At 65.3% G+C, this 52,704-nt stretch carries 60 protein-coding genes, 1 tRNA gene and 1 pseudogene (1 of these 62 only partly in view); 24 read left to right on the plus strand and 38 right to left on the minus strand.

Going from position 1 to position 52,704, the window contains the following annotated elements; translation table 11 throughout:
• Positions 1-408: the 3' portion of an oxygen-dependent tRNA uridine(34) hydroxylase TrhO gene (trhO, locus tag EWH10_RS19690; RefSeq protein WP_443096434.1), read on the plus strand. It extends 429 nt beyond the left edge of the window; 408 of the gene's 837 nt are visible here — the last part of the coding sequence; the start codon falls outside the window, past its left edge; it ends in the stop codon at positions 406-408.
• 48 nt (positions 409-456) lie between these two features.
• Here the strand turns inward: trhO and EWH10_RS19695 are convergent, their stop codons facing one another.
• Genes EWH10_RS19695 through EWH10_RS19710 form a run of 4 tightly spaced genes read right to left on the minus strand, consistent with a single transcriptional unit; the run spans position 457 to position 2,504 of the window.
• A complete protein-coding gene (locus EWH10_RS19695) occupies positions 457-720 on the minus strand; it encodes a hypothetical protein (protein WP_025549628.1) in 264 nt (87 codons plus the stop codon).
• Between the two features lie 7 nt (positions 721-727).
• Positions 728-1,438: a M48 family metallopeptidase gene (locus EWH10_RS19700; RefSeq protein ID WP_044660588.1), complete on the minus strand. Its 711-nt coding sequence runs from the start codon at positions 1,436-1,438 to the stop codon at positions 728-730.
• Positions 1,419-1,844 (minus strand): YcgN family cysteine cluster protein, encoded by a 426-nt coding sequence (locus EWH10_RS19705; RefSeq protein WP_025549626.1) that lies wholly within the window; start codon positions 1,842-1,844, stop codon positions 1,419-1,421. The genes EWH10_RS19700 and EWH10_RS19705 overlap by 20 nt, the downstream gene beginning before the upstream one ends.
• Positions 1,845-1,847: 3 nt before the next feature.
• On the minus strand, positions 1,848-2,504 hold the full coding sequence (locus EWH10_RS19710) for an SCO family protein (RefSeq protein ID WP_170825579.1): 657 nt from the start codon (positions 2,502-2,504) through the stop codon (positions 1,848-1,850).
• A 47-nt stretch (positions 2,505-2,551) separates the two neighbouring features.
• On the opposite strand from EWH10_RS19710, the gene EWH10_RS19715 reads away from it, so the two are divergent.
• On the plus strand, positions 2,552-3,175 hold the full coding sequence (locus tag EWH10_RS19715) for an ankyrin repeat domain-containing protein (protein WP_238320117.1): 624 nt from the start codon (positions 2,552-2,554) through the stop codon (positions 3,173-3,175).
• A gap of 115 nt (positions 3,176-3,290) precedes the next feature.
• Here EWH10_RS19715 and EWH10_RS19720 read toward each other — a convergent pair whose 3' ends face one another.
• The 11 genes from EWH10_RS19720 to EWH10_RS19770 form a co-directional block, all read right to left on the minus strand.
• On the minus strand, positions 3,291-3,785 hold the full coding sequence (locus tag EWH10_RS19720; protein ID WP_025549623.1) for an MmcB family DNA repair protein: 495 nt from the start codon (positions 3,783-3,785) through the stop codon (positions 3,291-3,293).
• Positions 3,786-3,884: 99 nt separating this feature from the next.
• Positions 3,885-4,532, minus strand: coding sequence for a cell wall hydrolase (locus EWH10_RS19725; protein ID WP_025549622.1), 648 nt, complete (start codon positions 4,530-4,532; stop codon positions 3,885-3,887).
• Positions 4,533-4,708: 176 nt separating this feature from the next.
• Entirely contained in the window at positions 4,709-5,059 is a 351-nt protein-coding gene (locus EWH10_RS19730) for a DUF1491 family protein (RefSeq protein WP_025549621.1), read from the minus strand.
• On the minus strand, positions 5,049-5,558 hold the full coding sequence (locus EWH10_RS19735; protein ID WP_037482870.1) for a PaaI family thioesterase: 510 nt from the start codon (positions 5,556-5,558) through the stop codon (positions 5,049-5,051). Before EWH10_RS19735 ends, EWH10_RS19730 begins: the two co-directional genes overlap by 11 nt.
• Positions 5,518-5,985, minus strand: coding sequence for a PTS sugar transporter subunit IIA (locus tag EWH10_RS19740; RefSeq protein WP_025549619.1), 468 nt, complete (start codon positions 5,983-5,985; stop codon positions 5,518-5,520). The genes EWH10_RS19735 and EWH10_RS19740 overlap by 41 nt, the downstream gene beginning before the upstream one ends.
• 119 nt (positions 5,986-6,104) lie before the next feature.
• On the minus strand, positions 6,105-6,701 hold the full coding sequence (hpf, locus tag EWH10_RS19745; RefSeq protein ID WP_025549618.1) for a ribosome hibernation-promoting factor, HPF/YfiA family: 597 nt from the start codon (positions 6,699-6,701) through the stop codon (positions 6,105-6,107).
• 95 nt (positions 6,702-6,796) lie between these two features.
• Positions 6,797-7,489 (minus strand): DNA polymerase III subunit epsilon, encoded by a 693-nt coding sequence (dnaQ, locus tag EWH10_RS19750; RefSeq protein WP_044660585.1) that lies wholly within the window; start codon positions 7,487-7,489, stop codon positions 6,797-6,799.
• Positions 7,490-7,534: 45 nt separating this feature from the next.
• Entirely contained in the window at positions 7,535-8,128 is a 594-nt protein-coding gene (gene coaE, locus EWH10_RS19755) for a dephospho-CoA kinase (protein ID WP_044660584.1), read from the minus strand.
• 19 nt (positions 8,129-8,147) lie between these two features.
• The gene (aroE, locus tag EWH10_RS19760; protein WP_044660583.1) at positions 8,148-8,969 is read right to left on the minus strand and encodes a shikimate dehydrogenase; all 822 of its coding nucleotides are present in this window, start codon (positions 8,967-8,969) and stop codon (positions 8,148-8,150) included.
• A complete protein-coding gene (locus EWH10_RS19765; protein ID WP_044660582.1) occupies positions 8,966-9,559 on the minus strand; it encodes a Maf family protein in 594 nt (197 codons plus the stop codon). Before EWH10_RS19765 ends, aroE begins: the two co-directional genes overlap by 4 nt.
• A gap of 4 nt (positions 9,560-9,563) precedes the next feature.
• Positions 9,564-10,385 carry a pyruvate, water dikinase regulatory protein gene (locus EWH10_RS19770; RefSeq protein ID WP_025549613.1) on the minus strand — a complete coding sequence of 274 codons (822 nt, stop codon included), beginning with the start codon at positions 10,383-10,385 and terminating at the stop codon, positions 9,564-9,566.
• A gap of 287 nt (positions 10,386-10,672) precedes the next feature.
• Here EWH10_RS19770 and hemE point away from each other — a divergent pair, with 287 nt between their 5' ends.
• Positions 10,673-11,734: a uroporphyrinogen decarboxylase gene (hemE, locus tag EWH10_RS19775; RefSeq protein ID WP_044660581.1), complete on the plus strand. Its 1,062-nt coding sequence runs from the start codon at positions 10,673-10,675 to the stop codon at positions 11,732-11,734.
• A gap of 14 nt (positions 11,735-11,748) precedes the next feature.
• Positions 11,749-12,189, plus strand: coding sequence for a CopD family protein (locus EWH10_RS19780; protein ID WP_025549611.1), 441 nt, complete (start codon positions 11,749-11,751; stop codon positions 12,187-12,189).
• Positions 12,190-12,227: 38 nt separating this feature from the next.
• On the opposite strand, the gene panC is transcribed toward EWH10_RS19780, so the two are convergent.
• Positions 12,228-13,073: a pantoate--beta-alanine ligase gene (gene panC, locus EWH10_RS19785; protein ID WP_044660580.1), complete on the minus strand. Its 846-nt coding sequence runs from the start codon at positions 13,071-13,073 to the stop codon at positions 12,228-12,230.
• 109 nt (positions 13,074-13,182) lie between these two features.
• Between panC and EWH10_RS19790 the strand changes: the two genes are divergently transcribed.
• From EWH10_RS19790 to EWH10_RS19830, 9 genes are all read left to right on the plus strand, one after another.
• The gene (locus EWH10_RS19790) at positions 13,183-13,989 is read left to right on the plus strand and encodes a division plane positioning ATPase MipZ (RefSeq protein WP_044660579.1); all 807 of its coding nucleotides are present in this window, start codon (positions 13,183-13,185) and stop codon (positions 13,987-13,989) included.
• Positions 13,989-14,426 carry a J domain-containing protein gene (locus EWH10_RS19795; protein WP_025549609.1) on the plus strand — a complete coding sequence of 146 codons (438 nt, stop codon included), beginning with the start codon at positions 13,989-13,991 and terminating at the stop codon, positions 14,424-14,426. The genes EWH10_RS19790 and EWH10_RS19795 overlap by 1 nt, the downstream gene beginning before the upstream one ends.
• Before the next feature lie 20 nt (positions 14,427-14,446).
• Positions 14,447-15,868 carry a phosphoglucomutase/phosphomannomutase PgmG gene (gene pgmG, locus EWH10_RS19800; protein ID WP_044660578.1) on the plus strand — a complete coding sequence of 474 codons (1,422 nt, stop codon included), beginning with the start codon at positions 14,447-14,449 and terminating at the stop codon, positions 15,866-15,868.
• Between the two features lie 396 nt (positions 15,869-16,264).
• Positions 16,265-17,569, plus strand: coding sequence for an OmpP1/FadL family transporter (locus EWH10_RS19805; protein WP_065846193.1), 1,305 nt, complete (start codon positions 16,265-16,267; stop codon positions 17,567-17,569).
• 180 nt (positions 17,570-17,749) lie between these two features.
• Positions 17,750-18,910, plus strand: a complete 1,161-nt coding sequence (gene ispG / locus EWH10_RS19810) for a flavodoxin-dependent (E)-4-hydroxy-3-methylbut-2-enyl-diphosphate synthase (protein WP_044660577.1) — start codon at positions 17,750-17,752, stop codon at positions 18,908-18,910.
• A 50-nt stretch (positions 18,911-18,960) separates the two neighbouring features.
• Positions 18,961-19,185, plus strand: coding sequence for a hypothetical protein (locus EWH10_RS19815; RefSeq protein ID WP_044662853.1), 225 nt, complete (start codon positions 18,961-18,963; stop codon positions 19,183-19,185).
• A 40-nt stretch (positions 19,186-19,225) separates the two neighbouring features.
• Positions 19,226-20,155 carry a DMT family transporter gene (locus EWH10_RS19820; protein ID WP_044660576.1) on the plus strand — a complete coding sequence of 310 codons (930 nt, stop codon included), beginning with the start codon at positions 19,226-19,228 and terminating at the stop codon, positions 20,153-20,155.
• Between the two features lie 10 nt (positions 20,156-20,165).
• Positions 20,166-20,657 (plus strand): GNAT family N-acetyltransferase, encoded by a 492-nt coding sequence (locus EWH10_RS19825; protein WP_044660575.1) that lies wholly within the window; start codon positions 20,166-20,168, stop codon positions 20,655-20,657.
• A 231-nt stretch (positions 20,658-20,888) separates the two neighbouring features.
• Positions 20,889-23,210: an FtsK/SpoIIIE family DNA translocase gene (locus tag EWH10_RS19830; RefSeq protein WP_044660574.1), complete on the plus strand. Its 2,322-nt coding sequence runs from the start codon at positions 20,889-20,891 to the stop codon at positions 23,208-23,210.
• 19 nt (positions 23,211-23,229) lie between these two features.
• On the opposite strand, the gene EWH10_RS19835 is transcribed toward EWH10_RS19830, so the two are convergent.
• Complete coding sequence (locus tag EWH10_RS19835; RefSeq protein ID WP_207212594.1) at positions 23,230-23,676, minus strand: hypothetical protein; 447 nt, start codon at positions 23,674-23,676, stop codon at positions 23,230-23,232.
• 331 nt (positions 23,677-24,007) lie between these two features.
• Between EWH10_RS19835 and EWH10_RS19840 the strand changes: the two genes are divergently transcribed.
• The 4 genes from EWH10_RS19840 (at position 24,008) to EWH10_RS19855 (ending at position 27,527) form a co-directional block, all read left to right on the plus strand.
• On the plus strand, positions 24,008-24,661 hold the full coding sequence (locus EWH10_RS19840; RefSeq protein ID WP_044660573.1) for a LolA family protein: 654 nt from the start codon (positions 24,008-24,010) through the stop codon (positions 24,659-24,661).
• Positions 24,662-25,174: 513 nt separating this feature from the next.
• Positions 25,175-25,972, plus strand: coding sequence for an exodeoxyribonuclease III (gene xth / locus EWH10_RS19845; protein ID WP_044660572.1), 798 nt, complete (start codon positions 25,175-25,177; stop codon positions 25,970-25,972).
• Positions 25,972-27,030 (plus strand): GTP cyclohydrolase II, encoded by a 1,059-nt coding sequence (ribA, locus tag EWH10_RS19850; protein WP_044660571.1) that lies wholly within the window; start codon positions 25,972-25,974, stop codon positions 27,028-27,030. The genes xth and ribA overlap by 1 nt, the downstream gene beginning before the upstream one ends.
• Positions 27,027-27,527 carry a L,D-transpeptidase family protein gene (locus EWH10_RS19855; RefSeq protein ID WP_044660570.1) on the plus strand — a complete coding sequence of 167 codons (501 nt, stop codon included), beginning with the start codon at positions 27,027-27,029 and terminating at the stop codon, positions 27,525-27,527. Before ribA ends, EWH10_RS19855 begins: the two co-directional genes overlap by 4 nt.
• A gap of 57 nt (positions 27,528-27,584) precedes the next feature.
• Here EWH10_RS19855 and EWH10_RS19860 read toward each other — a convergent pair whose 3' ends face one another.
• A complete protein-coding gene (locus tag EWH10_RS19860) occupies positions 27,585-30,344 on the minus strand; it encodes a [protein-PII] uridylyltransferase (RefSeq protein WP_044660569.1) in 2,760 nt (919 codons plus the stop codon).
• Positions 30,345-30,353: 9 nt separating this feature from the next.
• Positions 30,354-33,005 carry a DNA mismatch repair protein MutS gene (mutS, locus tag EWH10_RS19865; protein ID WP_044660568.1) on the minus strand — a complete coding sequence of 884 codons (2,652 nt, stop codon included), beginning with the start codon at positions 33,003-33,005 and terminating at the stop codon, positions 30,354-30,356.
• A 284-nt stretch (positions 33,006-33,289) separates the two neighbouring features.
• On the opposite strand from mutS, the gene EWH10_RS19870 reads away from it, so the two are divergent.
• A complete protein-coding gene (locus EWH10_RS19870) occupies positions 33,290-35,551 on the plus strand; it encodes an NADP-dependent malic enzyme (protein WP_044660567.1) in 2,262 nt (753 codons plus the stop codon).
• Positions 35,552-35,741: 190 nt separating this feature from the next.
• Here EWH10_RS19870 and cofC read toward each other — a convergent pair whose 3' ends face one another.
• From cofC to cofE, 3 genes are read right to left on the minus strand one after another with little or no spacing between them, the layout of a single operon-like run.
• Positions 35,742-36,320 (minus strand): 2-phospho-L-lactate guanylyltransferase, encoded by a 579-nt coding sequence (gene cofC, locus EWH10_RS19875; protein WP_044662852.1) that lies wholly within the window; start codon positions 36,318-36,320, stop codon positions 35,742-35,744.
• Between the two features lie 5 nt (positions 36,321-36,325).
• Positions 36,326-37,261 carry a 2-phospho-L-lactate transferase gene (gene cofD / locus EWH10_RS19880; protein ID WP_044660566.1) on the minus strand — a complete coding sequence of 312 codons (936 nt, stop codon included), beginning with the start codon at positions 37,259-37,261 and terminating at the stop codon, positions 36,326-36,328.
• Positions 37,258-38,016, minus strand: a complete 759-nt coding sequence (cofE, locus tag EWH10_RS19885; RefSeq protein WP_025547977.1) for a coenzyme F420-0:L-glutamate ligase — start codon at positions 38,014-38,016, stop codon at positions 37,258-37,260. The genes cofD and cofE overlap by 4 nt, the downstream gene beginning before the upstream one ends.
• Positions 38,017-38,183: 167 nt before the next feature.
• Between cofE and EWH10_RS19890 the strand changes: the two genes are divergently transcribed.
• Positions 38,184-38,684 carry a flavin reductase family protein gene (locus EWH10_RS19890; RefSeq protein ID WP_025547976.1) on the plus strand — a complete coding sequence of 167 codons (501 nt, stop codon included), beginning with the start codon at positions 38,184-38,186 and terminating at the stop codon, positions 38,682-38,684.
• A gap of 264 nt (positions 38,685-38,948) precedes the next feature.
• Positions 38,949-40,727, plus strand: coding sequence for an AMP-dependent synthetase/ligase (locus tag EWH10_RS19895; RefSeq protein ID WP_170825578.1), 1,779 nt, complete (start codon positions 38,949-38,951; stop codon positions 40,725-40,727).
• 57 nt (positions 40,728-40,784) lie between these two features.
• Here EWH10_RS19895 and EWH10_RS19900 read toward each other — a convergent pair whose 3' ends face one another.
• The 3 genes from EWH10_RS19900 to EWH10_RS19910 are packed head-to-tail and all read right to left on the minus strand — an operon-like array spanning position 40,785 to position 42,416.
• Positions 40,785-41,201, minus strand: coding sequence for a hypothetical protein (locus EWH10_RS19900; protein WP_044660565.1), 417 nt, complete (start codon positions 41,199-41,201; stop codon positions 40,785-40,787).
• Between the two features lie 54 nt (positions 41,202-41,255).
• Positions 41,256-41,978: a hydroxyacylglutathione hydrolase gene (gene gloB / locus EWH10_RS19905; RefSeq protein WP_044660564.1), complete on the minus strand. Its 723-nt coding sequence runs from the start codon at positions 41,976-41,978 to the stop codon at positions 41,256-41,258.
• Positions 41,979-41,981: 3 nt separating this feature from the next.
• Positions 41,982-42,416 (minus strand): VOC family protein, encoded by a 435-nt coding sequence (locus tag EWH10_RS19910; protein WP_025547971.1) that lies wholly within the window; start codon positions 42,414-42,416, stop codon positions 41,982-41,984.
• Between the two features lie 103 nt (positions 42,417-42,519).
• Here EWH10_RS19910 and EWH10_RS19915 point away from each other — a divergent pair, with 103 nt between their 5' ends.
• Positions 42,520-43,224 carry an SIMPL domain-containing protein gene (locus EWH10_RS19915; RefSeq protein WP_044660563.1) on the plus strand — a complete coding sequence of 235 codons (705 nt, stop codon included), beginning with the start codon at positions 42,520-42,522 and terminating at the stop codon, positions 43,222-43,224.
• A 47-nt stretch (positions 43,225-43,271) separates the two neighbouring features.
• On the opposite strand, the gene EWH10_RS19920 is transcribed toward EWH10_RS19915, so the two are convergent.
• From EWH10_RS19920 to EWH10_RS19930, 3 genes are all read right to left on the minus strand, one after another.
• Positions 43,272-43,436: a hypothetical protein gene (locus EWH10_RS19920; protein WP_229742753.1), complete on the minus strand. Its 165-nt coding sequence runs from the start codon at positions 43,434-43,436 to the stop codon at positions 43,272-43,274.
• A gap of 77 nt (positions 43,437-43,513) precedes the next feature.
• The gene (locus tag EWH10_RS19925) at positions 43,514-44,386 is read right to left on the minus strand and encodes a tetratricopeptide repeat protein (protein ID WP_044660562.1); all 873 of its coding nucleotides are present in this window, start codon (positions 44,384-44,386) and stop codon (positions 43,514-43,516) included.
• Complete coding sequence (locus tag EWH10_RS19930; protein ID WP_044660561.1) at positions 44,386-45,141, minus strand: alpha/beta hydrolase; 756 nt, start codon at positions 45,139-45,141, stop codon at positions 44,386-44,388. The genes EWH10_RS19925 and EWH10_RS19930 overlap by 1 nt, the downstream gene beginning before the upstream one ends.
• Before the next feature lie 142 nt (positions 45,142-45,283).
• Here EWH10_RS19930 and EWH10_RS19935 point away from each other — a divergent pair.
• Positions 45,284-45,370: transfer RNA gene (locus EWH10_RS19935), tRNA-Leu, on the plus strand.
• A gap of 225 nt (positions 45,371-45,595) precedes the next feature.
• Here EWH10_RS19935 and EWH10_RS19940 read toward each other — a convergent pair.
• From EWH10_RS19940 to EWH10_RS19950, 3 genes are read right to left on the minus strand one after another with little or no spacing between them, the layout of a single operon-like run.
• A complete protein-coding gene (locus tag EWH10_RS19940) occupies positions 45,596-46,126 on the minus strand; it encodes a VOC family protein (RefSeq protein ID WP_044660497.1) in 531 nt (176 codons plus the stop codon).
• Positions 46,127-46,183: 57 nt separating this feature from the next.
• On the minus strand, positions 46,184-47,032 hold the full coding sequence (locus EWH10_RS19945; RefSeq protein ID WP_044660498.1) for an alpha/beta fold hydrolase: 849 nt from the start codon (positions 47,030-47,032) through the stop codon (positions 46,184-46,186).
• Positions 47,033-47,059: 27 nt separating this feature from the next.
• Positions 47,060-47,884: an oxidoreductase gene (locus tag EWH10_RS19950; protein WP_044660499.1), complete on the minus strand. Its 825-nt coding sequence runs from the start codon at positions 47,882-47,884 to the stop codon at positions 47,060-47,062.
• A 100-nt stretch (positions 47,885-47,984) separates the two neighbouring features.
• On the opposite strand from EWH10_RS19950, the gene EWH10_RS19955 reads away from it, so the two are divergent.
• The gene (locus EWH10_RS19955; protein ID WP_044660500.1) at positions 47,985-48,845 is read left to right on the plus strand and encodes a LysR family transcriptional regulator; all 861 of its coding nucleotides are present in this window, start codon (positions 47,985-47,987) and stop codon (positions 48,843-48,845) included.
• 25 nt (positions 48,846-48,870) lie between these two features.
• Here the strand turns inward: EWH10_RS19955 and EWH10_RS19960 are convergent, their stop codons facing one another.
• From EWH10_RS19960 to EWH10_RS19985, 7 genes are all read right to left on the minus strand, one after another.
• Complete coding sequence (locus tag EWH10_RS19960) at positions 48,871-49,452, minus strand: DUF308 domain-containing protein (RefSeq protein ID WP_044660501.1); 582 nt, start codon at positions 49,450-49,452, stop codon at positions 48,871-48,873.
• A 113-nt stretch (positions 49,453-49,565) separates the two neighbouring features.
• On the minus strand, positions 49,566-50,207 hold the full coding sequence (locus EWH10_RS19965) for an NrsF family protein (RefSeq protein WP_044660502.1): 642 nt from the start codon (positions 50,205-50,207) through the stop codon (positions 49,566-49,568).
• Positions 50,197-50,700, minus strand: coding sequence for a sigma-70 family RNA polymerase sigma factor (locus EWH10_RS19970; RefSeq protein WP_044660503.1), 504 nt, complete (start codon positions 50,698-50,700; stop codon positions 50,197-50,199). The genes EWH10_RS19965 and EWH10_RS19970 overlap by 11 nt, the downstream gene beginning before the upstream one ends.
• Before the next feature lie 267 nt (positions 50,701-50,967).
• Positions 50,968-51,117 carry a hypothetical protein gene (locus EWH10_RS22065; RefSeq protein WP_229742755.1) on the minus strand — a complete coding sequence of 50 codons (150 nt, stop codon included), beginning with the start codon at positions 51,115-51,117 and terminating at the stop codon, positions 50,968-50,970.
• Positions 51,118-51,130: 13 nt separating this feature from the next.
• Positions 51,131-51,217 carry a hypothetical protein gene (locus EWH10_RS22275; RefSeq protein WP_249902384.1) on the minus strand — a complete coding sequence of 29 codons (87 nt, stop codon included), beginning with the start codon at positions 51,215-51,217 and terminating at the stop codon, positions 51,131-51,133.
• Between the two features lie 93 nt (positions 51,218-51,310).
• Positions 51,311-52,099, minus strand: coding sequence for an SDR family oxidoreductase (locus tag EWH10_RS19980; protein WP_065846192.1), 789 nt, complete (start codon positions 52,097-52,099; stop codon positions 51,311-51,313).
• Positions 52,096-52,425, minus strand: coding sequence for a YybH family protein (locus EWH10_RS19985; protein ID WP_065846202.1), 330 nt, complete (start codon positions 52,423-52,425; stop codon positions 52,096-52,098). Before EWH10_RS19985 ends, EWH10_RS19980 begins: the two co-directional genes overlap by 4 nt.
• 194 nt (positions 52,426-52,619) lie before the next feature.
• Between EWH10_RS19985 and EWH10_RS19990 the strand changes: the two are divergent.
• Positions 52,620-52,704, plus strand: a pseudogene (locus EWH10_RS19990) (IS5/IS1182 family transposase); the annotation flags it as partial.

A 52,704-nucleotide genomic window follows, 5' to 3' on the forward strand; every position in this document is an offset into this window, starting at 1 on the left:
TTCGAAGGGGCGATCGATCCCGGCACCCGCTCCTTCCGCGATTTCCCGGCCTGGTTCGACGATTTTGCCGAAAAGCTGCGCGAGGAGGGCCGCACGCCGCGCATCGCCATGTTCTGCACCGGCGGCATAAGATGCGAGAAATCGACCGCGCTGGTCAGGGCCCGCGGTTTTGAGGAGGTCTATCATCTGCGCGGCGGCATCCTGCGCTATCTGGAGGAAATGCCCGAAGAGGACAGCCTTTGGCAGGGCAACTGCTATGTGTTCGACGAGCGCGTGGCGGTGGGCCATGGGCTGAAGGCGGGCGATTATGTCACCTGCCGGGCCTGCGGCTTGCCGCATGTGCGGGACGCTGCGCATGATTGCGCGGCGGACGGGTCGGGCGTCTGGCCGCACAGGAACCAGGGCTGAAGGATCAGGGCATAGCGTGATCCCGCCTTCGCAGGAGCAGCTTGCACTTCACCGGGCTGGCGTTTCGACCAGTTCCGCTATCTCGAACGCATAGCGTTTCCAGCCGCGCATCCGCGCGCCTTCTTCCGCCGCCGTCCGCTTCCTCTTCGCCTCGGCCAGCGAGCGGCTGTGGCCCCAGAAAACCTCCGTCCTGCCATTCTCCAGTATCGCGACGATGCGCCAATAATGGGTGAAGGCGTCCGCCGTGGGCCCGATGGTCTTCACATAGCCATCCGGCATCGTCGCTGTCAGATAGCGCTTCTTCCTGCCCATGGGCCTGTCACCCGACGAAGCGGTGCAGCGCGGTCCCATGGGTGCGCAGCCAGGCCCGCGCAGGCCGGGGGTCTTCGCCCAATATCCGCTTGTGGGCCGCGTGAAAGGCAGGGCTGTGATCCATGTGCAGCAGATGCGCCAGCTCATGCGCCACGGTCGCCCGGCGCACCTCCGGCGGGCAGAGGATCAGCCGCCAGCTATAGCGGATCGCCCCGCTGGAGGCGCAGCTCGCCCAGCGGCTGCGCGGATCGCCAATGCCGACCGACGCCACGATCAGCCCATTGTCCCGCGCCATTTCATGGCTTTCGGTCTCCAGCACGGCCTTGGCCCGCATCTTGAGCCAGCGCAGCACCCGCGACCCGATTGATTCCGCCGCGCCGCCCAGCAGCAGCCGGTCGCCCTCCAGCCGGATCGTGCGGGACGCGCCCTCGACCCAGCAGATGCGCACCTCCCGCCCCTCCAGCGGGAAGACGGCGCCGTCGCACAGCATCACCTGCGCTGGCTGCCGCGCCATTTGCGACCGGACCCAGCCCTCATGCTCCTGCGCCCAGCCGAGCGCCCGCTTCAGATTGGCGCGGGTCGGCAGCGAGAGCCGCAACTCCCCCCGCGCTTGATCCAGCGACAATCGATAGGCCTTGGCCCGCGCCGACCGGCGGACCCGCACCGGAACGGCGATGCCGTCGATCAGGATTTCGGCGTCAGAGTTCTCTGTCGACAAGATGGTTTTCCCAATCGCCGGCGTCGGCTTCCGCAATGGTCCAGCCGCGCACGGACTCCTGGGCCCGGTGCACCGCCTCGCGGTCGCCGCAGATCAGATAGTGCCATTCGGGCAATGGCTTGCCCTCGCCCCGCAGCCGATAGGCGCAGGTGCGCGGCAGCCAGCTTATCGTCTTCACCTTGGCGGGGGTCAGCCGCACGCAATCGGGCACGAAGCGGCGGCGTTCCTTATAGTTGGTGCACTGCCCGCTATGCCGGTCCAGCAGGCGGCAGGCGACATTGGTGGGGTAGATGCGCCCCGTATCCTCATCCTCCGCCTTGTGCAGGCAGCATTTGCCGCAGCCGTCGCACAGCGCTTCCCACTCCGCGCGGTCCAGTCTGTCGAGGGGCTTTTCCCAGAAGTCCAACCGTCACTTCACCCATTTTTCGAGGAAGGCCGTCACCCTGGCGGGATCGCCCTCATCCACATCCGGCGTTCCCGGATCGTCCACCGGCACCAGCGCGACCGGCGCGCCATCGCCCCCAAAAAGATAGGGCGTGCGGCTGTGGCTGACCAAATAGCCGCTTGCGCCCTTCGCCTCTTCCTTATTGTAGAGCACGACGAAATCCTTCGCCACCTTGGCGATTTCGTCCGGCGTGCCGGTCAGGCCGATCAGGCGCGGATGGAAGGCCGCGACATAGGTTTTGAGGACGGCGGGCGTGTCCCGATCCGGATCGACGCTGATGAAGATCGGCTGGACCTTTGCGGCCAGCGCCGGTTTATCCTTCTCGAACTTCGAAAAGCCCTGCATGATCCGTTGCAGGTCGATCGGGCAGACATCGGGGCAATAGGTGTAGCCGAAATAGACCAGCCGATACTTGCCCTTGAAATCGTCCCAGCGAACCTTCTTCCCATCCTGATCGGTCAGGGTGAAGGGCGCGCCGATGCTGGCCCCGTGCAGATCCCCCTGGGCGCTTTCATCGCCGCTTGATGCATTGCCCCCGGCCCCCATATTACAGGCTGCCAGCAGGGCGGTCAGCGGCAGGGCGAGCGAAATCAGCGCTTTGTTCATGGCGCCGCCAGCCATGCCCTGCTATGGCCCGATTTGCAAATCCCAACGGGGCTATGGACATAATGACAGGACGTTTTCCGGCTTGGATGGGCCTTGGCCGTGCCGCCGCTCTGGCCCTGGCGCTGCTGTCGCCGGTCGCGGCGCAGGCGCAGTTTTCCGACAATTACAATTTTCTGAAGGCGGTCAAGGACGCCGACGGGCAGAAGGTGACCGACCTGATCCAGAAGCCGGGATCGACCGTCATCAACAGCCGCGACGTGACGACGGGCGATACCGCGCTGCATCTGGTCGTCGCCCGGCGGGACAATACATGGCTGACCTTCCTGCTCGCCAAGGGCGCAAACCCGAACCTGACCGACAATAACGGCAACACGCCGCTGATGGACGCGGTGCAGGCCCGGTTCGAGGAAGGCGTGCGCAGCCTGCTGACCTATAATGCGCAGGTGGACAAGGCGAATGGCAGCGGCGAGACGCCGCTGATCCGCGCGGTGCAGCTTCGCGACGTGGCGCTGGTCCGGCTGCTGGTCGCGCAAGGCGCCAATCCCGACAAGCGCGACACGATCGCCGGCATGTCGGCGCGGGACTATGCGGAGCGCGACGCCAGGACGCCGGGGCTGGTGGAAGCGCTGAGCGCTGCGAAGACGAAGACCGCGCCCAAGGGACCGGTGCAGGGGCCGGTGTTCTGATTTTTTCCTGAAGCGAACATCAGACGATGTGTGTTCCTGCGCAGGAGCACGTATCGCTTAAGGGGAATGTCGCGGGAGACTATCCGTCCCCTCATCGATCTCCACGCAGATCAGACTACCACCCCAGTTCCGCGGCATGATCCGGGTCCGCCAGCGCCGTCAGCCGCCTGGCCGCCCGCCTAGCGAAGCGCAGCGTTTCCGCCTTGCGCCGCGCCGCCGCCAGCGGCTCCATAGGTGCGGGGCGCACCAGTTCGGCGTCATATTGGTCCGCGACGATCAATCCCGTCCGTCCCGGCCATAGCGCCTCGCTCTCGAACAGCGACAGGTCGAAGCCCGACGGCACGGCCCAGAAATAGCGGTCGCAATAATCGAAATAGTCGGGCCATTTCATGTCGCCCAACAGGTCGGCGCGGCTGCACTTGATCTCCACGATGGTGATCCGACCCGCCCCGTCCAGCGCCATGATGTCGGCGCGCCGGCCATTGGGCAGCGGCACTTCCAATATCCCGCTCATGTCATGGCGGAAGAACAGGCGCAGCGTGCCCCGCGCCACGGCCAGAGCCGTGCCGTCCGTGAGGGGCGAACAACTGTCGGAAAGATCGGATTCCATGTCCGGTTCTTAGAACAGGAAGGGAACAAAAGGAAAGGGCCGATTCAGGATCGCCCGAACCGGCCCTTCTTCACCCCCTGCGCGCCGGGCGCGAAACGGTCAGCGATAGAAGACGTGATTGTCTATCGCGGCGAGTTGGCGCTTGCCCCAGCCGGGCGAAACCCGACGGGCGTGGAAATAGAGCGCACCCTCTGCCTTGCTGTCCCAGCTATCGTCCATCGCGATCTGGGCGATGGCGACGGCCTCGCGCCAGCTTTCGCTGCCCAGGCGGATCGACGGCATGCCATTGCCGCGCACGAAGCTGAACTGGCCGGGCTGATAGACGACGCCGCACAGGCTATCGGCAAAGCGGCCGGACCGGGCGCGATTGATGATGACGCGGGCAACGGCCAACTGGCCTTCCAGGCTTTCGCCCTTGGATTCGAAATAGACGGCGCCGGCCAGGCACTTCATGTCGCCGGAAACATCCTCGGCCGCGCCCTGCGCGTCCACGAGGGCGGCGAGATTGTCGGCCTTCACATCGGCGCTGTCGGAAAGGGGAGCCAGCGGCTGCACGACTTCGCGCGGCGCGGCGAAAGTGACGGCGGGCGTGGCGCCGGCCGGAGCTGCATTCAGCTCATTGCTTCCCGGAAGGGAAAGGACCGACGGAGCCGCCTCGGAAGCGCTCGACATGTCGGCCGCGGTAACCGCCGCTGTGGCGGAAAGGGAAAATGCCGCGAAGATCGCAGCCTTCAGACGAAAACTCATTACAGCTCAAAATCGTGCGGTTCTTGGCCGGGAACGTCAAAAAACCCCTAAAACACGACGTTCGGCCGCCCCCCGTCTGCGTGTTTACCGCATCCGCCCCCCATGGACGAAAACCGGCAACCTGCGCGTTGAAAGCGTCGGAGGCCTGTGCCCGCGCGAGGAAAATGAGTCAACGATCAACAGATCGTTTCAGCGGCGAACCGTTCCGCATCCGCGATGTCGAGTTCGATGACCCACAGATCGGGGTCCGATCCGCGCCGGCGCGCAAGATATTGAGCCATGGCCTCGGCCCCCTTTTCCGGGTCCGGGCCGCAGCGGGTGAGGCGATAGCCGCCCGCATAATCAGGAACGCGTTCGAACAGTCCCTGTTCCCGGCCATTTTCCAGCGCCTGGAGCAGGATCACGCCGCTGACGGCATCGCCCTTCACCAGCACCGTGGCAAAGCCGCCCGCCGCGGCGCAGCGGCGCATCAGGACACCGACCAGCATGGCGCTGGTCAGCCGCGCGTCGGATGGGTCAGCCGGCATAGCCCGGCAGGGAGGAGAGGGGGAATTGCGACCGCATGAAGGTGCCGGTGCCGCGCCCGACCTCCTCGCCGTCGGCGTCGATCAGGCTGGCCTCCGCCACATAGACGCGCCGCTTTCCGCTGATCCAGCGCCCTTCGGCCCGAATCCGGCCCGGCCCGATCGGGCGGGTGAACAGCAGGTTGAAGCTGGTGGTCAGCAGGAAGCGATCGCTGACCAGGCTGTTGGCGGCGTAGAAGGCCGCATCGTCCAGCATCTTGAAATAGACCGTGCCGTGCACCGCGCCGGCCGCATGGAACTGCGTCTCATCCACGTCGAAATGGATGATCGACCGGCCTTCTTCCGGAATCGTCAGTTCCGACCGGAACAGCCGGTTGATCGGTGCGGAACGGTAGAGGGACTCCAGCGCCCGGAAATGCGCCTGCTCCCCGCTGGGCAAGGCGCTGGCGGCGGAACCCGGATCAGGCAGCGTCACGCGCCTCGCCACCGGCGAGCAGGGCATGGAGCGCCGCCGTCGACTTGGCGCCGCGCAGCCGGGCGATCTGCCCCTCGTCACGCAGGTAGCGCGAAACGCGCGCCAGGGTCTTCAGATGTTCGGCGCCGGAATCCACCGGAGAGAGCAGCGCGAAGACGATGTCCACCGGCGCTTCGTCCACAGCGTCGAAAGGAACCGCCGGATCGAGCAGCACCACCACCCCGCACATTTTCTGAAGGCCGGGAATCTTCGCATGGGGAATCGCGACTCCGCCCCCAAAGCCGGTCGAGCCCAGTTTCTCACGCTCCAGCAGCGCCTCCGCCACCGGATCGGCAGCCAGGCCGTAGGCCTGCGCAGCCAAGGCCGCAACCTTCTGAAACAACTGCTTCTTGCCGTTCACCGAAAGGGCGGTGCCCAATGCATCCGGTGCGACGATATCGTTGAAATGAACCATGCCGAATCCCAGCCGAGCCGCGCCCAGCTTCGGAAAAATGACGCAATGCCCGGATCTTTAAAGTCCGGCCCCATAGGCCGCCAGCGGATCGAGGTCAACCGGCGGCCGGGGGAAGGCGATCAGCCCAGGCGGGGCTCTACCCAGCCGATGGTCCCGTCCTGCCGCCGATAGACCATGTTGTACGCCGCCGTCCCGGCATTGACGAACAGCAGCGCATTGGTGTTGCGCAGGTCGAGCATCATCACCGCGTCCGACACGCTGGCTTCGGGAATGTCGACCCGGGTTTCCGCCACGATCAGCGGCGCTTCGGCCGGGTCCTCTTCATCGGCCGGGGACGCGAAAATCGTGTAGCCGGCGCCGTCCAGTTCATCGGCGCCATATCCATTGGCCCGGCTGGCCTCCGCCGCCGCGGCCTGCGCGCTGCGGTCCTTCAGGCGGCGCAGATAGCGGCGCAACTGCTTCTCGATCCGTTCGGCCGCCTGATCGAAGGCAGGATGCGCCTCCTGCGCCTCTCCGGCGCCCTTCAGGATCAGTCCGGTCATGACATGGCAGACGATGTCGCAATGGAAGGCGCCGTGCGGGGCCGGCCGGAATGTGACCTGGGCGGAAAGCGCGCGGGAGAAATATTTCTCGGCCATGGCCTCCAGACGGGTCCAGACATGCTGCTTGAGCGCGTCACCCGTATCGACCTGATGCCCGGAAACACGAATATCCATATGCCTTCTCCTTATTCTTGCCGGACCGCCCGGGATTGGCGACCCGGTTGGCGTGGAGGCCGTGAAGGCAGCCCATCCCGAAGGGACAGCCGTAATCAGGCCTCCTCAAGCCAGAGCGGCTTGTCCAGCGTCGCGACGAACGCTGCATGCCGCTCCAGCTCCTCCGCGCCTGCCGCAAAGACACGCGCGGGACGAACAGGGCGAACCGCGACTTCCGCCGCAAGTTCCATATTTACAACGAGTTTCTCTTCCTCCTGTGCAAGACCGAGGCCGATCTGACGGCCGCCGGTCAGTTCGATGTAAAGCTGGGCCAGCAATTCGGCGTCGAGCAGCGCGCCATGCTTGATGCGATGGCTGCGGTCGATGCCGTAGCGGGTGCAGAGCGCGTCGAGGCTGTGCTTGGCGCCGGGGTGAAGCTGCCGGGCGATGGCGACGGTGTCGATCATCCGCTCCATCGACACTTCAGGCAGCTTGCACAGCTTCAGTTCGTGATTGAGGAAGCCGAAGTCGAAGCGCGCATTATGGGCGACCAGATGGCTGTCCTCCAGAAAGGCGAGCAGTTCCTCCACCCCATGGGAAAATAGCGGCTTGTCCTTCAGAAAAGCGTCGGACAGGCCGTGCACCGCCTCGGCCGCGGCCGGCATCGACCGCTGCGGATTGTAATAAGCGTGGAAGGTGCGGCCCGTGGGAACCCGGTTGAGGAGTTCGATGCATCCGATCTCGACCAGGCGATCGCCGGAGGCTGGGTCGAATCCCGTCGTTTCGGTGTCGAAAATGATCTCGCGCATCGCCCTCTACAACGACTCTTGCCGGCCAACCTCGCCGGCCCCCTCTTATCGGCCTGTCTTCGCACCAAGGCAAGCGACCAAGCGGCGAACCTGGAAGCGGGTCTCAGCGAAGGTCGTGCCCGTATGGATGATATAGTCGGCCCGCCGCCGCTTTTCAGCATCGGGTGTTTGCAGATGGACAATCCGGCGAAATTTTGCAGCGGTCATGCCGGGCCGGGCCAGAACCCGCTTGCGCTGCTTCCAGGCAGGGGCGGTGACCACGATGACGCCGGCCAGCCGACGATGGCCATGGGTTTCGAACAGCAGCGGAATGTCCAGCACGACGAACCGGCGCGATCGGTTCCGTTGCAGAAAGGCCTTGCGGCTCTGCTGCACGGCGGGATGGACGATGGCTTCCAGCGCCTTCAATTCCTGGGGATGACCGAAGACCGCCGCGCCCAGCTTCGCCCGGTCGACGCCCTTGGGACCGGTCGTGCCGGGAAAGCGCGCCTCTATCGCCGGCAGCAGCGCGCCGCCCGGCCCCTGCAGGCGATGCACCTCCGCATCGGCGTCGAACAGGGGAACGCCTTCCCGCCGCAACATCCCCGCGACGGCGGACTTCCCCATGCCGATGGAGCCGGTGAGACCGTAGATCTTCATCCCATCATCTTCATGAATCTCAGGCGGCGAGCAGCAGGGCGCGCAATTCCTCGTCCCGTTCGCGCGGCGCCTCCGCATCGAAGAAGATGTCGAAGGCCAGCGCCGCCTGCCCGATCAGCATCTCCAGCCCGTCTAGGGTCTTCAGGCCCCGGATGCGCGCCGCCTTGAGCAACTCCGTCTCCAGCGGCGCATAGACGATGTCATAGACCGTCGCTTCCGGGCCCAGCGGCGAAAGGTCCAGGTCCAGCACCGGCTGGCCCACCATGCCGAGCGAGCTGGTGTTGACGAGCAGGTCCGCCCGGGGGAGCGCATCGGTCATGCCGATCACGCGGCCCCTGACCCCTGCACGGTCGAGCAGCGCCTGACCCTTGGCCGCATCGCGCACCATGACGGTGATGTCCGGCACGCCCAGGCTGGTGAGGGCGAACAGGATCGCCCGCGCCGCGCCGCCCGCCCCCACCAGAACGGCGCTCTGCCCCTTCCACCTGTCGCGCAGCAATGGCTGGAGGAATCCGCCCGCATCCGTATTCGTGCCGATCAGCGGTCCGCCCGTCTCGCTGGCGATGGTGTTCATCGCCCCGATCCGTTCCCGGACGCCGCCCGGATCGTCGGTATAGTCCATCACCGCGATCTTGTGCGGAATGGTGACGTTGCAGCCAAGCCAGTCCGGATCGGCGCGCCGCGCCAGGAAATAGGCGGACAGGCCATCGCCGGTGACATGGGTCTTCCTGTATTCCGCCTCGATCCCCAGCGCATCGAGCCAGAAATTGTGGATCAGCGGCGACTTGCTGTGTTCGATCGGATCACCGATCACTTCGGCATAGGGGAGCTTGTCGGTCATGTCGCCAGAACGCCCCGGACGCGCAGAAAGTCAAGCAAAGGCAGCAGCGGCAGGCCCTGAATCGCGAACTGGCTGCCTTCGACCCGGCTGAAAAGCTGCGCGCCCGGCCCCTCGATCCGGTAGCAGCCGACGCACCAGCGGCAATTTTCCCAATCGCCGTCCAGATAGGATGTGATGAAAGCGTCCGACAGAGGCCGCACCGTCATCCGCACGCGCTCGACATGCCGCCAGATCGGTTCGCCGTTGAGCGCGATCACCGCCGCGCTGTGGAGATGATGCACCCGCCCGGAAAGCAGCTTCACTATGCGCTCCGCATCGGCGCGGTCGACCGCCTTGTCGATCATCGCGCCGTCATCCAGACTGAGGGTCTGGTCGCAGCCCAGCACCAGCCCGCCCGGCACCCGGCGCGAGACGCGAAGCGCCTTCAGTTCCGCCAGCGCATCGGCCAGTTGCCGCGCATCCAGGCCGTCGGCGCGCAGCGCTTCCTTCGCCGCTTCCTCGTCCACGCCGGGGGACAGCGCCTCGAACGGCACCTGCGCCGCTTCCAGCAGGGCGCGGCGGCTCGCGCTTTGCGATGCCAGCACGATCATGGTCTCATGCTCCTTCCGCCAGCACGCGGTCGTTGAACAGGTTGATGATGGCGGCGGCGGCTTCTTCGATCGACCGGCGGGTCATGTCGATCACCGGCCAGCCATTGTCCGCGAACATGCGCCGGGCGAAAGACAGCTCCTCCTGCACCCGGTCGATGTCGACATAGCTGGTCTCCGGCGCCTGGTTGAGCGACAGCAGGCGATTGCGGCGGATCTGCACCAGCCGTTCCGGGCTGACGGTCAGGCCGACCACCATCGGATGCTTCAGCGAGAACAGGCTGCGCGGCGGCGGCGACTGGATCACCAGCGGGATATTGGCGGTCTTGTACCCGCGATTGGCGAGATAGATGGACGTCGGCGTCTTGGAAGCGCGGGAAACGCCAGCCAGCACGATGTCCGCCTCCTCCCAATTTTCATGGCCCACGCCATCGTCATGGGCGATGGTGAACTGGATCGCCTCGATCCGCGCGAAATAGGCCTCGTCCAATATATGCTTGCGCCCCGGACGGTTGCGCGTTTCCTGCCCCAATATGTTGGAGAGGGCGTCGGTCACGCTGTCGAGCGCCGCCACATGGGGCAGGCCGAGCGCCCGGCAGCGCGTCTCCAGCCGACGCCGGAGCTGATGGTTGGAGAGGGTGAACAGCACCAGCCCCGGATTGGCGGCGATCTCCTCCATGATCCGGTCGAGATGGACGTCGGACCGAACCATCGGCCAGAAATGGCGCACCGCCTCGACATTCTCGAACGCGCCGATGGCAGCCTTCGCTATGTTTTCCAGCGTCTCGCCGGTCGAGTCCGAAAGCAGGTGGAGATGGATGCGCGACATGAAGAACATCTCTGTGGGGAGGCTGTGGATAAATCAAGGCATAGCTTGCGGGTGAAATCAGGCGCTTTTCGTCCTCCCCGATTCCGGGAATCTTCTCCACAGCCCGCCAACAGAAGGAAATTTCCACCCACAGCCTGTGGATAACGGGAATAAGCCGACTGACTCGGACCGGAATCGGCGGCCTTGAGGAGTCAAGTTGTTGGCAAATCGGGGCACAGCGCATAAACCCCGCTGCCAACCGCCCCACTATCTCCATCATCCTTTTGAATCTAAATATAAGAGAGTTTATGACGGGACCCGATGCCGCCCTTTCGAATGACCTGACGGCCAAGCCCTTGCTTTCGGTCCTGAAGGGTGCGCGCCCTGCCGTGCCGCCCATGTGGCTCATGCGTCAGGCAGGCCGTTACCTGCCGGAATATCGCGCCTTGCGGGCAGAAAAGGGCGGATTCCTCGAACTGGTCTATGACAGCGCGGCGGCGGCGGAAGTGACCCTCCAGCCCCTGCGCCGCTTCGGTTTCGACGGCGCGATCCTGTTTTCCGACATATTGATCGTGCCCTATGCCATGGGGCAGGATCTCTGGTTCGAGGCGGGGGAAGGCCCGCGCCTCGCACCGGTCCTGGCGGAGACGGAGCTGTCGGTCCTGAAACCGGATTTCAGCCGCTTCGAGGCGGTCTATGAGACGGTGCGGCAGGTCAAGGCGGCGCTGGACAGCCATGTGACCTTCCTGGGCTTTGCGGGCAGTCCCTGGACCATCGCGACCTATATGGTCGCCGGGCAGGGCAGCAAGGACCAGGGCGCCGCCCGTCGCCTTGCCTACAGCCAGCCGGAAAAATTCGGCGCGATCATCGATGCCATTGCCGATGCCACCGTGGTCTATCTCTCCGGCCAGATCGAGGCGGGCGTGGAGGCCGTGCAGCTGTTCGACAGTTGGGCGGGCAGTCTGGCCCCGCTGGAATTCGACCGCTGGGTGATCCAGCCCAACCGGCGGATCGTGGAGAAGCTGAAGGCGATCCATCCGGAGATTCCGGTGATCGGCTTTCCCAAGGGCGCGGGCGCGAAACTGGCGGATTATGCGGCGGGGACCGGCGTCGATGCGGTGGGCGTGGATGAAACGGTCGACCCGCATTGGGCCGACCGCGCGCTGCCGCAGGGCCTGCCGGTGCAGGGGAATCTCGATCCGCTGGCGCTGATCGCCGGCGGCAGGGCGGTGGAAGAGGCCGTGGACAATATCCGCGCCGCCTTTGCCGGTCGGCCGCATATCTTCAACCTGGGCCACGGGATTCTCCCCGACACCCCCATTGATCATGTCGAAGCGCTGATTAGCCATGTGCGCCGGATGCGGTCGTAGCGGGAGACTGAACCATGCCTTATCTGGGAGCAGCCTATTTGTGGGTCAAAGCCGCGCATGTCATCTTCGTCATCTTCCTGATGGCGGGCCTGTTCATGATGCCCCGCTTCTTCGTCTATCACCATCAATGTCCGGTGGGGTCGGACGAGGACAGGAAGTGGATCGACCGGGAAAGGCGGCTGCTCAGGATCATCCTCAATCCGTCCCTCATCCTGGTCTGGGTTTTCGGGCTTATGCTGATGGTCGAGATCGGCGCCTGGCATTTCGGCTGGTTCCACCTGAAGCTGCTCTTCGTGCTGGGCCTGTCGGGCTATCATGGCTGGATCGCGGGCTATGCCAAGAAGCTGGCCAAGGGGCTGCGGCCGCTCAGCGAGAAGCAATTGCGGCTGGTGAACGAGATTCCGGGAATCGCCGCCGCGGTGATCGTGATCGCGGTGATCGTAAAGCCCTTTTGACATGGCCGTCATCCCAGCCAAAGCCGGGATGACGGAAATCAAAGCGGATCGACCGGAATATTGTCGATCAGCCGTGTCTTGCCGAGCTTCGCCGCACCGAGCAGCCTTGCCGGGCGGTCCAGCACCGTCATCGGTTCCAGCGTCACGGCATCGCACAGCGACACATAGTCGATCGGATCGAAACCATGCGCCGCGAGCAGGGCAACGGCCCTGGCAAGGGCGGCCTCGACGGTCGCGCCCTTTTCCATCTGCCGCGCCGCTTCGCCCAGGGCGCGGGGCAGAGCCAGCGCTTCCCTGCGTTCCTCCTCGCTGAGATAGGCGTTGCGGGACGACAGCGCCAAGCCGTCCTCGGCCCGCTGGGTCGGCACCCCGACAAGCTCGATGGGAACGTCCAGATCGCGGACCATCTGCCGGATCACGGCGAGCTGCTGATAATCCTTCTCCCCGAACAGCGCGACATCGGGGCGGACCTGGTTGAACAGCTTCGCCACAACCGTCGCCACGCCGTCGAAATGGCCGGGCCGGGCCGCGCCGTCCAGACCTTCGGTCACGCCTGAGACGGAGATGTTGGTGGTATAGCCCGCCGGGTACATGACGTCCACGCTCGGCGCCCAGAGGATGTCGACTCCGGCCGCCTGCAGCATCTGCGCGTCCTTCGCCTCGCGCCGGGGATAGGCGTCCAGATCCTCGTTCACCCCGAACTGGCGGGGATTGACGAAGATCGACACCGCGACATGCCCGGCATGGCGGCGCGCTTCCTCGACCAGCGCCATATGCCCGTCATGCAGCGCGCCCATGGTGGGCACCAGAGCCATCGGTTTTCCGTCGCTTTTCAGCGCATCGACGGCGGCACGCAGGGAAGGCAGGTCACGGAGGATTTGCACGACAGGAACGGCTCCGATAAGGGCATCGACAGGGGTATATCCTGCTAAGGCACGACCGGCTGAAACGGTCAAGAATCATTGCGACAATCAACGGGGTTATAAAGGTCCGATGGCGAACGCCCAAACGCACCATATCGTCTTCGCCAATGAGAAGGGCGGAACCGGCAAGTCGACCACCGCCGTGCACACGGCCATCGCGCTGACGGTATTGGGTCACCGGGTCGGCATGATCGACCTGGACCCGCGCCAGCGCACGATCACCCGCTATATGGAGAATCGCGCCGACACCGCGCGCCGCCGCGGCATCGACCTGCCTACCCCGGACTTCGCGGTGTTCCAGGGCGACAGCGTCGAGGCGCTGAACGAACAGGCCGCCGCCATGGCCGAGGGCAAGGATTTCCTGGTCATCGACACGCCCGGCCGCGACGATGACTATGCCCGCCACATGGCCGCCCGCGCCCATACGCTGGTGACGCCGATGAATGACAGCTTCGTCGATTTCGACCTGATCGGGCAGGTGGATGCGGAAACCTTCAAGGTGAAGCGCCTTTCCTTCTATTCAGAACTGATCTTCGAGGCGCGCAAGACCCGGGCCAAGGCCGACGGCGTGACCATCGACTGGGTGGTGCTGCGCAACCGCGTCCAGCATCATGACGCGCGCAACAAGAAGCGCGTCGGAGATGCCCTGATGGAGCTTTCCCGCCGCGTCGGATTCCGCGTGATTCCCGGCCTTTCGGAGCGCGTGATTTTCCGCGAACTCTTCCCTTCGGGGCTTACGCTGCTGGACAAGGGGCATCTGGGCGAACTGGGCGTCAGCCATATCGCCGCGCGGCAGGAACTGCGCGAGATGGTGTCGGGCCTCGCCCTTCCCTCGCGCGATGAGGTCGCGCCGGTGGATCTGCTCGGCGCGGCCTGATGGGTCTGCTTGCCTTGGCTTTGATCGGGCTTGCCGCCTGGCTTATCTGGACGGGACGACTGCAACGCATGAGCGCGAAGGATGGCATGGCGCTGGGCGCCGCTCTGGTCGGCGCGGTCATGGCGGCCAAGGGCAAGCCGCTGGTCGGCGCGCCGCTGCTGCTGGGCGCCACCCTGTTTTTCTTCGCCAAGAGCCGTCCCGGCAAGGCGAAGGCCCGGTCGGACCAGCCCGCCACCCGGGCCGTTTCCCCTCAGGCGGTGATCGACGCCCGCAAGCTGCTGGGCGTGGGCCCCGACGCCGATGCCAGCGCCATCCGTGCCGCGCATCGCCGCCTCATCGCCTCCGTTCATCCGGACAAGGGTGGCACCGAAGCGCTGGCGGCCCAGATCAACGCTGCCCGCGACCTGCTGATCAGGGAAGCCGCGCAGCGCCACTGAAGCCAAGGGAAGAAGATGCCATGGCCCATCGCTTTCATCCCACGCTGCTGCGCGAATATGACATTCGGGGCGTGGTGGGCCGGACGCTGGGCGAGGGAGATGCCTATGCCGTGGGCCGCAGCTTCGGCACGATCGTCAGGCAGGCGGGCGTCAGGCAGGCCGGGGGATCAAGGGTCGCGGTCGGCTATGACGGGCGGCTGAGTTCCCCGGCGCTGGAACAGGCGGTCGTCCAGGGCCTTCAGGATTCCGGCGCCGATGTCGTGCGCATAGGCCTGGGCCCGACGCCCATGCTCTATTATGCCGAAGCGGTCCTGGATGTGGACGGCGGCATTCAGATAACCGGCAGCCACAATCCCCCCGATCATAATGGCTTCAAGCTTGTGCTTCAGCATGAAGCCTTTTTCGGCGCGGCCATCGCGAAGCTGGGAGCGATGGCGGCGGCGGGCGACTGGAGCACTGCCGGAAGCGGAGGCGGGAGCGAAGGCGGGGGCCGGGTCGAGAACGTCGACATCATGGACCGCTATGCCGCCCGGCTGGTGGAGCGGTTCGACGGCGCCGCCTGGCGCATTGGCTGGGATGCCGGCAATGGCGCCGCCGGGCCGGTGGTGGACAAGCTCGTCAAGCTCCTGCCAGGTGAGCATCATGTGCTTTTCACCCAGATAGACGGACATTTTCCCCATCATCACCCCGATCCCACTGTCGAGGCGAATCTGGCGGACCTGAAGGCGCTTGTCCGCTCGAAGAAGCTCGATTTCGGAGTGGCTTTCGACGGCGACGGCGACAGGATCGGCGTGGTCGACGGCCGGGGCCGGGCAATCTGGGGCGACCAGTTGCTGGGTATCTTCGCGGAACTGGTGCTGAAGGACCGGCCGAACGCCACGATCGTCGCGGATGTGAAGGCCAGCCAGGCCCTGTTCGATCGGATTGCCGCGCTCGGCGGGCGACCGCTGATGTGGAAGACCGGCCACAGCCTCATCAAGTCCAAAATGAAGGAGATTGCCGCTCCGCTGGGCGGGGAGATGACCGGGCATCTCTTCTTCGCGGACGATTATTATGGTTTCGACGACGGGCTCTATGCCGCGGTGCGGCTTATCCGGGGGCTGACCCGGCTTGGCCGCAGCGTGACGGCGCTGCGCGATGAGATGCCGGCCATGGTCAATACGCCGGAAATCCGCTTTCCGGTGGAGGAGAGCCGCAAGTTCGCCGTGGTGGAGGAAGTCCGCGCCCGATTGCAGGCCTTGGGCGCAAGCGTCGACGAAACCGACGGCCTGCGAGTCGGCACGCGCGATGGATGGTGGCTGCTGAGGGCCTCCAACACCCAGGATTCGCTCGTGATCCGGGCCGAGGCGAAGGATGAGGAAGGATTGGCGCGCCTGATCGCGGAGATCGATGCGCAACTGGCCGATTCGGGCGTGATTCGGATTTCCGAGGACGATTCCTGATGAACGGGCAGAAAAAGCGGTCCGTTCGGACCTGCCTTTCCGTTACGGAAATCAGGCTGGAGCATGACAGTTGCATGAAATGCAATCGAACATCAGCTTTTCGCATTTGCGAAAATCATCGCTGCACCGCAAAAGGAAAAGGCCTTTCAGGCATCCTCTCCTAAAACTTTCAAGCCGTCCTCCGGGGCGGCTTTTTTTTCATCCGCTCAGCGCCCTTCTTTTGCTTCCTGCCGTAGCGTCGTTTCGCATTCCGGCGGCGCAGGATACGGAAACCCCCGCAAATTAGGGCTTTTCGAACGATAATTTAACCATATTGCTAATAAGGCCGTGGCTTCGAGGGGATCATTTTCCGGCTAAAGCCATTTGCCACAGACGAGTTTGAAGAGAGGATTCATCATGCCCTTGCGCCGCCCCATCATTGCCAGTGTCCTGTTGTCGGGCGTATTCGCGGCACCCGTCCCGGCCCTGGCGGGTGGTTTCTACCTGCAGGAACAGGCGCCCAAGGAAACCGGGCGCGCGCTGGCCGGCGCCGGCGCGGCGGCGGACGATCCGTCCACCGTCTATTTCAATCCTGCGGCCATGACGGAACTGTCGGGCATCCAGACCTCGATCGGCGGCATCGCGCTGATGGCCTCCGCGCATCAGGCCAATCGCGGCACCTATCGCACCGTTCCAACCCTGCCGGGCGCGCGGGTGCCGGTTGCGGGCAATGACGGCGGCAATCCGTTCGACAAGGTCATTCCGATCCCCAGCTTCTACGTCACAGCGCAGGCGACCGACCGTCTGTGGCTGGGCCTGGGCGTCAACGCGCCGTTCGGGTTGAAGCTGGATTATGACGACGGCTTCTTCGGCCGCTATGACTCGCTCTACACCAACCTCAAAACCTATAATATCCAGCCCAGCGCCGCCTATAAGCTCAATGACAATTTCTCGATCGGCGGCGGCGTCGACGTGCAATATGTGAAGGCGACGCTGACCAACGCCCTGCCGCAGCTTTCGCCCCTGGCCCCGGCCGACGGCTTCGCGCGGCTGAAGGGCGACGATTGGACGGTCGGCTGGAATGCGGGCCTGTTCTACACCAATGGCGACACCAATGTCGGCGTTTCCTACCGTTCCGGCGTCAAGCACAAGCTGATCGGCACGCAGACCATTTCAGGCCTGCTGGGGCCCATCGCCACGGCCAATGGCGAATTGGATGCGTCCGCCCCGCTGGACCTGCCCGACATCGTCACCGTGGGCTTCATGCACCGCCTGACGCCGAAGCTGCGTGCGATGATCAGCGCCCGCTGGTATAGCTGGTCGAAGTTCAAGGGCATTGCCATCACCTCCGCCGCCGGCACCAGCAACAAGGAACTGGATTACAAGGACAGCTACAGCGTCAGTCTGGGCGGCGAATATGATGTCAGCCCGGCATTGACCCTGCGCGCGGGGACGATGTTCGACCGCACGCCGACCAATCCGCAGCACCTGACGACCCGCGTGCCCGATGGCGACCGTTCCTGGCTGACGGCTGGCGCGACCTTCAACATCTCGCCCGCCTTCGCACTGAACGTCAGCTATGCCCATACTTTCGTGGAAAAGGCGAACATCATCCGTCCGGACAGCTATTATCCCGCGCCCGCGACGGTGACGGCGACCACCCTGTCGCGGACCAGCGGCAATGCGGACCAGATCGGCGCTTCGTTGACGGCGCGTTTTTGATGGGAGCGGCACCGGCCCTCACCCCCACCCGACCGCCCAGACATCGTATCCTGATGGGCGGTCGGGTGGGGTGAGGGCCGGTGCGCACGTTTCAGCTTTGCTGAAACGCAAGACAGCTCGCGCTTCTAACCGACGCAATAAATCCCTATAGGGGCTCCATCACCACGGAGCCCCTTTTTCATGTCCGACCATAATCCCGGCCTGCGCCCCTGGCGCGACATCGCCCGCAGGCAATGCCGCCAGATCATGGTCGGCAATGTCCCCGTCGGCGGCGGCGCGCCGGTCACTGTGCAGACCATGACCAACACGCCGACGCATGACGTCCGGGCGACCGTCGACCAGATCCGCCGCTGCGAGGAAGTGGGCGTGGACATCATCCGCGTCTCCTGCCCTGACGAGGCGTCGACCGCCGCGCTGAAGCAGATCGTCCGCGCTGCCCGCGTGCCGATCGTCGCGGACATCCATTTCCATTACAAGCGCGCGCTGGAAGCCGCCGATGCGGGCGCGGCCTGCCTGCGCATCAATCCGGGCAATATCGGATCGGAAGCGCGGGTGAAGGAGGTGGTCGACGCAGCCAAGGCCAATGGCTGCTCGATCCGGATCGGCGTCAATGCAGGCAGCCTCGAAAAGGACCTGCTCGAAAAATATGGCGAGCCCTGCCCGGAGGCGCTGGTCGAAAGCGCGCTCGACCATATCAAGCTGCTGCAGGACCAGGATTTCCATGAATATAAGGTGGCGGTGAAGGCGAGCGACGTCTTCCTGGCCGTGGCAGCCTATATGCAACTGGCCGAAGCGGTGGACTGCCCGCTGCATCTGGGCATCACCGAGGCGGGCGGACTGATCGGCGGCACGGTGAAGAGCGCCATCGGCATCGGCAATCTCCTGTGGGCCGGGATCGGCGACACGATCCGCGTTTCCCTTTCCGCCGAGCCGGAAGAGGAAGTGCGCGTGGGTTATGAAATCCTGAAATCGCTTGGCATCCGCACGCGCGGGGTCAAGGTCATCTCCTGCCCGAGCTGTGCGCGGCAGGGCTTCGACGTGATCCGCACGGTGCAGGCGCTGGAGGAACGGCTCCAGCATATCCACACGCCGCTCTCGCTCTCCGTGCTCGGCTGCGTGGTGAACGGCCCCGGCGAGGCGCGGGAAACCGACATCGGCCTGACCGGCGGCGGCGCGGGCAAGCATATGGTCTATCTCTCCGGCCTCACCGATCATACGGTGCAGGACGAAGGCATGATCGACCATATCGTCGGCCTTGTCGAAGCCAAGGCGGCGGAGATCGAAGCGGCCAGGCTGGAAGACGAAACCACCGACGCCGGCAAGGCGGAAGCGGCGGAATGACCGGCGGCGTTCCCAGCCCGGATGATGCGGCGACTGAGCGGAGGGATGCCATGGCCGCTTCCCGTCCTGCGACAGCCACGGGTGCATCCGCCGTGGGTGCGTCCGCCCTGGGCGCCGGGGCGATCGGCAGCCTGGCGCTGGGGGCGCTGGCGCTGGGCGCTCTCGCCATCGGTGCGATCGCCATCGGCCGCCTCCGTATCGGCGGGGCGCGCATCGTGCGCCTTCAGATCGACGAACTGGTTGTCGGCCGCGTGATCCGGAAGACACGCGATTGACCGGGCCGATCCACGGCGTTCCGCATCCATAGGCCACCGGATGGGAAGCGACACCGACCGCGCCCCACCGGCGACCGCATTTCCTCTCGCCTTCGCCGTCTGCTGCGTGGGGGTTGCGCTCTTTTCCGTGATGGACGCCGCCATGAAGGGGCTGAGCCTTTCCATCGGCCTGTTCAATGCGCTGTTCTGGCGCGCCGTGGCGGGCAGCCTGCTGGGGCTGGTGCTGATGCTGCTGACCCGGCAGCGCTGGCCCGGTCGCGCCGTGTTGCGGCTGCATATGCTGCGCGGGACGGTGGTGGCGGTGATGGCCAGCCTGTTCTTCTGGGCGATCATGCGGATGCCGCTGGCCGAGGCCATCGCCCTGTCCTTCATCGCGCCGCTGGTCGCACTGTATCTTGCCGCGCTGCTGCTCAAGGAACGGATCGGGCGGCAGGCCATCGGTGCGTCGCTGCTGGGGCTGGTCGGGGTTGCCGTCATCCTGTCGGGGCGCGTGCGGGGCGATTATGACGCGGATGCGCTGCTGGGCGCGGGTGCGGTACTTGTTTCGGCGGTGCTGTTCGCCTGGAACCTGATCCTCCAGCGGCAACAGGCGCAGCTCGCCTCCCCTATCGAGGTCGCTTTCTTCCAGCATGTCGTGATGCTGGGGGTGTTCGTCCTGTTCGCGGCGCTTGTCCAGGGGATGCCGGTCGTGCCGGCGGCGCCTTCATGGGCGCTGGTGGTGCTGGCCGCGACGCTGGCCTTCACCTCGCTTGCGGCGCTTGCCTGGGCCTATGCGCGGGCGGAGGCGCAGGTGCTGATCCCGGTCGAATATAGCGCTTTCCTCTGGGCCGCGATCATCGGCTGGCTCGCCTTTGGCGAACGGCTGACCCTGACCACGGTGGTCGGCGCGCTGCTGATCGTGCTGGGGTGCCTGATCGCGTCGCGCGCGGGATCGGCCGAACCGCCCCATGTCGAACCGTCCGTGGCCTGAAAGGAAAAGCATGTCCGTCACCATTCGCGAGGCCGTGCCATCGGACATCGGCACGATCCACGCCTTCATCCTCGCCCTGGCGGACTATGAGAAACTGTCCCATGAGGTGAAGGCCGACCGCGCCTCGCTCAACAAATATCTGTTCGGGCCGCGCCCAATGGCGGAGGTGCTGATCGCGGAAAATGAGGGGAGGGCGATCGGCTTCGCCCTTTTCTTCCACAATTTCTCGACTTTCGAGGGACGGCCCGGCCTCTATCTGGAGGATCTGTTCGTCGTCCCGGAAGCGCGGGGGCTGGGCGCGGGCAAGGCGCTGCTTTCCCGCCTCGCCCAACTAGCGCTGGAGCGGGATTGCGCGCGGCTGGAATGGTGGGTGCTGGACTGGAACGAACCGTCCATCGCCTTCTACCGCTCGCTGGGGGCGCGGCCGATGGACGAATGGACGGTGCAGCGCGTCGACGGCGATGCGCTCAGCGCCCTCGCCTCAGCGCGTCCTGCACGCTGACGCCCAGCAGCACGGCGGTGAAGGCCCCCAGGGCGACGATCACGAGGGTCGGATAAAGCGTGGCGATCATGACAAAGTCTCCTTTGGCGGTACTTTTTGCGCCGGTCCGCCGCCCGTCGACATAAGGATTGTTACGGAGTCGGAGAGACGAGCCGATGGGCCGGACTCTTGACGGGGACTCCCCGCTCGGCGCATTGTCCCCGAACGGAACATTTGGGGGACATTGACGCCATGGCTGTCAGCCGCGGAGCCAAACGCACGCCGGAATGGCGCGAAATGCTGAAACGCAGCCTGATCCGCAGCGGTGCGCTGATCGGCGCGATCGCGCTGTTGCTGGCGACCCTGTTCCTGGCGCTGGCGCTGCTCAGCTATCAGCCGAGTGATCCGTCGATGAACACGGTGGCGGGCGACCATGTGCAGAATATCATGCAGGCGCCCGGCGCCTGGGTCGCGGATTTCCTGCTCTGGCTGCTGGGCGTGCCGGTGGCGCTGGTGCTGCCGCTGATGGCGATCACCGCCCGGCGGCTGTGGGGCGATCAGGACATGAGCGGGTGGAAGGCGCAGTTCGGAAAGTGCCTTGCCGGCATCGTCCTGCTTGGCGTCGCGCTGGCGCTGTTCCAGACCAATCCGCTGGTCGGCCTGCCCGCCGGATGGGGCGGCATCATCGCGCTGGTGACGGCGCGGGGCGTCATGAGCCTTGCGGCGCAGGCGCCCGCCGCGCAGGGCTGGATCACCGGAATCCTGATCGTCCTGACGCTGATCGCGGGCCTTGTCCTCTGGTATCGCAGCCTGGCGCTGGAAAAGCCGATCATCGCGTTGCGCCGGCCCTCTCTGCCGCGCCTGGCGCTGCCCCGGCCGGCTTTCGCTCTGGCCGGTCCCGCGCCGGTTGTCGGCGCGGATGAAGATGACGAGCCGTTCGAGCGCGTCGCAACCCCGCGCAAGACCGTCACCAACGAGCCCAAGCCGCCGATCAACATCCAGACGCCCAAGCCTGCGCCCGTGCAGCGCTCTATGGCGCCGGTCAGCCAGGACGACCTGTTCGGCAACAGCTCCCTGCCTTCGCCGGACCTGCTCAATCCAACCCCCGCGAGCCAGGGGCAGAAGATCGACAAGGCCGCGCTGGAACGCAATGCGCGCCTGCTGGAATCGGTGCTCGACGACTTCCATGTGAAGGGCAATATCGTGGAGGTCCGTCCCGGCCCGGTCGTCACCATGTATGAACTGGAACCCGCGCCCGGCATCAAGGCGAGCCGCGTGATCGCGCTGGCGGACGACATTGCGCGCAACATGTCGGCGCTTTCGGCCCGCGTGGCGACGATTCCGGGCCGCACCGTGATCGGCATCGAACTGCCCAATGCGAACCGGGAGGGCGTGTCCTTCCGCGAACTCATCACCAGCGAGCAGTTCGGACAGGAAGCGACGCTGCCGATCATCCTGGGCAAGAATATCTCGGGCGAGCCGATCATCGCCGATCTTGCGCCCATGCCGCATCTGCTGATCGCGGGTACGACGGGCTCGGGCAAGTCGGTGGGGCTGAACGCGATGATCCTGTCGCTGCTCTACCGCATGACGCCGGATCAGTTGCGGCTGATCATGATCGATCCCAAGATGCTGGAACTGTCGACCTATGACGACATTCCGCATTTGCTCTCACCGGTCGTGACCGAGCCCGCCAAGGCGATCCGCGCGCTCAAATGGGCGGTGGAGCAGATGGAGGACCGTTATCGCATGATGGCGTCGATCTCCGTCCGCAACCTCGCCAATTATAATGAGAAGGTCCGCGCGGCGAAGGCCAAGGGCAAGCCGCTCGGCCGCCGCGTGCAGACCGGCTACGATCCCGAGACCGGCAAGCCGATCTATGAGGAGGAGCAGCTCGATTTCCAGCCGTTGCCGCAGATCGTGGTGGTGGTCGACGAGCTGGCCGACCTGATGATGACGGCGGGCAAGGAAGTCGAATTCCTGATCCAGCGTCTTGCCCAGAAGGCCCGCGCCGCGGGCATCCACCTGATCCTCGCGACGCAGCGGCCCTCGGTCGACGTCATCACCGGGGTCATCAAGGCCAACCTGCCGACCCGCATCAGCTTCTTCGTCACGTCGAAGATCGACAGCCGCACCATATTGGGCGAACAGGGCGCCGAGCAGCTATTGGGCAAGGGCGACATGCTCTACATGCACGGCGGCAAGGGCCTGATGCGCGTCCACGGTCCCTTCGTGTCGGACGACGAGGTGCGCGTGGTGGCGGATCACTGGCGCGCTCAGGGACAGCCGGATTATATCGCCGCCGTCACCGAGGAGCCGGAGGAGGGCAGCTTCGCGCTCGATGGTGTCGACCTGGGCGACGACAGCCCGGACGCGCAGCTTTTCCGCAAGGCGTGCCAACTCGTCTTCGAAAATCAGAAGGCGTCGACAAGCTGGCTCCAGAGGCAATTGCGCATCGGCTATAACAGCGCCGCCCGGCTGATCGAGCAGATGGAGGAGCAGGGGCTGGTGGGTCCGCCCAACCATGTCGGCCGCCGCGAAGTGCTGCGCGACGAGAATGGCAATCCGCTCTGATCCGGTCGGCGTGAAATTTTCATTTGGGCTGATGCCAAAAAACCACTGCCCATTTCGCTCTGAAACGGGTTTTTGCGTGGATTGCTGGATCATCGCCGTGCGGCAAAACCCCGGTGGCGCCGGGAAAAACCCCTGATTTCCAAGGCTGATTGCGTTTCATGCAATCGTCCTTCGGTTCTTCGCATTTGCCGGGAAACGCGATCTGGGCGAAGAAGGCCCTGCCTTTCAGGCATCCTCTCCTAAAAACTTTCAGGCTGGTCTTCGGATCGGCCTTTTTTTTGTCTTCGCGCCCGGCTAAGCAGAGGCCGCTCACCGCAGCGCCTAAAAAATAAATCGGGAGAGGGGCCGCCGGAAAGACCGGCACTGGCGAAGCGGGAGCAGAGGGGGATTGAGCGACCATGTTGCTCTCCCCCTTCCCGTTTTCATTTCGTGACATGATGGCGAAGGCCGGGAATGGCCCATTCAAGACCTTCCTTCGCCCTTGAGGAGAAGAATAGGAAGCCTTGGCTGCGAAGGAGCCTGGGCTGATTGGGATGAGGAGGAGTGCCGCGCGATCCGTTGGATCGCAACCCCCTCACCCAGCTACGACTAAGGCAGCAAGCTGCCAAGTCTGCGTGGCCCTCTCCCTTGAGGGAGAGGGATAAAAGGGGTGTCCGATTCCCAACCAGCCCGCATATTCTTCGGGCTGAGCGTTGAAGCGGACAATCCATTCGTTGCATGACAGGAACGAATGGGTTCACAGCGGGTTCAAGCCCTGCCACCTACATTTCTCATCCTGAACAACCGGAGATGATTGCATGAAGCGCATCCTTGCGCCCCACAGCCTGACGCTGGCCGCCCTGGCGATCGCTGCCGCGCCCTTTGCGGTGCCGGCGATGCCGGCCGCCGCGCAGGCCGACCAGTCGGACCTGTCGAAGGTCAATGCCTATATCCGCGCCGTCACCACCATGACCGCCGATTTCGCCCAGACGGACCGCAACGGCCAGACGCTGACCGGCCAGCTTACCCTCAAGCAGCCGGGCAAGATCCGTTTCCAGTATCAGAAGGGCGTGCCTTTGCTGATCGTGGGCGACGGCAAGGCGTTGACCATGATCGATTATGAGGTGCGGCAGGTGCAGCGCTGGCCGATCGGCAATTCGCCGCTGGGGGCGTTGATCGATCCGTCCAAGGACCTGTCGAAGTTCGGCAAGGTGATCCAGACGGGCGATCCCAGCGTGCTGTCCGTCCAGGCCCGCGACCCCAAACGGCCCGAATATGGCACGATCACCATGATCTTCAAACGCGATGCGGGCAGCCCGGCGGGCTTGCAGCTCTATGGTTGGGTGGCGCTGGATTCGCAGAACAACCGGACGGCGGTGAAGCTCAGCAACCAGCGCTATGGCGTGCCCGTGGCGGATTCCGCCTTCCGCTGGACCGACCCGCGGCCCAAGGGGCGCGCGTCGGGCGGTTAAGCGGGCCCCAGGTGCGACGGGCCGAAAACTTTTCAGAACCGTTCATCTGAGGCTCATATCCCGAGCCCTAAAAGGAACTCCACGGCGCGAGACGGAACCGGGATTTCCCCCCTGTTACCCGGAACCCCGCTCCCGCCGCAAAGCGCTTCAAGGGCGCGATCGAGGCCCCCGTTCCATGCCCCCGGAGCGGGGGCCTTTTCGGTGCGATCCGACATTTGGAGCATCGCGCAGAAAAGTGGGAAGCGGTTTTGCGCTTCAAACGATGCGACAACGAAAACTGAGAGCGCGCGACCTGCGTCCGATTTAACGCAGCGCTATAGCTTGTGCGGGCCTGCAAAGCGCGATTTTCCGCGCTTCGGTGCTCACGGACATGAAGTGCGCTGCGCTCCGATGCTCGAACATCCCATTTTCGGCTCCACCTGAACTGGACGTCGAACGGCGCCAACGCTGTTCCGTCTGCCGGGACATTCGCCGCCCTTGCGCGGGGCGGCGGAGGGTCTTAGTGGATCAGCCATGCCTCAGACACTCAGCATCGCTTCCTGGAATATCAATAGCGTTCGTGCCCGGCTCGATATTGTCGAGCGCTTTCTGACGGAGGAATCGCCCGACATATTGTGTCTGCAGGAAACCAAGGTGGTGAACGATACCTTCCCGGCCGGGCTGTTCCGGCAACGGGGCTATAATCATCAGGTGCTGAACGGACAGCCGATGCACCATGGCGTGGCCATCCTGTCGAAGATTCCGATCCGGGAGGACGACCGGCTCGACTGGCAGGCCAATGGGGAGGCGCGCCATGTCGGCGTGCGACTGGACAATGGCGTCCGGATCGAGAATGTCTATGTGCCCGCCGGCGGGGATGTGCCCGATCGGGAGGTCAATCCGAAATTCGGACAGAAGCTCGATTTCCTGGAGCGCATGATCCAATGGTCCTCCACGCTGGAGGATAAGCCGACCATCCTGACCGGCGATTTCAACATTGCGCCGATGGAATGCGATGTATGGAGCCATAAGCAACTCCTCAATGTCGTCAGCCATACGGCGATCGAGTGCGAGATTCTGGCGCGCCTGCAGGAATCGAACGACTGGGTCGACATCGGCCGCAAATTCTATCCCGCGCCGCAGCGGCTCTATACCTGGTGGAGCTATCGCGCCCGCGACTGGGCGGAATCGGATCGCGGACGGCGGCTCGACCATATGTGGATGACGCAGGACGTCGCGGAAAAGGCCGTCAGCCACCGCGTGGTTGAACCGATCCGCGGCTGGTCGCGCCCGTCCGACCATGTGCCGATCATCACGGAATTCGCCTTCTGATGAGCGCCCGCGCCGCCGCCCGCGCCATTGACGCGCTACGCCGGGGCTGGCCGGTGCGCGTGCAGGCCGCCGACGGCGCCGTGCGGCTGATGGCCGTGGAGGGGGCTGATGCCGTGACGCTTGCCGGATTCGATCCGGGCGCAGAGGCTGACATATTGATCTCCGCGGCGCGGGCGCAGACGCTGAAGCTCGCCAACCAGCTGGCGGCGGCCGATCCCGACATGCCGGTGCTGGTGGCGCGGGCGCCGTGGATCGACGTCGATGTGGCGACCGCGATCTCCGACCCGGTGCTGGACCTTGCCTCGCCGCTCAAAGGGCCGTTCATGGCGAAGCCGCTGTCGGCGCCCTCAGCGGCCAAGGCGGCGCTGCGGCTGGCGCGGCTGGCGGGCATATTGCCGGCCTATTTCGTGATGGCGGAAGGCGACAGCGAGGCGGAGGTCAGCGCCGCCGACATCGACGCTTATGACGATGCCGTGCATCTGGCCATCGCCACGCGCGCCCGCCTACCCGTGTCGGCCAGCGAGACGGCGGAGATCGTCGCCTTCCGCAGTCCCGACGAACCGCGCGAGCATGTCGCGCTGATCGTGGGCCAGCGCGATTCCTCGCCCCCCGTGATCCGGCTGCACAGCGAATGCCTGACCGGCGATGTGCTGGGGTCGCTGAAATGCGATTGCGGGCCGCAACTGCATCAGGCGCTGCACCAGATCGCGGATTCGAACTGGGGCATATTGCTCTATCTGCGGCAGGAAGGGCGCGGCATCGGCCTTGTCAACAAGCTGCGCGCTTATGCCTTGCAGGATCAGGGGTTCGACACGGTCGACGCCAATGTCCGGCTGGGCTTCGCCATCGATGCGCGCGACTTTTCCGTGGCGGCGCGGATGCTGGACCTGCTGGGCGTGGACGAGGTGCGGTTGCTCACCAATAATCCGAACAAGGTGACGGGGCTTGAAGCCGCCGGGATCAGGGTGGCGGAACGGCTGCCGATCATCCTGCCTTCCAATCCGCATAATGAGCGCTATCTCGCGACCAAGCGGGACCGGACAGGGCATCAGTTGTGAGCGCCATCCGCGTCGATGCGGGCGCGGGGCGTCTTTTCTTCGGTGACTTGGACATGCCCTGCACCATCGGGCGCGGCGGCGTCTGTGCAGCGGCGGACAAGCGGGAGGGGGATGGCTGCACGCCGTTGGGCATTTGGCCGGTCCGGGGCGTGTTGCTGCGGCCGGGCAAGGCGGCGGCGGCGGGCATCCGCCTGCCGTGGCGCTGGGTGCGGGAAGGGGATGGCTGGTCCGATGATCCGGCCGATCCGGCCTATAATCGGCCCGTGCATCTGCCGCGCGCCTTTTCAGCGGAAAATCTGCTGCGGGACGATGATGCCTATGATGTGATCGTCGTGCTGGGGCACAATGACTCGCCGCCGGTGCCGGGGCGGGGGAGCGCGATCTTCTTCCATCTTTCCGAAGGCCGTCCCACGGCGGGGTGCGTGGCGGTGGAGCGGGCGGATATGCTGCGCCTGTTGCCGTTGCTGGCGCCGGGCGATGTGATGGAGATCGTCTGAAGGTTCGTCCTTCCGCGAAGGCGGGGATGACGAGGTTGTTGGGGGAGGCGGGTCTTCCTAAGCCCGCTCCAGTTCCGCCACCTCACCGCCGGCCGCTTCCAGCAGCCGCCGTTCCAGCGTTTGCAGCCGCGCCCTGCTCTCGATCTTCCCGGCCAGCAGGTCGGTGACGTAGAAGGTATCCACCGCCCGCTCGCCATAGGTGGCGACATGGGCGCTGTGCACCGTCACCTTCGACTGGAACAGCGCGTTGGCGAGGCTGAACAGCAGCGCCGGGCGATCCCGCGCATTCACCTCGATCACGGTGAAGCGGTTCGACGCCTTGTTGTCGATCAGCACATTGGGTTCGATGCGGAAGGCCTCCGCGCGGGTGCGGGGCAGGGGGCGCGCCTCCAGCTTGGTGATCATGCGGTGGCGGTTGGCGAGCGAATCCTCGATCGCCTTGCGGATGCGCGTCAATTGGTCGGGGCTGTGGAAGGCGCCGCCCAGCGGGTCCTGCACCAGGAAATTGTCGATGGCGACGCCGTCGCGGGTCGTATGGATGCGCGCGTCGATGATGTTGCCGCCCGCCAGATGGATGGCGCCCGCGATCCGGTAGAACAGCCCCGGATGGTCGGCGGCATAGACCGTCACCAGCGTCGCGCCGCGCTGCGGATAATATTGCGCGGCGATGGAGAGCGGGGAATCGCCCGCCTCCAATATATGCTGCGCATTGTGGATGAGGATGTCCTCCGGCTCCGCGATCCAGTAGCTTTCCGGCAGCCGCTTGCGCAGCTTCTCGAAATCGGCTTCGGACAGGCCCAGCGCCTGACGCAGCGCCTGCTGCTTGGCGGTGACGCGTTCGCTGCGGCCCTTCTGCTTGTGGCCGAGGCGCAGCACTTCTTCGGCCGCCTCATAGAGGTCGCCCAGCAATTGCCGTTTCCAGCTATTCCAGACGCCGGGTCCGACGGCGCGGATGTCGACCACGGTCAGGCACAGCAGCAGCCGCAACCGTTCCGGACTCTGCACCACGTCGACGAAATCGAGGATCGTCTTGTAATCGGCCAGGTCGCGCTTGAAGGCGGTGGCCGACATCAGCAGATGGTGCAGCACCAGCCAGGACACGGTTTCCGTCTCCGCCGGTGTCAGGCCCAGGCGCGGGCAGAGATGGTCCGCCACTTCCGCGCCCAATATGCTGTGGTCGCCGCCGCGCCCCTTGGCGATGTCGTGCAGCAGCACCGCGACATAGAGGACGCGGCGCGACAGCAGCTTGCCCATCAGGTCCGCCGCCAGCGGATGATCCTGGCTCAGTTCGCCCTTTTCGATCCGCGCCAGCAGGCCGACGGCGCGGATCGTATGTTCGTCCACCGTATAATGGTGGTACATGTCGAACTGCATCTGCGCCACGACGCGGCGGAAATCGGGGATGAAGCGGCCGAAGACCGTGGACTCGTTCATCCAGCGCAGCACGGTTTCCGGGTCGCGGGGGCTGGTCAGCACCTCCATGAAAGCGGCGTTGGCGCGGGGATCGCGGCGCACCTTGGCGGTGATCAGGCTGGCGTCGCGGCTGGCGGCGCGCATGGCGCTGGGATGGATGGCGAGGCCATGCCTGTCGGCGAGCGCGAAGATTTCCAGCAAGCGGACCGGATCGTCCTGGAAGAAATGATCGTTAGGCAGCGCCAGCCGCCCGCGATCCAGCACGAAGCCGTCCAGCTTCTTCGGGCGGCGGAAGAAGCTGGGGATATAGCGACGCCCACGCTCCGCCATCTGGTCGTCCAGATGGGCGAGGAACACGGCGGTCAGGTCGCCCACCGTCTTCGCGTTCAGGAAATAATAGCGCATGAAGCGCTCCACGCCCGACCGCCCGGCGCGTCCGGTGAAATGCATGCGGGTGGCGGTTTCGAGTTGCAGGTCGAAGGTCAGCCGGTCCTCCGCCCGCCCCGTGATCATGTGCAAATGGCAGCGCACCGCCCAGAGGAAATCCTCCGCCTTCTGGAACTGGCGCAGTTCGGTTTCGGTCAGCAGGCCGACATCGACCAGTTCCGCCACCGACTTCACCCGGTTCACATATTTGCCGATCCAGAACAGCGTGTGCAGGTCGCGCAGGCCGCCCTTGCCCTCCTTCACATTGGGTTCGACGACATAGCGGCTGTCGCCCATGCGCTTGTGCCGCTCGTCCCGTTCCTCCAGCTTTTCGGTGACGAAGGCGCGGGCTGTGCCCTGCATCACATCGGCGTCGAAACGGGCGCTGATCTCCTCATACAGGGCGCGGTCGCCCCAGATGTAGCGCGCCTCCAGCAGGGCGGTGCGCACGGTCAGGTCCGCCTTCGCCATGCGGATCGTCTCATCGATGGAACGGCTGCTATGGCCGACCTTCAGCCCCAGATCCCACAGCGAATAGAGCATGGATTCGATCACCTGCTCGGTCCAGCCGGTGGGCTTCCACGGGGTGATGAAGCCGATGTCGACATCGCTGTGCGGCGCCATCTCGCCCCGGCCATAGCCGCCGACCGCGATCAGCACGATCCGCTCGCCGGTGCTGCGGTTGCCCGCCGGGTAGAGGTGATGGGTTGTCGCGTCGTAGAGCAGGCGCAGGATCTGGTCGATCAGGAAGGCAAAGGCGGTCACGGCCTCCCGCCCTCGGGTCGGCCTCTGGCTTAGGCGGCGGGCGACATCCTCCCGCCCGGCGTCGAGCGCGTCCTTCAGTTCCTTCACGATCATTCCGCGCAGCTTGATCTGGTCGCCCCGATGCTCCTGCGCCAGGGCGGCGATGCGGTCGGAAATGGCGCGCCGGTCGATGATCGCGCGCCTGGACCCCAATTTCGGAAACTGCATGACCATAAGGCTTATCTAGTCTTCCTGACCGGCTGCTGCCAGTTGCTTGAGCCGGTAGAGTTGGTCCAGCGCCTCCCGGGGCGAGAGCGCGTCGGCGTCGATGCCATCCAGCGCGGCGCGCAGGGGATCGACTTTTTCCTCCACCTGAGCCGTGGCGGCGGCGAAGAGGGGCAGGTCGTCCAGCCCCGCCGCGATGCCGCCGGTCCTGGCCTTGCCCGCTTCGAGGCGGGCGAGGACGTCCTTGGCGCGCTTCAGGACGGCGGGTGGAAGCCCGGCCAGCCGCGCCACCGCCAGGCCATAGCTGCGGTCCGCAGGGCCCTCCGCCACCTCGTGCAGCAGGACCAGATCGCCCTTCCATTCCCGCGCACGGACATGGTGGAGCGAGAGCGAGGCAAGGGTTTCCGCCAGCCGGGTCAGCTCATGATAATGGGTCGCGAACAGGCAGCGGCAGCGATTGACCTCATGCACCGCCTCCACCACCGCCCATGCCAGCGCCAACCCGTCATAGGTCGACGTGCCGCGTCCGACTTCATCGAGGATGACGAAGCTTCGCTCGGTCGCCTGGGCAAGGATGGCGGCGGTTTCGACCATCTCGACCATGAAGGTGGAGCGGCCCTTGGCCAGATTGTCCGACGCGCCGACACGGCTGAACAGCCGGTCGACCAGCGTCAGGGTCGCGGACGCGGCGGGCACATAGGCGCCTGCCTGCGCAAGGATCACGATGATCGCATTCTGCCGCAGGAAGGTGGATTTACCGCCCATATTGGGTCCGGTGACGAGCCACAGCCGGTCCCCGGCCGACAGCCGGCAATCATTGGCGACGAAGGGCTGGCCATCGCGGCGCAGCGCGTCCTCGACCACCGGATGACGGCCGCCGACGATTTCCAGGCAGGGGCCTTCGCCATCCTGCGCGACGAAATGGGGCCGTTGCCAGCCGCCCTCCGCGGCGCGTTCCGCCAGCGCCGCCGCCACGTCGAGCCGGGCAAGGGCATCGGCGGCGCGGGCGATCTCCGCCTTGCGGGCGAGGGTGGCTTCGACAAGGTCTTCCAGATGCGCGGCTTCCGCGACCAGCGCATGGGCCCCGGCCTGCGCCACGCGGCTCGCCTGTTCGTGCAGGTCGACCGAATTGAAGCGCACCACTCCGGCCAGCGTCTGGCGATGGGTGAAGCCGCTGTCGGGCTGCATCAACTGGTCGGCGGCGCGGGCGGGCACCTCGACATGATAGCCGAGCACGCCATTATGCCGGATCTTGAGCGAGGCGATGCCGGTCTGCTCGCGATATTTCGCCTCCAGCGCGGCGATGGCGCGGCGGCCGTCCCCGGCGAGGCGGCGCAACTCGTCCAGCGCGGCGTCATAGCCGTCCGCGATATAGCCGCCATTGGCGGTCTCGGTCGGCGGGCTGGGGACGAGGGCGCGGGACAGGCTGTCGACCAGCGCGCCATGGCCGTCGAGGGAGGGCAGCAATTGCGTCAGCAGCAGGGGCTGGTCGGGCAGGCGGCCCAGCCGCTCCCGCAGCAAGCGCGCTTCGCCCAGCCCGTCGCGCAATTGGCCAAGATCGCGGGGGCTTCCTCGGCCCATCGCGAGACGGCCCAAGGCGCGGCCGATGTCGGGCAAGGCCCTCAGCGCCACGCGCAACTGGTCGCGCAGCATGCTGTCGTCATGGAACAGTTGCACCAGCCCCAGCCGCGCTTCGATCCCGGCCTGGTCCATCAGCGGCGCGGATAGGTCCTGCGCCAACAGGCGCGCGCCCGCGCCCGTGACGGTCCGGTCGACCGCGCCCAGCAGGCTGCCCGCCCGCGTACCGCTCATGGTGGCGGTGATCTCCAGGCTCTCGCGCGTCGCGGCGTCGATGGCGACATGGGCGCCGCTGGTCTTGGCGCTGGGCGGGGCGAGGAAGGGCAGGGTGCCCTTGCCCGCATGGTCGAGATAGGAGAGCAGGCCGCCCATCGCCGCCAGTTGGGCGCGGCCGAACTGGCCGAATCCGTCCAGCGTGGCGACGCCGAAGATGCGCTTCAGCGCTGCTTCGGCCCGGCTGCTGGAAAAGGCGGCGCGGTCGAACGGGTGGGAGTCCAGCAGTTCCAGATCCAGCCCGTCCGGCAGCACGATCTCGCTCGGTCGCAGGCGCGCCAGTTCGGCGGGCAGATCGGCCGCCCGCAGGGTCAGCGTCTCGAACCGCCCGGTCGAAATGTCGGCGGCGGCCAGCCCATATTCGCCCGCTTCCTCGCCGCCGACCTGCGCCAGCGCCACCAGCATATTGTCGCGCCGGCTGTCGAGCAGCGTCTCCTCGGTCAGCGTGCCCGCCGTCACGTAACGGACGATGGCGCGGGCGACGAGGGACTTGGACCCCCGCGCTTTGGCTTCGGCGGGGGTTTCGGTCTGCTCCGCGATGGCGACGCGATGGCCCGCCTTGATCAGCCGCGCCAGATAGGATTCCGCGCTGTGCACCGGCACGCCGCACATCGGGATCGGCGCGCCGCCATGCTCGCCCCGGCTGGTGAGCGCGATGTCCAGCGTCGCCGCCGCCGCCTTCGCATCCTCGAAGAACAGCTCGAAAAAATCGCCCATGCGGTAGAAGAGCAGGCAATCCTGCGCCTCCGCCTTCAGCGCAAGATATTGCGCCATCATCGGCGTCGCCTGTTGCGTGGATGTGTCGATCGTTCGCGCCATGGCACAGCGGATAGCGTGAAGCCCGGCCTCATGCCAGTGCTGCAAGAAACAGCAGGAAAATTGCGCTTCTCGCACTTGCCCACAAGATATTCTTACCGCTAGGGCGGTCCGGCATTCAGCCCATTCGGGCCTGCAAAGCGTGATTTTCTGCGCTTCGGTGCTCACATACTTGAGTATGCTGCGCTCCGATGCTCGAAAATCACCCTTTTCGGCTCCGCCTGAACTGAATGCCGGAGCGCCCTATGGGGCGAGCTTATTGTTTCAAACAAGGGGTGGGTGCAGCCATGACCGACAAGTCGAATGTGGAATTTTCAGAGCGCGAGGCGCTGTTCTTCCACTCGACCGGCCGCCCCGGCAAGATCGAGATCATCGCGTCGAAGCCGATGGCGACCCAGCGCGATCTTTCGCTCGCCTATTCGCCCGGCGTCGCGGTGCCGGTGCGCGCCATCGCGGAAGACCCGGCAACCGCCTATGACTATACCGCCAAGGGCAATCTGGTCGCGGTCATCTCCAACGGCACGGCGATCCTGGGCCTCGGCAATCTGGGCGCGCTGGCGTCCAAGCCGGTGATGGAAGGCAAGTCGGTTCTCTTCAAGCGCTTCGCCGACGTCGATTCTATCGACATCGAACTCAAGACCGAGGATGTCGACAAGTTCATCGACGCGGTCGAGCTGATGGAGCCGACCTTCGGCGGCATCAACCTGGAGGACATCAAGGCCCCGGAATGCTTCATCATCGAACAGACGCTGAAGGAGCGGATGAACATCCCGGTCTTCCATGACGACCAGCACGGCACCGCGATCATCGCGGCGGCGGGCGTCATCAACGCGGCGATGCTGACCGGCCGCGACATGAAGGACATGAAGGTGGTGGTGAACGGCGCTGGCGCGGCGTCGATTTCCTGCACCGAACTGATCAAGGCGCTGGGCGTCCAGCATGACAATGTCATCATGTGCGACAGCAAGGGCGTCATCTATCAGGGCCGCACCGAAGGCATGAACCAGTGGAAATCGGCCCATGCGGTGAAGACCGACGCCCGCACCCTGGCCGAAGCGGTGAAGGGCGCGGACGTGTTCCTGGGCCTTTCGGTCGCGGGCGCGATGACGCAGGACATGGTGAAGTCGATGGCCGACAAGCCGATCATCTTCGCCATGGCGAACCCCGATCCGGAAATCTCGCCGCCCGAAGCGCATGCGGTGCGCCCCGACGCCATCGTCGCCACCGGCCGGTCGGATTATCCCAATCAGGTCAACAATGTGCTGGGCTTCCCCTTCATCTTCCGCGGCGCGCTGGACGTGCGGGCGACCGGGATCAACGAGCCGATGAAGCTCGCCGCCGCCAAGGCGATCGCGGAACTGGCGCGCGAACAGGTGCCGGAGGAAGTGGCCAAGGCCTATGGCCGTTCGCACAGCTTCGGGCCCGACTATATCATCCCCGCGCCCTTCGATCCGCGCCTGATGGAGGTCGTCCCCTCCGCCGTCGCGCAGGCGGCGATGGAAACCGGCGTCGCGCAGAAGCCGATTGCGGAGATGGCGGCCTACCGCCAGTCGTTGAAGGCCCGGCTCAATCCGACCACGTCCGTCCTGACCACCGCCTATGAAGTGGCGAAGGCCAATCCGAAGCGCGTCGTCTTTGCCGAAGCGGAAGAGGAAGTGGTGCTGCGCGCGGCGATCCAGTTCCGGACGCTGGGCTATGGCATCCCCGTGCTGGTCGGGCGCGGCCATGTCTATGACAAGCTCAAGGAACTGGGCGTGCAGGACCCGGAAAGCTTCGAACTGCACAACAGCGTCAACTCGCCGCTGGTGCCGGAGATGGTCGACACGCTCTACAAGCGGCTCCAGCGCCGCGGCTATCTGCGCCGCGATTGCGAGCGGATGGTCAATCGCGACCGCAACATCTTCGGCTCGCTGTTGGTGAAGATGGGTCATGCCGACGCGATGATCACCGGCATGACCCGGCCCTTCGCCCAGACGCTGCGCGAAGTGAAGCGGGTGATGGACCCGGCGGCGGACCGCACCCCCTTCGGCATCCATGTGCTGGTGACGAAGGACAAGACGGTGTTCCTGGCCGACACCACGGTCAATGAGCGCCCCTCGGCGCAGGAACTGGCGGACATCGCGGAAGGCACGGTGGCGGTCGCCCGCCGCATGGGCCACGACCCGCGCGTCGCCTTTCTGTCTTATTCCAATTTCGGCAACCCGCCGGGCAGCTTCCTCGATAATGTGCGCGACGCGATCAAGGCGCTGGAAGAGCGGAATGTCGACTTCGAATTTGAAGGCGAAATGACCGTCGACGCGGCGCTCAACCCCACGGTGATGAAGAATTACCCCTTCAGCCGCCTGTCCGGCCCGGCCAATATCCTGGTGATGCCGGGGCTTCAGTCGGCCAATATCTCAGCCAAGCTGCTGCGCGAACTGGGCGGCGCGACCATGATCGGGCCGATGCTGGTCGGCATGGACAAGTCGGTGCAGATCGCCACCATGGCGTCCAACGCTTCGGAACTGCTGACGCTGGCGGTGCTGGCTTCGGCGGGTGTGGCGATCTGACGGAAGTGCGGGTTTGAGCGACTGGCCGGAGATGGCCAATCCAGGACATTCCCCTCCCGTAAACGGGAGGGGTTAGGGGTGCGAGCGTAGCGAGCTTCTGACTTAGCCGTTGCAAAACAGCGCAGATGCCGCGCCAGCCCACCCCCTAGCCCCCTCCCGCCTGCGGGAGGGGGAATGTCCGCCTTCCACCCTAGATCGCGCGCCCTTTCCAGTCGGCCAGATCGTCCGGCTGGTCGATGTCGAAGCCCAGACCGCGCCGGACGACCGGCGAGAACATCAAACCAAGCCTTTCCGCTTCCGCCCTGTGCGCCGCGAAACTGCCCTGGCCATAATGGAACTGGAAATCCGCCGCTCGTGGCAGAGGCAAGGACAATGCATTGGTTCCCCGCCCATGGACATCGGGCGCGGCCGCAATGCCGGGGGCGTCCAGCAGTGCCGCCACATCCGCTGCCTCGACCAGCGGCAGGTCGGCCGAGAGAAACAGCATCCGCTCGACTCCTGCTCCCCATGCCGCATCGCGGGCGCTCGTCACGGCAGGGTTAAGGCCGCCGCCCGGATCATCGAGCAAGCCTATGCTCTCCGGCAATCCATGCCGCGACGGCCCCAGCAGCCGCAGCCTTTCCATCCCGACCACTTCCGCCGCAGCCCCCACCGTGCGGTGCAGCATCTCCGCAACCAGATTGCGCCGTCCGGTTTCGTCCAAAACAGGCGCCAGCCGCGTCTTGCAGGCGGCGGGCGCCTTGACCGGGATGACGATCCAGCAGTTCATGACCGTCAACCGGCGATCCGTTCGGCCAGATCCAGCGCCGCCCGCGCCACCCGGGCGCGGTCGTCCAGCGTCTTCATCAGCGTGTCGGTGACGGCGTGGGGAATGTCCAAACCCTCGCTCCCGTCGCGCACGTCGACCAGCAGCGCGTCGATGACGCCTTCATAATGGGCGGCAATGGCCTGGTTGGTGACGCCCAGTCCCAACTCGCCCATCAGCTTGGCGGTCGGTCCCTTGACCGCCTGCCCGCCGACGATCGGTGACACCGCGACGACCGGCGCCTTCCTTGCCGCCAACGCTTCGCGGACGCCGGGCACCGCCAGAATCGGGTCGACGCTCAGCCAGGGATTGGACGGCGCGATCACTATGGCGCGGGTTGCGGGATCGCTGATCGCCTCCATTACGCCGGGGGCAGGATTCGCTTGTTCCGCACCCTCGAAGCGGATCGCCCGGACCGCCGGGACGCAGCGCTGCTCGACGAAATAGCGCTGGAAGGGGAGGTCGCCCGCATCGGTGGAGACATGGGTGGCCACGGCATCGTCGCTCATGGGCAATATCTTGAGGCCAAGGCCCCAGGCCGTCGCAAAACGGGCCGTTACCGCGCTCAACGTTTCGCCCGACGCCAGCATGTGCGACCGCAGCACATGCAGCGCCATGTCGCCGTCGCCCAGCAGGAACCAGTCCTCGCCGTCCAGCGATTTGAGCGCGTCCATGAAGCTCCATGTCTCACCCTCGCGGCCCCAGCCCTGCGCGGCATTGGCCCTGCCCGACAGGGTATAGAGCAGCGTGTCGATGTCGGGAGAGATCGCCAGCCCGAGATGACGGAAATCGTCCCCCGTGTTGACGATGGCGGTGATGTCCTCCGGCGGGCAGACCTGCATCAGCCCCAGCACCAGCTTCGCGCCGCCGACGCCCCCGGTCAGAACGACGATGCGGCCGCTCACCGGAACAAATCCTCTTCCAGCGGGCGGACCAGCGCGCCCGCGCCTGCATCTCCTTCGGGCAGGGCTACGCCGCGCAGCAGGGCGGCGGGCACGCTTTCCGCACCCTCGCCCGTCACCAGCGTCGCGGCGGTGGCGATCTGGTCGGCCAGCGCGATCTGCGTCACCTCCAGCCGCCGTCCGTCCCGATCCTCTTCGCCGCGGCGGTCGACCAGCGCGGGCAATCCCGCCGCGCCGATTGCGACGCCCACCACGCCGTGGCGCCATGGCCGCCCGAAACTGTCGGAAACGACGATGCCGATCCCGGCCGCCTCGGGCCCCGCCAGCGCCGCCAGCAGGCCGCGCGCCGATCCGTCGGGATCGAGCGGCAGCAGCAATGCGCGATCTTCATCCCCCGGCCCGATATTGGACCGGTCGATGCCGCCGTTCGCCATCACATGGCCCAGCCGGTGGCGGGTGATCAGCACATGGGGCACCGCGCGCACCACGCTGCTGCTTTCGCGCAGCACCAGTTCGACCAGCCGGGGGTCCTTGCGCGTCGTGGCGGCCAGCTCCAGCGCCTGCGCGCCCGGCTCGACGCTGTCCAGCGCGACCATCCGTCCTTCCGCCTTGGACAGGATCTTCTGCGTCACGACCAGCACATCGCCGGTCTGGAGCGGCCACAGGCCCGCCTTCGCCAGACTGTCGCGCAGCACCGCCGCCAGATCGTCGCCGGCCCGGATTTCAGGAATATCGCATAGCGGATGAATCGAGATCATGCCGTGCTGTAGCGTGCAATTGCCGGTTAAGGTAGCATTGCGATTTCCCGGAAAAGGAAACTCATGAGCTTATCAGCGGGATTCGCTTGCCATGCCCCGGCCGAGTCTGGAAGAGAGGCGACGATGAAGATCAGTGACGATATTTTTCCCCTTCAGGGCGTCCGCGCATGAGCGAGGCCATCGCCTTCGACAGCGGCACTTTCCGCCGTGTGCTGGGGCATTATCCCACGGGGGTCTGCGTGGTGACGGCGGTGGAGGACGATCATGCGCCCACCGGCATGGTCGTCGGTTCCTTCACCTCCGTTTCGCTCGATCCGCCGCTGGTTGCCTTTTTCCCTGCCAAGAATTCGCTGAGCTGGCCGCGGATCGAAAGGGCGGGGAAATTCTGCGTCAACATCCTCGCCAGCGACCAGAAGCCGCTTTGCCAGCAATTTTCGGCCAAGGGCGCGAACGACAAGTTCGCCGGGGTGACGCATCGCGTCTCCGCCAATGGCTCCCCGATCCTGGATGGGGTGGTGGCCTGGATCGACTGCCGGCTCGAAGCGGTGCATGAAGCGGGCGACCATTATATCGTGCTGGGCCGGGTCATCGCGCTGGAGGTGGAAACGCCGGGCAAGCCGCTGCTCTTCTTCCAGGGCGGCTATGGCGAATTCGCTCATCTGAGCTGATCCTGTCGATCAGCGTTGTGCGGGGGAACACTGGGCCGGCCCCCGGCGCGCCATGATCCTGCGCAGGACCATGGCCGGCCCTATGGAAGCGCATGTCCGCTTTCCATCCCCCATTGCCGCCGCTGAATCGCATCTCCCCGCGACCCGGAGGGGATCTCCGAAAACCCGCGAAAAATCATGGCCGTTACGGCATGGCGAGGGTATAGCCTGCCGGGCAGGCGGATAGGCGCGCCGAAGACGCGCCGCGAATGAGGAGATGCCGTTTTGAGCGCGATCGAGCGTTTTCCCAATCTGGTGACCATGTTCTTCGCCCGCGCCAAGGCGATGGGGGACACGCCCTTCCTCTGGCGCAAGGTGGCTGGCCAATGGAAGTCGCTGAGCTGGACCGAAGTCGCGCATGACGTCGCCGCACTGGCCAGCGCATTGCAGGCGCAGGGATTGAGGCCCGGCGATCCGGTGATGCTGGTGAGCGAGAACCGGCCGGAATTCTGCATCGCGGACCTTGCCATCATGGCCGCGGGCTGCGTCACCGTGCCGACCTACACCACCAACACCACGCGCGATCATCAGCATATCCTGACCGACAGCGGCGCCCGGGCCGTCATCGTCTCCACCGCCAGGCTGGCGCAGAACCTGATGCCAGCCGTGCTGCGGTCGCAGGCGAGCTTCGTCATCGGCATGGAGCCGTTGCGCGGCATGCAGGGTCATGTCGCCTGCCATTTGTGGAGCGACCTGATCGCCCATTATCCCACCGACATCGATGCCTGCGCCGCCGGCCAGACGGCGAAGCGCGACGATCTGGCCTGCATCATCTACACCAGCGGCACCGGCGGCGCGCCGCGCGGGGTGATGCAGCATCATGGCGCCATCCTCTGCAATATCGAGGGGGCGGACAAGTTGCTGGAGGAGGATTTCGGGCGGGACGAAGAGGTGTTCCTGTCCTTCCTGCCGCTGTCCCACGCCTATGAACATAGCGGCGGCCAGTTCCTGCCGATCATGGCGGCGGGGCAGATCTATTATGCGGAAGGGCTGGAAAAACTCGCCAGCAATATCGAGGAGGCGCGGCCGACGATCATGGTCGTCGTCCCCCGCCTGTTCGAAGTGCTGCGCGCCCGCATCATCAAGTCGGTCGAGAAGCAGGGCAAATTCCCCACCTATCTGCTGGGCCAGGCGCTGCGCATCGCGGCCAGGGAACAGCGCGGGCGAAAATCGCTGCTCGACCTGCCGATGAAGGCGCTGCTGGCGCGCACGCTGAAGCCGAAGATCGCGGCGCGCTTCGGCGGGCGGATGAAGGCGCTGGTGTCGGGCGGGGCGCCGCTCAATCCGGATGTCGGCCTGTTCTTCGACGCGATGGGGCTGACGCTGCTCCAGGGTTATGGCCAGACCGAGGCGGGGCCGGTGATCAGTTGCAACCGCCCCCGCGCCGGGATCGCGATGGACACGGTCGGCCCGCCGCTCGACGGGGTGGAGGTGCGGATCGCGGAGGATGGCGAGATTCTCGTGCGCGGCGAACTGGTGATGCACGGCTATTGGCGCAATCCCGCGGAAACGGAGAAGGCGCTGCAAAATGGCTGGCTCCACACCGGCGACATCGGGGAGATCGATGAAAAGGGCCGCATCCGCATCACCGACCGCAAGAAGGACCTGATCGTCAACGACAAGGGCGACAATGTCTCGCCGCAGAAGGTGGAGGGCATGCTGACGCTCCAGCCGGAGATCGGGCAGGCGATGGTCTATGGCGACCGCCGCCCGCATCTGGTGGGTCTGCTGGTGCCCGATGCCGAATGGACGCGGGAATGGGCGCAGGCGCAGGGACGGAAGGTTGAAGGGATCGCGGCCGATCCCGCCTATCAGGCGGCGCTGCGCGCGGCGGTCGACCGGGTGAATGACGACCTGTCCGTGATCGAACGGGTGCGGCGGTTCATCCTGGCGGATGAGCCCTTCACCATCGACAATAGCGAGATGACGCCGTCGATGAAGATCCGCCGCCACGTCATCCGCGCCCGCTATCAGGAACGGCTCGACGCGCTGTACAAGGGGTGAAGCCTGGCTGATCCTGTTCCTGCCTTTGCAGGACCAGGACGCCATAAGGAAGCAACCCTATTTCGACGGCGCGCGATAGGGGATGAAGTCACCCAGCGCGCAATTTCCCGTCACCATGCCGGTCATCAGGTCGGCGCTGGTCAGCTGGTCCCCGCGGCAATATTGCGATCCCCAGGTCCTGATGATCAGCGTGTCGCCGCGCGACAGCCCGGAACAGCTGCCGATCAGGTCGTTGCGGTAGACCAGCCGCCGGCTGACCCGGTACAGCAGGACGCTGTTGCTGATGGCCGTCAGATTGGACTGGGATTCCCGATTGACGCAGCTCGTCCTTTCGCCCGGCACCTTGCCCGCCAGGGCCCGTTCCAGCTCGCTCGTCTGTTTTTCGGTCAGCCTGGGCGGCTCATAGCTGTCCGAACATCCGGCCAGCAGCAGCGGGGCCAGGCGCAGGCTGGAACGCAACATCCATGGACGCATGGCATCTCTCCTCATTCGTCCCGCTTGCAGGACGACAAAGCAGCGCGAAAACCGTCACGCCGCATCCTTCGCCGCGCGCCGTTCGGCCAGTTGCGCGACATCGCGGGCGCGCATGAAGACATTGGTCGCGCGTTCCTGCCCGATGCTGGTCGGCACCGTGGCCTCTCCCCGCGAACGCGCCGCGTCGACATCCCCCATGCGGGCGCGCAAGGCGGCGTTGTCCGGCTCCACCGTCAGGGCGAAGCGGCCGTTCGACTGCGTATATTCATGCGCGCAATAGACGGCCGTATCGTCGGGCAGGGCGGCGAAGCGCTGCATATTGGCGAACATCTGCGCCGCCGTTCCCTCGAACAGCCGGCCGCAACCCATGGCGAACAGCGTGTCCCCGACGAAGATCAGGCGGTCGTCGGTCAGATGATAGGCGATATGCCCGGCGGTATGGGCTGGCACCTCCAGCACGGTGGCCTGATGGGCGCCGATGCGGACGCTGTCGCCCTCCCGCACCCTGCGGTCGAGCGTGCCGATCTTATCCGCCTCCGCCGCCGGGCCGGTGATGATGCAGCCCGTCGCCGCCTTGATCGCCGCATTGCCGCCGACATGGTCGCCATGCCAGTGGGTGTTCCAGATCTGGCCGATGGTCCAACCCCTCTGCCGGGCCGCTTCCAGCACCGGCTCCGCCACGGCGGGATCGACGGCCACAGTCTCCCCGCTGGCGTCGTCATGCAGCAGCCAGACGTAATTGTCGCTCAGAACGGGTATGCGGACGACCTCCAGCATGGCCTACCAGGCTCCCACATTGGGCATCGATGCCCAGGGTTCGGCCGGATCAAGATGTCCGTCCTGCAACAGTTCGATGGAGATATTGTCCGGCGTCCGCACGAAGGCCATGTGACCGTCGCGCGGCGGCCGGTTGATGGTGACGCCCGCGTCCATCAGCCGCTGGCAGGTCTCGTAGATATTCTCGACCCGATAGGCGAGATGCCCGAAATTGCGTCCGCCGCCATAGACCTCCGGCGGCGTACCGTCCTCCGCCGGCCAGTTGTAGGTCAGTTCGACCTGCGCCTCTTCATCGCCGGGCGCGGCGAGGAAGACCAGCGTGAACCGCCCCTGCGCATTGTCGATGCGCTTCTGCTCCTCTAGGCCAAGCAGGCGGAAGAAGTCGACGGTGCGGTCAATGTCGGTCACGCGGATCATCGTGTGCAGATATTTGGGCAAGAAGTCACTCCATTCGTCGCCATAAAGCAACGGTTCATCTCTGAAAACCTAAGACGCTTCCAAGATAAGATGCGTCGGGCTTCGACGGAAGAGGGAGGCAGGCATGGCTTTAACTTATCATGACAAGCTTTTCATGGGATGCGCGGCCGTTCTGGCGCTCGGCATGGTCGGCGGCGGCTATCTGCTGGGCGATGGGCTCAAGCGGGCGAAGGCGGCGGACCGATCCGTCACCGTGCGCGGACTGGCGGAAAGGGATGTGACCGCGGACCTCGCCACCTGGTCGATCAGCTATTCCGCCACCGGTTTCGACCTGCCCGCTGTCCGGGCGGAGATCGACAATAACACCCGCGAACTGCGCGCCTATTTCGCCGGCCTCGGCTTCAGGCCGGATGCGCTGACCGCCACCGGCGCCGGGGTCAACCAATATATCAACAATGGCGTCAACACGATCACCATCACCCAGCGGATGTTGCTGCGCACCACCGACATTCCCCGCGCCCAGCGCGCCGTGGCGCAGCAATTCGACCTGGTCCGGCGGGGCGTCACGCTGCAGGAGGGGTCGGGCATGCGCTACAGTTTCACAAGGCTCAACGACGTGAAGCCCCGGATGGTCGCCGCCGCGACCAGGGATGCCCGCGCCGCCGCCGAGCAGTTCGCCCGCGACAGCGGGGCGAGCGTCGGCGGCATCAAGAGCGCGACGCAAGGCTATTTCTCGATCGAACCGCGTGATGGCGAAGCCGACGGGTCGAGCGACACACCCTATAAGAAGGTGCGCGTCGTCACGACCGTCGACTTTTACCTCAAATAGCCATCAATCCTTGTCGTCGCCGATGATCGCACCGGCAGCGCCGCCGATCACAGCGCCCTCCACCGTGCCAAGGCCGGTGGCGGAGCCCACCACGGCGCCGCCCGCCCGCCGATCAGCCCGCCGCGCGTCGCGCCATGCGAACAGGCGGTCAGCGCCAGCGCGCCCGCCGTCAGCAGGCCCAGCGCCGCGATCCTTCCATGACGATCCGGCATCCTCATGCTCCTTTTCCCCTCGCGTCCCGCCTGGCGGGCCAACGGAGAATGGCGGGCGGAGGTTCCTTGGTCGCCCTTCAGCGGGCGGGCTTTGGCGGCAGGCGGGAAAGATTGTCGGCGGCCGCCTTTCCCGCCGGCGCTTCCGCCGCCAGCTTCACCGCCCGCTGCCAGGCGGAACGGGCCACATCCTCATGATCGGTGAGGATGGCGATATTGCCTTCCTCCAGCGCGACGGAGGCATCGTCGGGCGAAAGCTGCACCGCCCGCGCGATATGCGCCTGCGCCAGCTTCATTTCCCCCGATCGCCGGGCCAGCGTGGCCGAAAGCAGCCAGGCCAGCGGGTCCCGCGGCACCTGATCCAGCGCCGCATCGAGCGAAGCGCGGGCGCCCTTCACATCGTTCAGCGCCACCAGCGCGCGGGCGCGGTCCAGATGGACCTCGCCCTTCTCCAGACCGTCGGGCAACCCGCGCGCCAGCGCCGCGTCGAAATCGTCCCGCGCCTTGGCGGCGTCGCCACCAGCCAGCGCGGCATTGCCGGCCTGCGCCCAGAGCCGGCCGCTCTGCACCATTTCGCCATTGCGTTCGGCTTCGTCCGCCCCCTGTTCGAAGGCGACGATGGCGGGCGCCCAGCGTTCGGCGCGGGCATAGGCAAAGCCCATGCAGTTGCGCGCATAGAAGCTGCCGCCGTCGATCCGCCATTGCTGAGCGAAGGCGACGCCCTTGTCCGGCGCCTCCACCGCCTGGTCCAGGCAGGCCTGGAATTTCGCCGCATATTTGTCCGGCACCGGAATGCGGCCCTCACTCGCTCCTGCTCCTGACCGCGCCGGAGCGGCCGACGCAGAAGCCGCCGCTTCCGCCTTTTCCTTCCTCTTGCGGTTCATCACCGCCTCGACCTCCGGATCATAGGCCTGCGGGGCGAGCAGCAGCAGCGGGAGGAAGAGGAAGGGCATCAGAGGCTGTCCAACAGGCTGGAGACGGTCCGGATCAGCAGGGCGATGTCCGGGTCGCGGGAAAGGCGATGGTCGCCATCCTTAATCAGCAGCGTCTGCACATCGGATGAACGCAGCCGCTCCGCGATCCGCAACGCCGTTCGCCAGGGCACGTCGGGGTCGGCCTGCCCCTGCAACAGCCGCACCGGGCAATCGATCGCGATCTCCCCCTCCAGCAGCCGCAGCGACTGGCCCGATTCCCAGAAGGCCAAGGTGGTGACATAGGGGTTATCGCCATAAGGGGTCGGTTCGACGATCCGTCCTTCCGTCGCCAGCAGGGCCTTGTCCGCGTCGGTAAAGCCCCATTCGGTGAAATCCGGCGCCGCCGCGATGCCGACCAGCCCCGCCACCCGCTCCGGCCGGGCCAGCGCGATCAGCAGCGCCAGCCAGCCGCCCATGGAAGATCCCACCAGCACCACCGGCCCCTGGGTCAGGGAATCGATCAGCAGCAGCGCATCGTCGCGCCAACTCGCCAGCGTGCCATCCTCGAACCGTCCCTCGCTCGCGCCATTGCCGGCATAATCGAGCCGCAGCATCGCCCGGCCCTGATCCTGCGCCCAACCGTCCAGCGCAACCGCCTTGCCGCCTTCCATGTCGGACATGTAGCCGGGCAGGAAGACGATCGTGGGGGCGGTGCCGGGCCGGTGCCGACAGGCCAGCCGCAACCCGTCCGGCCGAGGGTGAAAGGCGGGCGGCGCAACGTCGGGACGATCCATGCTATTTCTCCGGTTCAACGGCAGGGGCCTGAAAAAGGCCCGTAAAAAGCTCTTGGCCTGGAAACCAGAAAAATAAAAAATAATGCGCCTGCCGTGATTGACAGCCCCCCGGCCAGCGGCTAGTTGCGCGCTCCTACCCCGTGCCCAGATGGCGGAATTGGTAGACGCACCAGCTTCAGGTGCTGGCGATCGCAAGGTCGTGGAGGTTCGAGTCCTCTTCTGGGCACCATTTGTTCTTCCGGGGACGTTCGAGAACGTCTAATCACCCTTCCCTGTGCTGAGCTCTGGCCGAACTGAACGGTGGTTAAACTATGCCCCTGCCGGGCCATATCGTTATTCATCAGGCCTCACGCAGGGATTGGTGAAATAAGGGAACGCGCCCGGCAGCGATCGTCTTTGTAATGCTTGACGGTTGGCGGTCGCCGATGACGCGGCCCCCCTATCTGCGTCCAGCTTAGTCCTCGTCCTGCCATCTGCGCAGATCCGTCTGGTCATGATACGCCATGCGGTCCGGCGTGGTGATGAATTCCATTGTCGTGCCCCACGGCATGCGGCAGTAGCAGACCTTGTTTCCAGGACCCTTCTCGGTCGCATAGGGAATAGCGCGCGGCGCGGTTAGGGGTATGCCTCCCGCCTTTTCGAAGCGCTTGACCGATGCGTCGATATCATCGGTATAGAGCGCGAAGTGCGTGATGCCGAAGTCGCTCGCACGGATCGGCTGGGCCTGTTCGGGGCCGTGCATTTCGAAGAGCTCGATATCGGGCCCGGTGCCGATCTTGACCATTGCCTGCGCGCGCACGACTGTGCCGGGGAAAGCACCGACGGCGCGCTCGAACTCCGGCCCCTGCCGCGGCGGGTCCTGCGGGCCGAAGGACTGGTAGATCAGCTGGCCGCCGAACGCTTCTACCAGGAACGATTTTGCGGCTTCGATGTCGGGTACCGTGATGCCGATGTGATTGACACCGCGAATGACGGGTACGGTCATGACAGTTCCTTTGCTGTTTGCGATCTGCCCGGCTCACAGGGGGACGGACAGCGGGTTTCAATTTGGGTTGAGGAACGCGATCAGGGCGGCTGCGACTTCATCCGGCCGCTCGTCCGCGACATAGTGGCTGCACCTCGCGATCGAACCGCCCGTCACATGGGTGGCGAACTCCTCGAGCATGGGCACCATCTGCGGACCGAAGCGCTGGTCCCCGCCTAGGCCGAACACCGGTATCCCGAGCGGTTGCTTCTTGTACTCGAGCGCTGCCGCATGATCGGCCTTGAGGGTGCGATACCATTCCATGCCGCCACGCAAGCGGCCGGGCAGTGCCATCGCCCTGGCGTAGATCTCGACATCGGCCGGATCGAAGCGGCTATGATCGTAGAACCGCTCCGCCATGAAGGCCGAGATATAGTCAGATTCGCGGCCATGGATGAGGCGCTCAGGCAGGTCCCGGTTCATATGGAAGCCGAAGTGCCAGAGCCTCGCGGTCGTCGCTTCCCATCCGGTCCAGCCAGGAAGCGGAACGTCGAGGACGGCGAGGTGGGTGACAGCCTCCCGATAGAGAGCAGCCTGCGGCAAGGCGACCATTCCGCCGATGTCATGTCCGCACACGGCGTAGCGCTCGTGGCCGAGGGCGATCATGACCTCATGCGCGTCACGCGCCATGTTCGCTTTGTCATAGCCGCCCTGCGGACAGTCGGAGAAACCGGCGCCGCGCAGGTCGATGGCCACCACGCTGAAATGCTCGGCCAGCAGCGGCATCACATGGTGCCATTCCCACCATGTTTCCGGCCAACCGTGCAGCAGAAGGATCGGCGGGCCCGAGCCCCCTGTGACTGCGTTGATCTTGATGCCGTTCACCGGCACCAGCTGCTGGGTAAAGCCTTGCAAGGCTGCGATCATGATCGCCCTCCAGTCAGATGTTGATGTTCAAACAGGGTCGAAGTCGGTGGCGATCGTGACAGCGCGCCAGGCGTCGATATCGCTGCGGAAGGCCGCCAGCTTTCGCTCGGCGATAGCGTGCGCGGCCGGGCCGAGCGGCAGGTGAAGCGGCGCATCATCGGCATCGACCGCCTGGAGGATCACCGCGATTGCCTTGTCGGGATCGCCCGCCTGATTGCCGTCGTTCGTCTCGCGATAGGGCTTGCGTGAGGTTGCGGCATATTCCGGCATCTCGTTGGCGGCCATGGCGATCGACCGGCCAAGGAAGTCGGTACGAAACGGCCCGGGCTCGACGATCAGCACACGGATGCCGAACGGCTTCAGCTCCCCGGCGAGCGCTTCGGAAATGCCTTCCACCGCAAACTTGGCGGCGTGGTAATAACCACCGCCGCCGCGGCCCTCGATACCCGCGCCGGACGACATGTTGACGATCGTTCCGCCCGAGCGCCGCAGCACAGGCAGGGCTGCTTTGGTAGTCTCGATCAGGCCGAAGACGTTCACCTCGAACATCGGCCGATATTCCTCGGGCATGCCTTCCTCGATCGCGCCGAACAGGGCGTAGCCGGCATTGTTCACGAGCACGTCAAACCCGCCGAACGTCTCGACCGCCTTGGCGACCGCCCCTTTGGCCGCGGCCGGATTGGTTACGTCGAGTGGCAAGGTGATCATGCGACCGCCGAACGGTGCGGCCATTTCCTCAATCGCCTTCACATTGCGGGCGGTCGCGATCACCCGATCGCCGCGCTCTGCTGCGGCGAGCGCGAGCCGCCGACCGAAGCCGCTCGAACAGCCGGTGATGAACCAGGTCTTCATGATTGTGCACCTCCAGACGATAGAGGCGATGTAGGTGTTTAGATTTGTTCTTTAACTGACAGAAATGTATTCCCGTCGTTCATTTTTGTGCAGGTGGTCCATGGAATGGAGTGATGTGAGGATTTTCCTGGCGATTGCGCGATCCGGCTCGCTCGGCGGCGCTGCGCGGTCGCTTCAGACAAGCCATCCGACCGTGGGCAGACGCCTTCGCGCCCTTGAACAGGCGGTCGGTCATACCCTGTTCCAGCGCACGGCAGACGGTCTTGTTCTGACCGAGGAAGGCCACGGGATCATCGCGCTGGCCGAGCAAATGGAAGAAGGCGCGCTGGCCATGGAGCGCCGGCTCGCAGGGCAGGAGCAGAACCTCAAAGGCAGTCTGCGCATCTCGTCAGCCGATTGGTTCGGCGCCTATGTCCTTCCTCCCATCCTGGCAGATTTCTCGAAAGCCTACCCCAATGTCGACGTGGAGATCCAGACTGGGACGCGCCTCTTCAACCTTGCCCAGCGCGAGGCCGACGTCGCTTTTCGGATCGTCCCGTTCAACTCGGCCGATGTCGTTCAGCGGCGGCTCTTCAGGCTCGATTACGATGTCTACATCGCCGAGGAAGCGGCCGATCCCGAATATGGCGATGGGACCGGATTCCGGCTGATCACCCATGACACATCCACGGGCCATTTCCCGGACATCGAATGGCTGATCGAGAGTTTCCCCAATGCGAGACCAATTCTGCGATCGAACAATCGCAACGTTCAGGGACGCATGTGTCGGGAAGATGTCGGCATCGCCGTCCTGCCTCGCGTGGTCGGCAGTCAGATCCCGGGCATCCGCAGACTGGAGCTACCGAAGCCTCCGCCGACGCGAGACATCTGGGTGGGATACCACCGAGACCTACGGCGTCTCGTGCGTCTTCGCGCGTTCATCTCTACGGTATCGAACCATCTCGTAAACGCGGCCGCGTGATGCACGGCCCGCGTTCGGACGTGTGTCAAGCGGCGACGGCCCTGGAGCGTCGGCGCACGGCGCTGATGGTCAGTGAGACCGCCGAGATGAGGAAATAAAATGCGCCGAAGGCGGCGTAGGGTGCGATGTCGGCGATGCTGACCGGTGCCGCGCCAGCGGCCTTGCTGAGCATATGCGCCCCGGCGAGCCCCGACTGAGCGCCGCTCAGGATCATCGCCCACTGCGCGCCATAGGACTTCCAGCGCCGTACCCCGGTCAGGAGCTGGAACAGGCCTGAGAGCACCGCCCACACGCCGAAGATCTGAAGAACCGCATGCATCCCGTGCGGCAGGGTCGCGGCGACGGTGACAGCAGTCACGATGCTGACGACGAAATTTAGCATCTGGCTCTTGTTTCTCGCCAAGCCGCCGCTCCGGCTGGCGTCGAGATAGTTCGCCAGCGCGTCCCAAGCGGGATAGGCGACAAGCATCACCGCAGCCAGCGGCGGCATGGCCTTCGCCACCGTGAAGGCGAGTGCGACCCAGATCGCGGAGACGGCGAAGCGCAGATAATAATAGGTCTTGAGCCAGTCCCGGTCCGGGGACTTCGTGTCGGTGACGGTCTTCATGGCATGGTTCCTTTTTGTGATGCAGGCGCACGTCTCCCGTCCCGAAATCCGGGTGGATCGGTGATGGTCGGTTCAGGCGGTGCGCGGCTCGCGATTTGCCGCGTCGGTTTTGGCTAGAGGCGGAAGCGTCGCGGTAGGCGCCATCGTGCGACGGCCGTCACGGCGGCGCACCCGATGCTATACCAGACCACCACGTAAAGAGGGTCGTTGAAAGGGCAGCAGAAGGCGAAGACGAAAGCCCCGCAGGCGCCGGCGGCGATGCCGGAGGCAAGCCCGCTCAGCCGTGGCTGGGTCGGCGCGGCTTTCCGCATCAGAGCGCCAAGCAGCGCCACGATCGGTACCGAGAGCACGAAGATCGAGGTGGCGCACACGATTCCGCTGGCCGGATTGATGCGATCGAGCAGCGCTCGCTCGCTCGCGCCATCGGGGGTGACGAACACGCCCCCGACGATGGCCGCGACCGTGAGGGCGCAGGCGAGCATCAGCCCCCGGCGCGGCTGCGCCGTTGGTGAGAAGGACCGGATCGCCAGCACGCAGGCGATCGCCGCCAGCAGGCCGAGACTTCCCACCCGCCACATCAAAAACGGCGAGCCGGCCATGTGACTCATGTCCGGCCGCATCGCGCCCAGGCCCAGGAAGAGCATGAGCTCCGCGGCACCCAGCGCGAGGACAAGTCCGCCCTCGCGCAGCATGCTGCGGCGCTGAACGGGCGTTAGGTCCGAGGACAGGTCGGCGATCAGGGATTCATTCGACATCGTGGGTCTTCTCAATGATGGCCGACAGGCGCGCGAGCCCGCGGTGGATGTTCATCTTCACGGCCGAGGGGGAGAGGCCAGTCTGGCCGGATGCGTCCTCGATGCTGTAGCCCTGCACCTTGACCAGCAGGATCGCCTGGGCCTGCGCGGGGCGGAGTTCGTCAAGCAGGCTGGCCAGAACCGAACTGCTGACCACCGAAGCCTCATGGTCGCCCACGGCCATGTCGTCGGGCAGCTCGTCCACGGGTCGGCGCGCCAGGCTGCGCAGCTGGTCAACCCATTTGTTCTTGGCAATCGCCGCCAGCCAGGGTCCCAGCGGATATTGGGGATCATATGTGTGGCGCCGCCGATGGACGGCAAGCAGCGTCTCCTGGATGGCGTCATCCACATTGCCCGGCGGCAGCCGCCGCTGGAAGTAGCGCGTAAGCCACTCGGACATCTCGCCGAGCAGCCGACGATAGGCGCCACCGTGGCCGTTTTGTGCCGCAACCATCAGGCTGCTCCAGTCGTCCGGCGCAGTTCGGGACGGACGCTCACGGCTGGCCGGCGCCTTGTCCGACGCAGGCTTTGAGATCAATCTCGCGAGGAAGTCCGAGCGCATGATCTCTTATTCGACCGCCACGCCGCCCCGGTCACCTCTCTTTGCAATTATTTCAGATTGCGTGTGGGTCGGCGGTAACCTTTTGCGGGGCAAGCCGTCGATGGTCGCAGCAGAGTGGCGCCACCAATGCCTTGATCGTCGATTTGCCGCCTCATGTAATTATGCGGCAATAGCCCTGCCTCGTGCCGACCTGACGTCTCTAACCGGCGGCCGACCGAACATCCGGCTATATTCGCGGTTGAACTGGGATACGCTTTCGTACCCCACGTCGAAGGCGGCGTTGCTGGCATTGCGCCCTTCCGACAGCATCAGTCGGCGCGCTTCAAGCAGCCGCAGGTGCTTTCTGGAACTGCAGCGGCGAGAGCGACGTCACAGCGTGAAAATGTTGGTGGAAGGCGGACTGACTCATCCCCGCCGCCGCTGCCAGCCGATCGACCGGCAGAGGCCTCGCATATTCGGAGCGCAGGATCGCCACGGTTTGCCGATCACCAGGTCGGCGCTCTCAAACGGTGCGGATGGTCCCGCCGTCGATGACGAACTCAGTGCCATGGATCGCGGCGGCGCGGTTCGAGGCGAGGTATGCGATGAGGTCCGCCACCTCCTCAGGCTCGGCTCCACGCCCGATCGAGATACCGCCAAGGGCATCGAGCACGGACTGGCGTGCATCCTCAACCGTGCCGCCATTGGCGGCTCGAAGCATTTCGAGAAAGTCGCCGGTCGCCTCGGTCATGATCCAGCCGGGTGAAACGGCGTTGACCCGCACACCCTTTGGACCGAGTTCCTTCGAAATCGACTTGCTGTAGGTCCTGAGCGCCGCCTTAGCGGCGGCGTAGGCAGTCGTGGATTCGGGAAGCGGCAGGACGGACTGGATCGAAGTGACGTGCACTACGGTGCCTGCGCCGCGCTCGATCATCTGTGGGATCAGCAGGCGATCAAGGCGGACGGTCGCCAGGAGGTTGAGGTTCAGCTCGGCAAGCCAGTGCTCGTCGGTCAGCGCAACGAAGCCACCGGCCGGCGACGCCGATCCACCGACGACGTGCGCGAGGATGTCGATGCTGCCAAGCCGGTCGAGCGCCGCCTTGGCGAACGCTTCGCCGCCCTCGCGCGTGGTCAGATCAGCCTGAACATATTCGACGCCCTCGATGGTATCCTTGATTGCCCGGGCGGCTGTGATGACACACGCTCCGCCGGCTAGGAAGCGCTCGACCGTGGCGCGGCCGAGGCCCTTGGTGCCGCCGCTGACCAGCACGCGCTTGCCGGCGAACTCGCCGGGATCTGCCTTGATGCTCATACCGTGGTCTCCAGCGTCCTGATGGCGCCGTGCACCAGCGTGAAACGATAGGTGAAACGCAGCGGACTGCCCGGGAAGTCGCCATGAGCGGGACCTTCGACGATGACATCGCCGCCTTCTTCCCGAACGGTGTCGGGCTCGAAGATCGCTTTCACCGGGATAACTTCTTCCTCGAACAGCTGGCGGATTGCCGCCTGTCCCTCGAAGCGCTTGCCATTGTCGATGAAGACAGCGTCGCGCAGAAATGGCTTCATCAGGCCGTCGAGATCGAGACGCGCATTTGCCTCGACAAAGGCGGCGATCGGCGTGGGTAGATCAATTGTCATGGTCATCTCCTCAATGGTGATGACGATGATTTAGCGATGGACTTTTCGCCTGATAATCGAGACAAATCGCCATAGCGTGTCACGAAAAACAGGATAATGAGTCGTCATTCATTGATCGAGCTAGGCAGTAGTGACATTTTAGGGATTCACGGCGGTTTGGATTTGTGATTCAAGGCTGGCTTTTGGAGGCTGGCGTGGAAGGCGAAGTGCTGCGGGATGATCAGTGGGAGCGGCTGCGGGAGTTCGTTCCGGGCGGGCGCAAGGGCAAGCGCGGTCCTC

This window comes from Sphingobium fuliginis, assembly GCF_004152845.1.
Taxonomy (GTDB): domain Bacteria; phylum Pseudomonadota; class Alphaproteobacteria; order Sphingomonadales; family Sphingomonadaceae; genus Sphingobium; species Sphingobium fuliginis.

Excerpts from the sequence above, each read along its gene's own strand:
- pgmG (WP_044660578.1), top strand. The coding sequence starts at position 14,447 with ATGGCCCATCGCTTTCATCCCACGCTGCTGCGCGAATATGACATTCGG.
- mutS (WP_044660568.1), bottom strand. The coding sequence starts at position 33,005 with ATGGCGCGAACGATCGACACATCCACGCAACAGGCGACGCCGATGATG.
- EWH10_RS19830 (WP_044660574.1), top strand. The coding sequence starts at position 20,889 with ATGGCTGTCAGCCGCGGAGCCAAACGCACGCCGGAATGGCGCGAAATG.
- EWH10_RS19955 (WP_044660500.1), top strand. The coding sequence starts at position 47,985 with ATGGAATGGAGTGATGTGAGGATTTTCCTGGCGATTGCGCGATCCGGC.
- EWH10_RS22065 (WP_229742755.1), bottom strand. The coding sequence starts at position 51,117 with ATGCTGTCGGAAGGGCGCAATGCCAGCAACGCCGCCTTCGACGTGGGG.
- EWH10_RS19840 (WP_044660573.1), top strand. The coding sequence starts at position 24,008 with ATGAAGCGCATCCTTGCGCCCCACAGCCTGACGCTGGCCGCCCTGGCG.
- coaE (WP_044660584.1), bottom strand. The coding sequence starts at position 8,128 with ATGAAGATCTACGGTCTCACCGGCTCCATCGGCATGGGGAAGTCCGCC.
- xth (WP_044660572.1), top strand. The coding sequence starts at position 25,175 with ATGCCTCAGACACTCAGCATCGCTTCCTGGAATATCAATAGCGTTCGT.
- EWH10_RS19780 (WP_025549611.1), top strand. The coding sequence starts at position 11,749 with ATGCCTTATCTGGGAGCAGCCTATTTGTGGGTCAAAGCCGCGCATGTC.
- EWH10_RS19765 (WP_044660582.1), bottom strand. The coding sequence starts at position 9,559 with ATGATCGTGCTGGCATCGCAAAGCGCGAGCCGCCGCGCCCTGCTGGAA.
- EWH10_RS19965 (WP_044660502.1), bottom strand. The coding sequence starts at position 50,207 with ATGTCGAATGAATCCCTGATCGCCGACCTGTCCTCGGACCTAACGCCC.
- ispG (WP_044660577.1), top strand. The coding sequence starts at position 17,750 with ATGTCCGACCATAATCCCGGCCTGCGCCCCTGGCGCGACATCGCCCGC.
- EWH10_RS22275 (WP_249902384.1), bottom strand. The coding sequence starts at position 51,217 with ATGAGTCAGTCCGCCTTCCACCAACATTTTCACGCTGTGACGTCGCTC.
- EWH10_RS19805 (WP_065846193.1), top strand. The coding sequence starts at position 16,265 with ATGCCCTTGCGCCGCCCCATCATTGCCAGTGTCCTGTTGTCGGGCGTA.
- EWH10_RS19740 (WP_025549619.1), bottom strand. The coding sequence starts at position 5,985 with ATGGTTCATTTCAACGATATCGTCGCACCGGATGCATTGGGCACCGCC.
- EWH10_RS19695 (WP_025549628.1), bottom strand. The coding sequence starts at position 720 with ATGGGCAGGAAGAAGCGCTATCTGACAGCGACGATGCCGGATGGCTAT.
- EWH10_RS19900 (WP_044660565.1), bottom strand. The coding sequence starts at position 41,201 with ATGCGTCCATGGATGTTGCGTTCCAGCCTGCGCCTGGCCCCGCTGCTG.
- EWH10_RS19950 (WP_044660499.1), bottom strand. The coding sequence starts at position 47,884 with ATGAAGACCTGGTTCATCACCGGCTGTTCGAGCGGCTTCGGTCGGCGG.
- aroE (WP_044660583.1), bottom strand. The coding sequence starts at position 8,969 with ATGACCGACAAGCTCCCCTATGCCGAAGTGATCGGTGATCCGATCGAA.
- EWH10_RS19920 (WP_229742753.1), bottom strand. The coding sequence starts at position 43,436 with ATGCCGGATCGTCATGGAAGGATCGCGGCGCTGGGCCTGCTGACGGCG.
- cofE (WP_025547977.1), bottom strand. The coding sequence starts at position 38,016 with ATGATCTCGATTCATCCGCTATGCGATATTCCTGAAATCCGGGCCGGC.
- dnaQ (WP_044660585.1), bottom strand. The coding sequence starts at position 7,489 with ATGCGCGAGATCATTTTCGACACCGAAACGACGGGATTCGACCCAGCC.
- EWH10_RS19790 (WP_044660579.1), top strand. The coding sequence starts at position 13,183 with ATGGCGAACGCCCAAACGCACCATATCGTCTTCGCCAATGAGAAGGGC.
- EWH10_RS19770 (WP_025549613.1), bottom strand. The coding sequence starts at position 10,385 with ATGTCGCGCATCCATCTCCACCTGCTTTCGGACTCGACCGGCGAGACG.
- EWH10_RS19815 (WP_044662853.1), top strand. The coding sequence starts at position 18,961 with ATGGCCGCTTCCCGTCCTGCGACAGCCACGGGTGCATCCGCCGTGGGT.
- EWH10_RS19890 (WP_025547976.1), top strand. The coding sequence starts at position 38,184 with ATGAGCGAGGCCATCGCCTTCGACAGCGGCACTTTCCGCCGTGTGCTG.
- EWH10_RS19925 (WP_044660562.1), bottom strand. The coding sequence starts at position 44,386 with ATGCCCTTCCTCTTCCTCCCGCTGCTGCTGCTCGCCCCGCAGGCCTAT.
- EWH10_RS19945 (WP_044660498.1), bottom strand. The coding sequence starts at position 47,032 with ATGATCGCAGCCTTGCAAGGCTTTACCCAGCAGCTGGTGCCGGTGAAC.
- EWH10_RS19720 (WP_025549623.1), bottom strand. The coding sequence starts at position 3,785 with ATGGAATCCGATCTTTCCGACAGTTGTTCGCCCCTCACGGACGGCACG.
- ribA (WP_044660571.1), top strand. The coding sequence starts at position 25,972 with ATGAGCGCCCGCGCCGCCGCCCGCGCCATTGACGCGCTACGCCGGGGC.
- EWH10_RS19730 (WP_025549621.1), bottom strand. The coding sequence starts at position 5,059 with ATGCCGGCTGACCCATCCGACGCGCGGCTGACCAGCGCCATGCTGGTC.
- EWH10_RS19960 (WP_044660501.1), bottom strand. The coding sequence starts at position 49,452 with ATGAAGACCGTCACCGACACGAAGTCCCCGGACCGGGACTGGCTCAAG.
- EWH10_RS19825 (WP_044660575.1), top strand. The coding sequence starts at position 20,166 with ATGTCCGTCACCATTCGCGAGGCCGTGCCATCGGACATCGGCACGATC.
- EWH10_RS19710 (WP_170825579.1), bottom strand. The coding sequence starts at position 2,504 with ATGGCTGGCGGCGCCATGAACAAAGCGCTGATTTCGCTCGCCCTGCCG.
- EWH10_RS19870 (WP_044660567.1), top strand. The coding sequence starts at position 33,290 with ATGACCGACAAGTCGAATGTGGAATTTTCAGAGCGCGAGGCGCTGTTC.
- EWH10_RS19940 (WP_044660497.1), bottom strand. The coding sequence starts at position 46,126 with ATGACCGTACCCGTCATTCGCGGTGTCAATCACATCGGCATCACGGTA.
- EWH10_RS19725 (WP_025549622.1), bottom strand. The coding sequence starts at position 4,532 with ATGAGTTTTCGTCTGAAGGCTGCGATCTTCGCGGCATTTTCCCTTTCC.
- EWH10_RS19970 (WP_044660503.1), bottom strand. The coding sequence starts at position 50,700 with ATGGTTGCGGCACAAAACGGCCACGGTGGCGCCTATCGTCGGCTGCTC.
- hemE (WP_044660581.1), top strand. The coding sequence starts at position 10,673 with ATGACGGGACCCGATGCCGCCCTTTCGAATGACCTGACGGCCAAGCCC.
- gloB (WP_044660564.1), bottom strand. The coding sequence starts at position 41,978 with ATGCTGGAGGTCGTCCGCATACCCGTTCTGAGCGACAATTACGTCTGG.
- EWH10_RS19915 (WP_044660563.1), top strand. The coding sequence starts at position 42,520 with ATGGCTTTAACTTATCATGACAAGCTTTTCATGGGATGCGCGGCCGTT.
- EWH10_RS19930 (WP_044660561.1), bottom strand. The coding sequence starts at position 45,141 with ATGGATCGTCCCGACGTTGCGCCGCCCGCCTTTCACCCTCGGCCGGAC.
- EWH10_RS19985 (WP_065846202.1), bottom strand. The coding sequence starts at position 52,425 with ATGACAATTGATCTACCCACGCCGATCGCCGCCTTTGTCGAGGCAAAT.
- EWH10_RS19715 (WP_238320117.1), top strand. The coding sequence starts at position 2,552 with ATGACAGGACGTTTTCCGGCTTGGATGGGCCTTGGCCGTGCCGCCGCT.
- EWH10_RS19980 (WP_065846192.1), bottom strand. The coding sequence starts at position 52,099 with ATGAGCATCAAGGCAGATCCCGGCGAGTTCGCCGGCAAGCGCGTGCTG.
- cofC (WP_044662852.1), bottom strand. The coding sequence starts at position 36,320 with ATGAACTGCTGGATCGTCATCCCGGTCAAGGCGCCCGCCGCCTGCAAG.
- EWH10_RS19795 (WP_025549609.1), top strand. The coding sequence starts at position 13,989 with ATGGGTCTGCTTGCCTTGGCTTTGATCGGGCTTGCCGCCTGGCTTATC.
- EWH10_RS19820 (WP_044660576.1), top strand. The coding sequence starts at position 19,226 with ATGGGAAGCGACACCGACCGCGCCCCACCGGCGACCGCATTTCCTCTC.
- EWH10_RS19735 (WP_037482870.1), bottom strand. The coding sequence starts at position 5,558 with ATGCCCTGCTCGCCGGTGGCGAGGCGCGTGACGCTGCCTGATCCGGGT.
- hpf (WP_025549618.1), bottom strand. The coding sequence starts at position 6,701 with ATGGATATTCGTGTTTCCGGGCATCAGGTCGATACGGGTGACGCGCTC.
- EWH10_RS19860 (WP_044660569.1), bottom strand. The coding sequence starts at position 30,344 with ATGGTCATGCAGTTTCCGAAATTGGGGTCCAGGCGCGCGATCATCGAC.